Below are 57,671 nucleotides of genomic sequence, written 5' to 3'. Positions count from 1 at the left end.
ATGCGATTTGCAACCAAACCGGTTTCTTCTTTCAACTCTCCGGCGGCAACAAGAAGGTGATCTGCATCTTTGTTATCTTCCCATGAGCCTTGGGGTAATTCCCAGAATCTTTTTTCCACTGGATAACGGTATTGCTCCACGATATAAATATGCCCTTCGTGAATTGGCAAAATAACGACAAAATCAGGTTTATCGACAACGCCGAAAATTCCTTCTGCCCCGCTCGCTCTTCTAATTTTATCTTCCCGCACACTCATCCATTTGTTTTTGTATACCGACTTACTTTCCAGTGTTTCAATTTCTTTCATGGTTTTTTCCTTACTGATATTTGGATGAAATTATGCGGCGATAGCAGACGCGCATCCACCTTGCCTTACTTAACTGTCCGCATAATTCGAAAATTGGTTTAGCTCCGTACGCTATCGCACATACCGGCACAATTCGCGGGCGTTATATACCTCGGACTTTTCACCCAAAGGAGACTGATATGCGTACCGCCAACACATTAACGTTTAGTATGCTAAAAAATATCCAAGGTTTGGTTACGATTGTTATTTCTTTACTATTATCGACAACAGCTTACGCAACTGTGATTGATTTTGATGATCTTGATCCTGTGTATCAGGAGGAATTTCCTTGCTGGTGCGATAACCCAATCAGCGATGAATATATCGATAAAGGATTATTGATTCACGGCTCCTGGGTTGTTGGAGCAAAACCGCACAACAGTATGTTGACAAGTAATTGGGGAGGCTTGGAGTTTGTAGACGAGTTGCCGACCTTTTTAAGCATGAACGTCTCCTCAGCTTATGGTGACGCCGTCTATCTGGATTTTTATGGCGAGCAGGGATTTTTGCGCACCATAATTACGTCAGGCTGGCGAAATGTAGAAGATGAAGTCACCCCGCCGATACCTAACGAATTTATCTCATTCACCTCCGATGTAGGAATTAAATCCGTCGCCATATATAGCCATTGGGGCATGCGCGTAGGGGCGTACATCGATAACATCACATTTACCACCGCCACTGTTCCTGAATCTTCATCGATTGCGCTTATATCCCTTGGATTACTAGGGCTTTTACTACGCCGATTCCGCAATTAAGGCTGTCGCCCGTTACGGGCGGCACAAGCCAATAATAATTCTCATCTAAGTCTTTTGCGCGCCACTTTTTACTGCTAAAGTGCGCGCCCATCACAAATACGAATTACTATCAACTGGTTTTGATTCGCAAAACTGAGCCGATTCGCATCCCCTTGCCGGCATCACTTTACTTTTTTGCAATCACCCCTATTCCAACAAATGAATCCTCTACCCTATTGAGCTTGTTTGCCAGAAATTTTCAATCCAACTTCATAATCCTTTGCAGGGAAACTGCCATGAAAAAAACTGTTTTACGACCAACCTTGCTCGCTTGCGCCATCGCTACAGTTACGCTCGGTACGCTGGTTTCCACTCCATCATTTGCACAAGATGAAAGTGCCGATAAAGCGCGCGTTTTAAAAACCGTGAAAGTTGATGCGAATGCTGAAGCTGCATCTGAAGACACCGAATCCTATACCGTTGAATCCAGCAATGTTGCAACGGGTTTGAATTTATCGCTGCGCGATATTCCGCAATCGGTTTCCGTCATTACCAACGAATTTATGAAAGACCAGGCAATGGATAGCGTCACTGATGCATTGCGCAGCACAACCGGCGTTTCAGTTAAAGCAGTGGATCGCGGTCGCAATAGTTTGAGCGCGCGTGGTTTTGATATTGCGAATTATCAAATTGATGGTGTTGCAGTAGTGACTGGAAATATCGGTGTCGAAACCGCAAACACTGCGATCTATGACCGCGTTGAAATTTTGCGCGGTGCAACTGGCCTGCTCGGTGGCGAGGGAAATCCTTCAGCGACCGTTAATTTGGTGCGCAAGCGCGCTAATAGCAAAACATTTGTCGGCGAAGTGGATGTCACCCTCGGCTCTTGGGATCATCGCGGTGGCACAATTGATTTGACCACACCACTGAATGCAGATGGCTCTGTGCGTGTGCGCGCCGTTGCCGGCAAAAATGAGCAGGATGCGTTTATCGATTATGAAAATACTGAGAACACTGTGCTCTATGCAGTGCTCGATGCAGACATTAGCGAGAACACGCAATTCAGTATTGGCGGCAGCAATGAGCGCACCAAACGCAATGGCGTTTATTGGGGTGGATTGTCATTCTGGTTTGCTGATGGCTCGCGCACTGATTGGGATAGATCCAAAACAACTGCGCCGAAATGGAACCAATGGGATACAGAAGAAACAACATTTTTTACTCGTCTCGACCATACCTTTTCCAACAATTGGGTAGTAAGCGCAAACGCAAGCCTTTACAAACAAGATGAATATTCCAATTTACTTTGGGCTTGGGGCGAGCCGGATAAAACAACCGGTGAAGGCATGTCTGCCTACCCTTATTTATACGTAGCAAAACCTGAACAAACCCAGTTTGGTTTTCAAGCAACCGGGCCATTTAATTTATTCAACCGCGATCACGAATTAACGGTTGGATTTACGCACAACGAATATGAAGGTGGTTGGGATAATGGTGGCGAGCCGTTATCTGCCATACCGGAGATGGGAAATTTCTTTAATTGGGATGGTTCTTACGCTAGACCAGTGTGGGATAAACCCTATAAAGCTTCATTTGAAACTCGCACACAAGATTCGCTCTACACTGCGGCTCGTTTACAGGTAACAGATGCGTTTAAATTTATTGTAGGCACTCGCCTGAGCAATTGGGAACTTGATGCAGAAGCCGCAGCATGGACGCCTGAAGCTTATACAATCACTAACGATAATATTGTGACTCCTTACTTGGGTGCAATTTACGACCTGAACGAACAGCTATCGGCCTATGCCAGCTACGCTGATATTTTTAGAACACAAACCGCACGCGATAGAAATGGCGATTACCTCGATCCTTTGTCTGGCGAGACCTACGAGACTGGTTTAAAGGGAGCCTTTTTTGATGGTGCACTGAATGCATCGGGTGCTATTTTCTTCACCCAACAAGACAACCTTGCCACAACCGACGAAGGCTATTTTGTTCCAGGAACCACAACACTGGCTTCCTATGGTGCGAAAGGAACCAAATCAAAAGGATATGAATTTGAAGTTTCTGGTGAATTAGCAATCAACTGGGATTTAAGCTTGGGCTGGACACATTTTTCTGCGAAGGATGCAGAAGACAATGATGTTGCCGTAGAGCATCCACGCAAAATGCTGAAGTTATTTAGCAAATATACGCTGGATGGTAACTGGAGTGGTTTAAGTTTTGGTGGTGGCATCAACTGGCAAAGTGAAGAGCCACGCACAGGAACTAATCCTGCTACCGGAACTGAAGAAAAAGTGGGTCAGTCTTCTTACGCTATTGCTAACGTAATGACGCAATACGAGATCAATAAAAACCTGTCATTGCAATTGAACCTCAATAACATTTTCGATGAAAAATATTATGAGAGTTCATGGGGAACCTTCACTTACGGTGAGCCTAGAAGTGCGCGCCTGACAATGAAATATCGTTTTTAAGGCAACACGATAACCCACTCAAGAAAAAAGGACTCATAGTAGCTCTATGAGTCCTTTTTTATTTTCCAATGTAGCAAAACTGCGTTTTTAGGCTGCAGCTTTGATATGTGCCGACAACTCATTTGGACTGCAACGTGTGTAATCCTTATTGATCTCATTGATCACCACCTCTCCCAAACGCGGATCGAGCACTGACCTTAACACACCAAGGAATTCTGGCGATGCAATCAATGCAAGCCGTTGGAAATGCCCATCCTGGTATCCGTGCAATAAAAAACGAGAGACGTTACGCGCAAATAATTCTGCGGTGTGCTCAGCGGGAGTTTGATGCGGTTGATAACCACTCGGCTGCGTAGGAGCGCCTACGCTATGCGCGCTTTTTGAGGCAGCATGCTGGCCTAACCGGTCTGACTCTGTATCAGATGTATGCAAACTGGATTTGTCATTCCCGAGGTCGCCCACTTTTTCCAACGGGGCTGATGGGCTTTGCTGGGAGAAAAAATGGGCACAGCTTGCGTTCGCTGTAACAATCCATAAAGTACTCATAGTCACCTCTCTTATAAAACGATTGCTGTTTAAAAAATTGGATATAGATCTATCAAATACTTGCTGATGTTTTTGCTTCAACGGACGTCATTTACATCATTCCGTCATCTAAAACTGAATTATTGGGATTTTTAAGCGATGGGTCTGTGCGGTGACAAACTAAAAGGATATTCATGAAAATAAATCAGGAGGGATAACAACTATCAACTGCAGAATGGAAATATTGGGAGTAAGCGCCGATGAATTGCATCAGCGCCCTATAAGAAATTAATTTATATTAGCAAGATTTTTTTCAAACCCGTTCAATTCAATTTTCTTCTGCTCAATTTTTGTCTGATATTTGGCAACTTTTTTCGCATCGCCTTTGCTCTGCGCTTTTTTCAAATCCGCCTCATATTCTGTGATATCGGCATTGGCATCTTTGATTTTTCCAGACAGCTCTTTCTTCAAGCCATCATTTGTACAATTCTTTTTCGCGTTATCGAGCGATTTAGTTAAACCGGAAACCTGGCTTTTGTTGTTTTTATCTTTTGCGATCTGCAACTGTTGTTCTATTTCACAATATTTTTTGTCGCATCCTTTTAACTGACTACAGTCAGCCAGTGCGTGAAAAGAAAGCACACTAATCAATAAACCGGAAAACATTTTCACCAACATAACGACGATCCTTTTTGATTTAACGATACAACACCCCCACCACCTATAACGGCGGTGGGGCTACGCACATAGCATGAATATCGATATTATTCAGCAGCCCCACTACTGCTCCTTGTGAAATTTCTACCGCATCAAAACTGTTGGTGGTATTGACCAGCAGGAGGAATTTAGTTGCATCACCCGTGATATTCAGCAGTTGTAAGCTAACCGCACTACCGAGACCAAAGTTTTGTTGGATAACACCATTATTCAAAGTGGTAATCCTGACTTTACCTAACAACGATAAATCCAGCAAACCAACAGGGATCGACACAACCACGCCTACGCGCTTATTGCCCGTATAAGTAATTGCAACACCGTGTGTCACACGTGCATACACTTCTGCTGCAGTACCTAGAATAGTTACCATCCGCCCAGCATTAGTGAGATCTGTATCGATAATATTATTGGGCAATAGCACACCACAACCGACACAAAGCGTACCGCGGATTCCGGACGACACAGTGACATCGGTAGTCATTGGTTTAAATAATGCCGTCGGGCCGCAAGCAATATTTTCAAATGAATCGCAGGCATCACCAATGCCATCGCCATCAATATCCCCCTGACCAACGTTGGCTACGTTTGGACAATTATCAACGCCATTCAAAATGCCATCGCCATCAATATCCGGATCACATGCATCACCGAGCGCATCACCATCTTTGTTGAGCTGGTTAGCGTTAGGGACTAGTGGGCAATTATCAAGACCATCTGCCACACCATCACCGTCCTTATCGTTGTCGCAAACATCACCTTGACCATCACCGTCCAGGTCGGCTTGATTGGTATTCGCCACCAAGGGGCAATTGTCCACGCCGTTCAAAATACCGTCGCCATCGCGATCGTTATCGCAGACATCACCTATGTGGTCACCATCCAAATCAGCCTGATTGGCATTTGCCACTAATGGACAGTTGTCGAGACTATCGGCAATACCATCGCCATCACTGTCGGTGAGTGGATCACACAAATCACCGAGTCCGTCATGATCCGTATCCAATTGATTAGGATTAGCGACAACAGGACAATTATCAGCTCCGTTTAACACGCCATCACCGTCGATATCAGGATCACAAGCATCCCCAATACCATCATGATCCTGATCCGACTGAGTCGGGTTGGCTATTGCAGGGCAGTTATCCGAGCCATCATCGATGAGGTCGCCGTCGCTGTCGGTATTGGCGTCACACGTGTTGCCAATGCCATCGTGATCATTGTCTGCTTGCGATGGATTTGGCGTTGTTGGGCAATTATCGACAGCGTTCAGCACACCATCGCCATCGACATCGTTATCGCAAACATCCCCTATTCCATCACCATCCTGATCTGCTTGGGCAGCGTTGGCTAACAAGCGGCAGTTATCGACGCTATCGTTAATGCCGTCGCCATCAACGTCGTTATCGCAGGCATCCCCAAGACCATCATGGTCAAGATCATTCTGGTTCGTGTTCGCGACCAGCGGGCAATTATCTACCGCCGTTAATATGCCATCGCCATCAACGTCGTTATCGCAGGCATCGCCAACACCATCATGATCAAGATCAGCCTGACTAGGGTTGGCGACAAATGGACAGTTATCCGAGTTGTTATCGAAGCCATCGCCATCGGTGTCAGTATTGCTGTCACACACATCGCCTATGCCATCGAAATCGAGATCAGATTGGTTGAGGTTGGCATTGCGCGGGCAATTATCCGAACCATTTGGAACAGTATCGCCATCGACATCGGGATCACAATTATCACCAATACCGTCGCCATCCAAATCCGCTTGACTGACGTTGGACATTAGCGGGCAATTATCCAGTGGATTGTCGACACCATCACCATCGCGGTCGTTGTCGCAATCATCCCCAAGACCATCGCCATCCAGATCCGATTGCGAAGAGTTAGACACAGATGGGCAGTTATCCAGCGTGTTGCTAACACCGTCGCCATCCAGATCGCTATCGCACACATTGCCTATGCCATCACCATCCTGATCGGCCTGATTGGAATTGGAAGCAAGCGGGCAATTGTCGATTACATTTAGGACACCATCATTATCCATGTCGGGATCACACAGATTACCCAGACCATCGCCGTCCAGATCACCTTGATCGGGGTTGGCAACTGACGGACAGTTATCGGCGCCATCATCAAAGCCATCGCCATCACTGTCGGTATTTGCATCGCAGGCGTCGCCCGTGCCGTCACCATCGCCATCAATCTGACTCGGGTTAGCAACCAGCGGGCAATTATCCAAGGCATTGTCGATTCCATCGGCATCAAGGTCGGCATCGCACGCGTCGCCCACTCCATCGCCATCCAAATCTACCTGGTTGGAGTTCGCAGTCATTGGGCAATTGTCGAGTGCGTTATCAACACCATCGCCATCGATATCCGTATCGCAGGCATCACCCCCACCACTGCCATCCATATCTGCCTGACTTGGGTTCGCTACCAGCGGGCAGTTATCGAGCAAGTTGTTAACACCATCACCGTCTATGTCGGGATCACAGACATCACCTATGCCATTGCCATTTAAATCCGACTGATCAGCATTGGCGATTAACGGGCAGTTATCTGCATTATTCGCGCGACCATCACCGTCAATATCCGGATCACAAGGATCACCGATTCCATCGCCATCGCGATCAAGCTGGGTTGAGTTACTGATCAAAGGGCAATTGTCGGCAATATTGGTAACACCATCGCCGTCGATATCGCTATCGCAAAGATCGCCAAATGCATCGCCGTCTTGATTCGCCTGATTGGCGTTGGCTACTAACGGGCAGTTATCGAGATCATCACGAATGCCGTCGCCGTCACTGTCGGTATTCGCATCGCAGACATTACCAATACCATCACCGTCGGTATCAGCCTGATCCAGGTTTGCAGCAAACGGACAGTTATCGAGACCATTGGGCACCGTATCGCCGTCAGCGTCATTGTCACAGGCGTCGCCTACACCATCGCCATCCAAATCGAGCTGGTTAGCATTTGCCGTGATGGGGCAATTATCGACACCGTCTTGCACGCCATCACCGTCGGTATCGACATAGGTGTAGGAATCACACAAATCACCGATACCATCACCATCAAGATCTGACTGATTGGTGTTGGGAATAAGTGGACAGTTGTCGCTAGCATCCGGAACTGAATCGCCGTCGCGGTCGGTATCGCAGACATCACCTATGCCATCGTGATCCTGATCCAGCTGGTTCGTATTGGCGATAGTTGGGCAGTTATCCAGGTTATTGGCAACACCGTCGCCATCGCGGTCGGTATCACAGACATCACCGAAGCTGTCACCATCCTGATTTTCCTGACCGGGGTTTGCGATTAACGGACAGTTATCTGCGCCGTCAATTACACCATCGCCATCGCGATCATTATCACAAGCATCACCAACACCATCGCCATCCAAATCACCTTGACCCGGATTCGCAATTAATGGGCAGTTGTCGCCCGCATCGGCAACACCATCACCGTCGCGATCACTGTCACAGGCATCACCTATTCCATCGCCATCCAAATCTGTCTGCGCCACATTGGAAACTAATGGGCAGTTATCCAGATTGTTCGCAATGCCATCGCCATCACTGTCCGTCAGCAGATCACACAAATCACCTATACCATCGCCATCCGTATCCAATTGGTTCGGGTTGGCGACCACCGGACAATTGTCGATACCGTTAGCCACGCCATCGTTATCCACATCGGCATCGCAGGCATCACCTATACCATCGCCATCAAGATCGGTTTGGGTTGGATTCACATCCGCAGGACAGTTATCGCTACCGTCATCAATATTATCGCCATCGCTATCGGTATTCGCATCACAGGCGTCACCAATACCGTCATGATCTGTATCTACCTGGGTTGGGTTGGGCGTGATCGGGCAATTATCATGACCGTTTACAACCGCATCACCGTCGACATCGCTATCGCATACATCCCCTATTCCATCACCATCCTGATCAGTCTGGTTTACGTTGGGCATTAGCGGGCAGTTATCGAGAACATTGGTAATAGTGTCGCCATCAGTGTCGAGATCGCAGGCATCACCAATACCATCGTGATCGAGATCATTCTGGTTCGCATTGGCAACGGTCGGACAATTGTCGATAACACCGGCGACGCCATCGCCATCAACATCTGCATCACAGGCATCGCCTATTCCATCGCCGTCCTGATCAGCTTGCGATAAGTTGGCGACAAATGGGCAATTGTCGATGGCGTTATCCAAACCATCGCCATCAGTATCGGTATTGCTATCACAGACATCACCAACCCCGTCAAAGTCGAGATCGGATTGGTTCAGGTTGGCATTGTGTGGGCAGTTGTCAGTTGCGTTGGGAACAGTGTCCCCATCCATATCGGAATCGCAGACATCACCCAAGCCATCGCCATCAATATCGAGTTGATTGGTATTGGGTATTAGTGGGCAATTGTCGAGACCATTAGTGATGCTATCACCATCAATATCGCTATCGCAGTCATCACCAATGCTATCGCCGTCCGAATCGATTTGGGCAGGGTTAGCTACTAGTGGGCAGTTATCCAAAGCGTTACTTAAACTGTCGCCATCAATATCGCTATCACACAGATCGCCAATCAAATCACCATCCTGATCAGCTTGATTGGCGTTGGCGGTAATTGGGCAGTTATCCAGCAAGTTGGTAATACCGTCGTTGTCCATATCGGCATCACAGACGTTGCCGATACCATCACCATCCAAATCTGCTTGATCGGGATTACTGACGAGTGGGCAATTATCGCTGCCATCATCAATACCATCGCCATCGCTATCGGTGTTTGCATCGCAAGCATCACCGATACCATCGCCATCTGTATCAACCTGACTGGCATTGGATATTAACGGGCAATTATCCGATCCATTGGCAAAGCCATCCGCATCCAGATCAGAGTCGCAGATATCACCTATACCATCACCATCGAGATCATCCTGACTCGCATTGGCGGTAACGGGGCAGTTATCGGCCGCATTCAGGATACCATCGCCATCGACATCCGGATCACACACATCACCTACACCGTCGCCATCAGAATCGGCCTGACCGGGATTGGCATTGATCGGGCAGTTATCCAATAGATTGTTGACGCTGTCGCCGTCCATGTCGGTATCACAAAGATCACCTGCACCATCGCCATCCAGATCCGACTGATTGGTGTTGGCAACCAACGGACAGTTGTCTAGATTGTTGGCGACGGTATCGCCATCCATATCGTTATCACAGACGTCACCAAGCCCATCGGCATCATGATCCAGCTGATTCGGATTACTCACCAACGGGCAGTTATCGAGCAGATTTAGGATGCTGTCGCCATCCCGATCCGGATCGCACAAATCGCCAATGGTGTCGCCATCCTGGTCAGCCTGATTCGCGTTAGCGATGAGCGGGCAATTATCAACATCATCATTAAAGCCATCACCATCGGTATCGGTATTCGCATCGCAAACATTCCCTATTCCATCCGCATCGGAATCAGCTTGATTGGGATTAGGATCTAACGGGCAATTGTCGAGCACATCAAGAACGCCATCGCCATCACGGTCCGTGTCGCAGGCATCACCTATACCATCGCCGTCCTGATCCGCTTGGGTCGGGTTATAGGCGAGCGGGCAATTATCGAGCGCATTAGCAATGCCATCGCTATCGGTGTCTATAAACACGTTCGAGTCACAGGCATCACCGATACCATCGCCATCAAGGTCGATTTGATTGGTATTAGGGATTAGCGGACAGTTATCGACTCCATTCGCCACCGAGTCACCATCCACATCCACATCACAGGTATCACCAATGCCATCGTTATCCAAGTCTGCTTGAGTTGGGTTGGCGATCAGTGGGCAGTTATCCAGCGCATTATCGATACCATCGCCATCAGTGTCCGTAAGCGGATCACACAGGTTACCTATACCATCGCTGTCAGCATCGGCCTGATTCGCGTTGGGAACCATCGGACAGTTATCAACACCATTCAGGACACCGTCACCATCGATGTCGGCATCACAAAGATCGCCAACGCCGTTGTTATCAAGATCCGCTTGATTAGCGTTGGCAACTGCAGGGCAATTATCAAGGCCATCATCAATACCATCGCCATCGCTGTCAGTGCTGCTATCGCATAGATCACCTATGCCATCGCCATCACCGTCCGCCTGATTTGCATTGGCTGCCATTGGGCAGTTATCCGCAACATTGGTAACGCCGTCACCGTCGGCATCAGGATCACAAGAATCCCCTAGCCCATCGCCGTCCAGATCGTTTTGTGCGGGGTTAAATACCACGGGGCAATTGTCGAGCAGGTTATCAATGCCATCACCATCGGTATCGTTATTGATTACCACCGGAGTTGGATCACACAAATCCCCCAAACCATCACCGTCGGCATCAGCCTGATCGGGGTTGGGCACGGACGGACAGTTATCGCTCAGATTAGCAACGGTATCGCCATCGATATCGGTATCACAGCTATCACCAATACCGTCATTATCGACGTCTGTCTGGGTCGGATTGGCGATTGAGGGGCAATTATCGAGACCATCATCAATGCCATCACCATCGGTATCAATGCTGGCATCGCAGGCATCACCTATACCATCACCATCGGCATCGATTTGGGTCGGGTTCGCAACTACCGGACAATTATCAAAAGCATTGTTGACGCCATCGCCATCGCTGTCGGTATCACAAGCATCGCCTAAGCCATCACCATCCAAGTCAGCTTGATCAGGGTTGTAGACTAAAGGACAGTTATCCAAGCTGTTGGCAATCGTATCGCTGTCGGTATCGATAAAGGTATTGCTATCGCAGGCATCACCAATCGCATCACCATCAAGATCCAACTGGTTGGGATTAGGTATTGATGGACAATTATCGATGGTGTCATTTACACCATCGCCATCCCTATCGAGATCGCAGGCATCGCCCACACCATCGCCATCCAAATCATTTTGGCCGGGGTTTGCGATCAGCGGGCAATTATCCAAACCATCATCGATACCATCACCATCGGTATCAGTACTGGTATCACACGCATCGCCTATACCGTCCCCGTCGCCGTCAAGTTGGTTGAGGTTGCTGACCAATGGGCAGTTATCGAATGCATCAAGAATGTTATCGCCATCCGTATCGGTATCGCACACATCACCAATGCCATCGCCATCAAGATCATTCTGGTTCGGGTTATAGGTTATCGGGCAATTGTCCAACGCATTTGCGATTCCATCGCTGTCGTTGTCGATATTGAGATTAATGGGGGTGATATCACAAAGGTCGCCCGCACCATCGCCGTCCGCATCTAACTGATCCGGGTTAGGAATATTGGGGCAGTTATCTGAGCCATTCGGAATAGTGTCACCGTCGATGTCAGCATCACACACATCACCGACACCGTTGCTATCCAGATCGGCCTGATCGTTGTTAGCAACAGCAGGACAATTATCAACGCCGTCATCAACACCATCACCATCAGTATCGGTACTGGTATCGCAGGTATCGCCGATACCATCGCCGTCACTATCAAGCTGATTGAGGTTTGCGACTAAAACACAATTGTCGATGTTATTGAGAACACCGTCGCCATCGGTATCGGTATCGCAGGCATCGCCGAAACCATCACCATCCAGATCGGCCTGATCCGGGTTATAAGCTAAAGGGCAATTATCGAGATTATTGGCGATGCCATCGCTGTCGAGATCAAAATTGGTGTTGGTATCGCAAGCGTCGCCAACACCATCGTTATCGCTGTCCAACTGGTCTTGATTAGGAATTAGCGGACAGTTGTCCAGATTGTTCTGCACCGTATCCCAATCCATGTCGGAATCACAGGCATCACCAATAAGATCCCAATCCGTATCCAATTGATCGGTATTGGCAACTAGCGGGCAATTATCTAAACCATCGTCGATACCATCACCGTCGGTATCGAGGTTAGCATCACAAAGATCGCCAATGCCATCTGAGTCGGTATCTAGCTGATCAAGATTAGCAACCCAGGTACAGTTATCGAGCGTATTGATGACTCCATCAGCTTCGAGATCCGTATCGCATGCATCACCCTCACCATCACCATCCAAATCACTTTGGAGGGGGTTATAAACCATCGGACAGTTGTCATAAATATTGATGACGCCATCGCCATCGCTATCAACATTGGCAAAGAACAAGCGGAACTCACAGGCATCGCCTCTGCCGTTACCATTGCTATCGCGCTGATCGGGATTAGGGACCGTACGACAATTATCTAAAGCATTGGGAACACCATCGCCGTCGATATCCGGATCACATTCATCACCGACTCCATCCCAATCGCTATCCCACTGACTGGCATTCGCGATTAATGGGCAATTATCCAAACCGTCGTCGACACCATCACCATCGATATCTAAATGAGTTTCACACGCATCGCCGATACCATTGTTATTCGTATCAGCTTGGCCGGGATTGGCAACTAATGGGCAGTTATCAAGATTATTCTGCACACCATCGTTATCGCGGTCGCTATCACACGCGTCCCCAACACCATCCCCATCAGTATCTATTTGAGTGGGGTTATAAACCATTGGGCAGTTGTCGAATGTATTCGCCCTTCCATCGCTATCGAGATCATTGACCGTTACCTGATCGCAAGCATCGCCAATGCCATCACCATCGGTATCAAGCTGGGTTGTATTGCGAACGTAAGGACAATTATCTGCCGAGTTATTAACACTATCGCCGTCAAGATCGATATCGCAGGCATCGCCAATACCATCAGTATCCAAATCGTGTTGGTCGGGGTTGTAGGTTAACGGGCAATTATCAAGCGCATCAAAAATAGTATCGCCGTCGATATCGGTATTAAATCCAACGTCGCACGCATTACCAATTCCGTTTGCATCGCTATCGAGTTGATTGGTGTTAGCGACGAGCGGACAGTTATCACTGGTGTTGAATACACCATCACCATCAATGTCTGCATCACACGCATCACCGATGCCGTCGCTATCCGCATCAAGCTGATTATTGTTAGCTATTGCCGGGCAATTATCCGAACCATCATCAATACCATCGCCATCGCTATCGATATTTGAATCGCAAGCATCACCTATTCCATCGCCATCAACGTCGACCTGCGAAGGGTTGGCAACTAACGGACAATTATCAAGATTATTTGCAAAGCCATCGTTATCGCGGTCGCTATCGCAGACATCGCCAATTCCATCACCATCTTGATCACTTTGCGAAGGGTTTACAATTGATGGGCAGTTATCACTCGCATCTGGAACACCGTCGTGATCTGCATCCAATACTGTGTTGTTATCGCATGCATCACCAATTCCATCACCATCTAAATCTGACTGATTGGTATTCGGAATGTAGAGACAATTATCGATATTGTTGCTGACACTATCGCCATCAATATCCATATCGCATACATCACCCAAACCATCATTATCCTGATCTGCCTGATCAAGATTGTGAGCCCAAGGGCAATTGTCGACAGCGTTATCAATACCATCACTATCGCTATCTGTATTGGTATCGCAGGCATCACCAACTCCATCACCATCTGCATCAGCCTGATTAAGATTTGCAACTAATGGGCAGTTATCAAGAACATTTGAAACTGTATCGCCATCGGTATCGCCGTCACAGGCATCACCAATTCCATCACCATCCTGATCATGCTGCGTGGGGTTATAAATAATCGGGCAATTATCGAGATAGTTTGCAACTCCATCGCTGTCGGTATCAATAAACGTACTGGAGTCGCACGCATCACCGATTCCATCATGATCAGCATCAGCTTGATTTGCATTGGGAATTACAGGGCAATTATCAAGGGTATTATTAACACCATCGCCGTCAGCATCCGGATCGCAACTATCACCTATGCCGTCATTGTCTTGGTCAGCCTGATTCGGATTTGCAATTGAAGGACAATTATCCAAACCGTTATCAATACCATCGCCATCATTATCGGTATTGGTATCGCAGGCATCACCAATTCCATCGCCATCTGTATCGGCTTGGTTTGCGTTAGCGATTAGCGGACAGTTATCAACATGATTGCTCGCACCGTCACCATCAATATCGGGATCGCATGCATCACCAGCACCGTCAGCATCAACATCACTTTGTGTTGGATTAAATAGAGTTGGACAATTATCAACGCTGTTAGAGATACCATCACTGTCGGTGTCCAATAAGGTGTTGGTATCACACGCATCACCAATTCCGTCTGCATCTGTGTCGAGCTGATTGGTATTGGGAATTAGCGGGCAATTGTCGGAAGCGTTAACAACAGAGTCACCATCCACATCATTATCGCAAGCATCACCGACACCATCATTGTCGAGATCGGCTTGCGTGGGATTTGCTAACAACGGGCAATTATCAATTCCATCATCAAACCCGTCACCATCGCTGTCATTACTGGTATCGCAAATATCGCCAATACCATCGCCATCACTATCAAGCTGCCCCGGGTTAACTTGGAGCGGACAATTATCGAGTGAGTTATTAACACCGTCGCCATCAACATCCAGATCACAGGCATCCCCTATTCCATCAAGATCAAGGTCAGCCTGATTTGCATTTAATACATTTGGACAATTGTCGATTTGATTGGGAACACCATCGCCATCGGTATCAATAATGGTACTTGAATCACATGCATCGCCAATGCCATCGAGATCACTATCGGCTTGATCACGGTTAGGAATTAATGGGCAATTATCAACATCATTGTTAACACCATCATCATCGGAATCAACATCACAAACATCGCCCAAACCATCATTGTCTGTATCAAGCTGATCAGAGTTAGCAATTAACGGACAGTTATCACTACCATCATCAATACCGTCGCCATCGCGATCAATATTGTCATCGCAGGCATCACCAATATTATCGTTGTCGCTATCCAGCTGATCTGGATTAGGAACACGCGGACAGTTGTCTAGATTGTTCGGATGCGTATCTCCATCCATGTCGGTATCACACGCATCACCAACACCATCGCCATCAAGATCCGCTTGATCCGGGTTATAAACTGTGGGGCAATTATCGGTTCCGTTGCCGTTGTCATCGCCGTCGGAATCCATATCGACAGTCGGATCACAGGCATCACCAATGCCATCATCATCAATATCAAATTGTTCAGGGTTTGCGTTTAAAGGGCAGTTATCAGCGCTATTTAATACGCTGTCGCCATCAATGTCGGTATCGCATGCATCACCAACACCATCGCTATCCATATCAGCTTGATTGGTGTTAGCAATAGCGGGGCAATTATCGGAAGCATCAGGAATTGTGTCGTTGTCTGTATCAACGACAGGAGGGATTGGTGGTTCATACCATGGAGGTTTAGGTAATGGAAAACCACCCTGTCCGCCACAGCCGACCAGCATTACGCTAAATAAAAATGTTAGCCATAATAGAGCCTTCACATGAGCAGCCCGTCTAGAAAATTTCAATTACATGTCATTGCTTATCAAGCGCAGCGGAGAGAATATTTTCTACATAGTGATCAATCGTGCCCTCAGAAAGAGAGCCAACAGGTTTTACTGCAAGAGGTGTTGCGAGCGAAACACGAGGAGGAGATGCTGATAAATCGCTGGAATATTTTTTCGATTTTGAAAAATTCCACACAAAAGAAAAACTAAAAAAATGTGCATCGGTATAACCCATCCAGGAATTACCGAGCTCATCAAAATATTGATAATCAATTCTTGCATCCACCTGCGTGGACAATGGAAAATGAACCCCCAGGCCTGCAGTGGGGCGCTGGCCTGAATCTTCTGCCTCACGGTCCCACCCGATTATCTTTCCTTCCCAGTGAGCAACGCCCACCCTACCGAAAATTTTAATTTTTTCGGATAATTGATAGTTATACTTTAATGAAAGATCCGCAGTAAAAAGCTCACCGCGCAAGCTCACATCCGGATATACGACCGACGTGTCACCAAGCTGAGTCGCCGACACTTCTATCCCCAGTTGATTTTCAAAATCATAACCTGCAAAAATACCGTATCCGGAATCACTTCGATCGCACTCTATTGCAATATCAACACATGAGTGACGATTATATGAATAACCAAGACGCGCCCCGAGGTAACCACCGGCATAGGGATCATCTGCTGCGAATGAAGCACTCGCTAGAAAACTGACCGATGCAGCCAGTAGCAGGGGTAATTTAAACGACGAGATATTTTTTGATACAGTGAGAATAATTGTCTTTGCAGACAATAATACAATAGGAAGCAGGCTAAGCCACTTGATCATCCGAATCATAAAATCTCCACACTGAGCGAATGAATTAGTGAGACAGGTAGCAACACTAAAACTGATATCGCAAATATGAATATAGCCACAAAAGGATATTTATATTATTACCTTTCCAGACTAGCAAACATGAAGGGACTATCAATCGATCAAAAATACCTTTTTATAATTAGAGAGAGATTAATATAATTCTTTTTCTAATAAGTGCTTTTGAAGTGAAAAGCAAAAAACACAAACAAAAAAATAAAAGAGCAAAATAATATTCAAATAAATAAAAAATAAAAATTACACGAGATTACCATCCCATATCCACCTAGATGCATTAAGCGACAAAACAAATAAATCACTTACCCCCATTAATTAATAAACGCACGCAGCAAAAAACTGAACTTAATTGATTAATGTGCCGTCCCCAAACAAACACCGTAGATACCATGAATACAATATCCACCCTTCACCCCCTTCTCCTTCTTGGGCACATAAAACAACCATAATTGTTGAAAGCCCAAGGCAACACCAGTTAAAATGAAACATATTCTCATTTGATACCATATACCACTTAGTGCGGAAGCCGCTAAAGCCCGCCATAACCTCAGCTACCTATAGCCCGATCATGAAAAAAACGCTCCCAGACAACCGCTACCGCTGGCAGATAGCTTTTCGCACCCTGGCCGCCATCCTTGGTGGTTACGCGCTAGCGAACATTAGCGCCATATTGCTTTCCTACTTGCTTCCGATGCCCAAAAGCGACGCGGTCATGACAGGTATTTTGCTTAGTTTCGCCATTTATACCTGCGCGATTATGTGGGTATTTGCCGTGCAATCAGTCCACAAAGCCTGGTTAGGCTTGGCCATTCCATCACTGGTAATGGGCGCCGCTGCACTACTGGTTAAATTTACTGGAGTCGCGCCATGAAAAACGGGTTTCGCCAATCCATGGCATGGGTACATACCTGGGGCGGCCTCAGTGTTGGCTGGATTTTATTTTTTGTCTTTTTAACCGGCACGCTCGGCTATTTCGATACCGAGATTGACCGCTGGATGAAGCCCGAACTACCCAAAGACACATCCACCATGGAGCAAGCGCTTACGGTAGCGGAAGCACGGTTGGAGCAAAAAGCGGTTGGCGCCGAGCGCTGGTTTATCAGCCCACCAACCAACCGCGATAACCCGAACCTGCGTATTTTTTGGCAGATGCCAGGTGAGGAAGGAAAGCGCGGCATCACCGGCAACGAATTGTTGGACTCCACTACCGGTGATGCACTGAGTGGTCGTGCCACAGGTGGTGGCCAAACGCTTTATCGTATGCACTATGCACTTCATTATTTACCGACCGATGTTGCCTATTGGATCGTCGGGATCTGCAGTATGTTTATGCTTGTGGCGATCATCACCGGCATAGTCATCCACAAAAAAATATTCAAAGATTTTTTTACCTTCCGCCCGCAAAAAGGCCAGCGCTCCTGGTTGGATATTCACAACCTGCTCAGCGTTACCGCACTGCCCTTTCATTTTATGATTACGTATAGCGGTCTGATATTTTTTGCTTTTACTTATATGCCGTTAATTGTTAGCAGCAGTTACGGCACAGGTGAAGATGCGGAGCAGGCATTTTTTGATGAATTGTTTGAAGAAACGGACAAAGCGGAACGCGCCAATATCCACGCCGATTTGGCATCACTAAGCGCTATGGTTGCCATTGCCCAATCGCAATGGGGAAAAGATCAAGTTAGATACATCGACATTGCCAATCCTGGTGATGCCAATGCGCGCGTAAGTATTGGCCGGCAATTAGACTCACCACTGCGCTCAAGCCCGGAATTGGTTTTTGATGGCGTTAGCGGTGAATTACTCTCCAACAAAGCTGCAGCAACGTCTGCGCCCCGCACAGTACGCGATACTTTTTTAGGCTTACATGAAGGCCTGTTCGCAAACATTACCCTGCGCTGGTTATATTTTCTTTCCGGTTTGTTAGGCACAGCCATGATTGCAACTGGAATGATCTTGTGGACAGTTAAGCGTCGCCCTGCACAACTTAAACAGGCTAAAGGTCCTGATGTAGGCCATCGTCTGGTTGAAAGCTTAAACCTCGGCACCATCGTGGGCTTACCAATTGCAATCGCAGCCTATTTTTGGGCTAATCGATTATTAGCGGTAGATTTTGCTGCGCGTAGCGAGTGGGAAGTTCACTCCATGTTTTTGGTGTGGGCAGGCACACTCATTTATTCATTTGTTGCCTGGCCTGTAGTGCGCAACATCACTCGTCACTGGATTCATTTACTCTGGCTTGCCGCAGCCGCTTACAGCTTGCTACCTGTACTAAATGCCCTTACCACAGATCGCCACATCACACGGAGTTTGATAAATGGTGATTGGTTGTTTGCCGCAATCGACTTAACATTTTTGGTAACCGGAATTTTATTTGCATTTACTGCATTCAAGCTGCAGCACAGAGTTCCGCAGGCAGCACCAAAAAAACGTGCAGCACCTGCCGCAAACCAACATGCAATCGAGCCAGATGCCCCCACAACTCCGCAGGAGGCAGTTTGATATGTTGCTCGCGTTCGCTCTTGCTTACATTACATGCATAACGCTTTGCCTGGCGATGAATCGGCATTTTCAGCAACTGCTGCCAAATCAAAAAATTTCACCCAAGATAGCAATGCTACTGCGCAATAGCGGCTGGATACTTTTGCTACTCACAATTATTTACTGCACAAAACTGGTCGGAGTTGCTGTGGGACTAGTGTTAGTACTGGGGCTATTCAGCGCCGCGGCGTGTTTACTGGCATTATTGTTAAACTACGCACCGCGAGTTGCTCTGGGCTTGGTAGTCGCCGCCCCGCTCGCTAGCCTGCTGTAACCACAGCAAGAAAAATAGTAGGCACAGGATAATGGCCGTGCTCTAATACGCGCCTGCACTTCTAATTCTGCGCTTACTATGAACGTCATTTTATTATCCCCACACGATTTAACAGCCGAAAACCGCGCCTGTATCAAAAACCCACGCCAACTGGAACACATTAAACATGTGCACGGTGCGGTAGTGGGTGATCAATTAAAAGTGGGATTAATAAACGGCAATCTGGGCACAGGAATAATTACCCAGTTCGATGACGATGCCATTTATCTGGATATCGACCTGCAGCAAACACCACCGGCCACCCTACCCTTAACCTTGGTTCTTGGGTTACCACGACCAAAAATGATGCGCCGAATTTTGCAAACCATTGCCACACTCGGTGTTAAGCAGCTGCATTTAATTAATTCGTATCGCGTAGAAAAAAGTTACTGGCAGACGCCTTTTTTAGAAGCAGATTATATTCGCGACCAACTGATTTTAGGGCTGGAACAAGGCTGCGACACCCGCCTGCCAGAAGTGCATTTGCACAAGCGCTTTAAACCCTTTGTTGAAGATGAGTTGCCCGCAATTGCTGGCGATACTCGTGCATTGGTTGCCCACCCGTATACAGAAGTCGAATGTCCATTCCAAATTGATTATCCACTCACACTGGCAGTCGGACCAGAAGGTGGATTTATTCCCTACGAAATTGATCTGCTAGGAAAATGTGGATTTGAGGCAGTACATGTGGGCGAGCGCATTATGCGGGTAGAAACGGCAATACCTTATTTACTTGGCCGTTTATTTTAATCACACATTAATGAGCAAGTGAATTTTTATTCACTTGCCAATTCATTTTTTAAAATAACTTCAAACTCATCGATGGGCACTGCTTGGCTCGATAGATAACCTTGGTAGTAATCACAACCAAACGTTTTCAGAATTGCCAACTGCTCAGCTTCTTCTACACCTTCTGCAACCAGTTCCATATCCAGCAAACGCCCCATAGTGATAATGGTTTCCACCAATACACGGTCGTTGCGATCATCAATAATATCGCGCACAAAACCTTTATCGATTTTCAATGTGCTTACCGGCAAGCGTTTAAGATAACTGATAGAAGAATATCCCGTACCGAAATCATCGAGCGAGAAGCTGATGCCGCGTTCGCTTAGCGTAGTCATGGTTTCAATTGCATCATCAACACGCTGGATAACAATACCCTCAGTAATTTCCATATCGAGGGATGCCTCAGGAATCGGATACTTTTCCAGAGTTGCAATCACATCATCCACAAACGCAGCGCGACGGAACTGGCGCGGGCTGATGTTGATGCTCATCTTCATTCCCGGTTTCCACAAACCATCCTGATCCCACTTCACTAGTGTTTTACATGCAGCCTCCAACACCCATTGACCGACATCGATAATCATGCCCGAGGTTTCGAGTACCGGAATAAAATCTACCGGTGACACCATGCCTTTAGTTGGATGACTCCAGCGCAGCAGAGCTTCGGCGCCCTCTACACGGCCGGTTTGGATATTGATTTTAGGCTGATAAAACAGTGCAAATTGGGACTCTTCCAACGCGCGGTGCAGGTCGCCTTCCATTGTCAATTGACGGCTGACTTTATCAGCCATTTCTTCATTGAAGAACTCAATTGAATCGCGGCCCTTTTCTTTTACTTGATACATTGCGGTATCGGCGTAGCGCAACAATTCGTGTACGGAGTTATTTTTATCCGGATAAACAACAACACCCACACTGCAGGTCACACGTAATTCCATATTGTCGTAAATATATGGCTGTGAAATAATCGAGCGAATCTTCTCGCTAATTTCACCTGCACGCAGCGCTGCGGTTTCAATATTTTGATCGAGCACGGTCAGCACAACAACGAACTCATCCCCACTCAAGCGCGCAACCAAATCTTCCTCGCGCACCGACTGTTGTAAGCGCGCCGCGACCACTTCCAATACTTTGTCACCAACTGGATGACCAAGTGAATCGTTGATTGTTTTGAATTGATCCAAATCGATAAACAACACCGCACCAAAATAACCATGGCGCTCGGCACGGCGCAATTCATGCTCAAGCCGCTCCACTAATTGCAGGCGATTGGGCAATCCGGTAAGCGCATCGTGGTGCGCCATAAATTCCATTTTTGCTTGAGCATTTTTGCGTTCGGTAATATCGACCGATACGATTAAAGCAACTTTTTCATCGTAGAAGGCCAGTGGCATTATGTGGGTTTGTAAAAATAACTGTTTACCCGTGGCAGTGACAAAACGCTCTTCAATAACATCCAACTCTTCGTTGCCGCGAATGACGCGGTAGTCGTTTTGCAGCATGGTATCAATATCAAACACCGAGTTTTTTAACAGCTGGCGCACATGCAAATTGCGCATTTGCTCCGGGGTGTAGCCCAGTTCATTGGCAAGTGCTTTGTTGGCAAATAAATAATAACCAGCGATATTGCGCGCACCGATCATCACCGGCAGATGATCGATAATTTGTCGCAAATGCTCTTCGCTTTTACGCAGCGCCAATTCAACTGCGCGTCGTTTGGCGAGCGATAATTCCACCACATCCAACAATTGGTTTGAGCTGGCAATCAACTGCGCCAATTCGTCTTTACGCTGCGCAGGTAATTGAGTGAGACGATTTACACCTGGGTGATCGGGATTAATGTTATTAATTTCGCGCGAGAGGCGCACCAGTGGTTTGGTGAGTGTGTAATAGAACACGACAAACAACAGCAATACCAAAAACATATTGCGCAACAAGCCGGTCATCAAAGCGGTTTGGGAGCGGTTATAAAAACCTTCCAACGCCAAATCCATATCGACAGAAAAACGAATACTGCCCGATGTGCCGTCGCTGTAACCGGGCAGCAATAAGTTAGCGGTGTATTCGCGGGTATTTTCAGTGATCCGGCTGGTGAGCCAACGGGTTTTTACTTCTGGCCGGGTACTGCTGCCTTGTGCAAGCACGTTACCGGTATCGTCGTAAATCACCACTTCATAAATGAAACCGTAGCGCAGTAGCCCATTAACTACTTCGTAAGAAAGTTCATCATCAAGGGTGGATACCGAACGAACAGCGGGCGGTGTGGCAACCTGAATTACGCGATCAATGAGGGTTTTGAGTTCTTTTTCCTGATTTAAAAAATCGAGATACAGCTGTACCGAGCTCAATAAAAAGCTCAGGACAAACGCCAGGATGATACCGATTTTGGCGAGCTGGAAAGAGATGCCATTAAAAAAGGAAGGCGCTTTATCTCTCATTGACCTAGGGTTTCCGGGGACTGTATCTAGTTATTAAAAAGGTGGACAGATGTTGCCCCACAGCAGGCACTTACGTTTATCCTGGCCTGAGTATAGAACACTATTATATCTGTCGCCTGAATCTATAGCGTTATTTCGTATAGCAAAATTAATGATCGGGAAGCAAAAGTTTCGCATCGCGGCAGCCCATGGAAAATGAATCGGCCACGCCGGATTGGGTTAGTTGCCCACGATAAATATTTAGCCCTGCACGAAATCCTGCATCCTTATGCAGAGCGCTCAAACCCTCATCGGCCAGGCGAATAACGTAGACCAAGGTCGCATTGGTTAAGCCGAGTGTAGCAGTTCGGGCAACAGCACTCGGGATGTTGGCAACGCAGTAATGCACAACCCCCTCCTCAATATAGGTTGGCTGCTGATGACTGGTCGGCTGCGATGTCGCGAAGCAACCGCCTTGGTCAATCGCAACATCAACCAATACACTGCCCTTTTCCATCTGCCCGATCAGTTCGCGGCTTAACAAACGCGGGGCACTGGCACCGGCATTGAGCACGCTGCCAATAATAAGATCTGCGCGCAACGCCAAAGTATCGATCCGCTCTTGCGTAGCGTATTCACACACCACCCGCCCGCGCCACTGTTCATCCAAATGTCGCAGGCGCGCGATGGATTTATCTAAAATGCGCACTTGGGCACCAAGCCCGACTGCCATAGCCGCTGCATTGGCGCCAACTACCCCACCACCCAAGATCAGCACTTCGGCCGGTGCAACGCCTGGAATCCCGCCCAATAAAACGCCCTTGCCACCTTGCGCCATTTCAAGGTGATGCGCCCCCGCCTGCACCGCCATACGCCCGGCGATTTCCGACATTGGAGCCAGGAGCGGCAATCGGCCTTGGGAATCAAGCAAGGTTTCGTAGGCGATACAACTTGCGCCCGACGCCAACAAGGCGTCAGTCAATGGTCTGCTGGCAGCAAGATGCAGATAGGTAAAGAGAGTATGTCGCTCGGCGAGCAACGAGAATTCTTCGATTTGTGGCTCTTTGACCTTCACGATCAAATCAGCCTGTGAGTAGACATCAGCTAAGGAGTCAACCAGCAACGCCCCTGCCTGTTGATAGCGCTCATCGCTAAACCCTACTGCGTGTCCGGCGCCGCGCATCACATAAATGGTATGGCCGCGCTGATGCAACTCCACAACACCCGCCGGAGTCATTGCAACGCGGTTTTCACCAGCCTTTATTTCCTTGGGGATACCAATACGCATATTCATTTCCCTCACTTTTTCATCCTATGGAACAAGTATAGCTAAGGGATCAGCGACTTGTTTGTTCAGGTTCTATCAAGTTGGCGCGACTTATGCTGTATACATTATGTACAGTTTTTTGACGCAACCGGGAGAAAAAACAGTGCATAAGGCGCCTGATTACAGCCATTGCTGACAATTCGGGGCACTGCACTACTGCACAACCGGTCTGTATTGAAGTGGCTATTGAAGTAACTGTATTTAAGTACTTATTGAGGTCAGTATGGGTATCTATGTCAGTGATCTACGCGAGTTGATAATCAAACCTTATTTAAATGGACTCGGAGAATATTCAGAAGTTGCCGAAAACCTGTTACTCGGCACTGCAGCACAAGAATCATTAATGGGATTGCACTGTTACTGTGAGCAAACAAAAGGCTTGGGGTTGTATCGCATTACCGCCGAAAAGCATGTGGAGTTGTGGGATAACTATTTAGTGCAATTTCCCGAATTGGCCTCACAGCAGCGTGGCTTGGCAAGCCAGCAACAATTCCTGAAAAATCCGCACGCCGAACTTATCAGTAACATGACCTATGCAACGGGAATGGCGTGGATGATTTATCGCCGCGCCGACATAGATACCAGCAAATCACTGGATTGCGCCGCACTCGCACAATTGTGGGCTGCGCATTTTGATAACGGCACAGGCTCCCCAAGAGTCGCCGAAGATTTTATGCAAACCTATCGCAAACTGGTGATGGACGATTCTAAAAAGTTAGTCGCCTGAAATTCAGAGGCTTCAATGTAAAAAAGGCTGCAATTGCAGCCTTTTTCTTTGATGTTGTAATTGCGCGGTTAATGGATATCCAACACATCAACATATTGCACCGGAGAATCATTGCGATTAACCGGCGGGGTTATTCCGCACGCATCAGATTCGTCGCCCTCAGCTTGCGCACCTTTATTAATTTCCAGATTAACGAAGTCGAATAAATTCAAATCTGCCAATTGCGATGGCTGCACATTGCGGATTGCGGAGAAGATAGTTTCAGTACGACCGGGGAATTGACGCTCCCACTGCTGCAACATGTCCTTCACTACCTGACGTTGTAAATTTTCCTGCGAGCCGCAAAGATTACACGGAATAATCGGAAAACCTTTCAACTCGGCAAAGTGCGCTATGTCTTCTTCCGCACAATAGCTGAGCGGGCGAATTACGATATTGCGCTTGTCGTCGGCGAGAAGTTTGGGCGGCATCGCTTTCAATTTTCCACCGAAAAACATATTCAAAAACAGCGTTTCGATAATATCGTCGCGATGATGACCCAGCGCAATTTTGGTCGCGCCGATTTCATCAGCAAAACCGTACAGAGTACCGCGACGCAACCGCGAACAAAGTCCACAAGTCGTTTTCCCTTCCGGAATCACTTCTTTCACGATGCTGTAAGTATCGCGCTCGATGATGTGGTACGGCACACCCAACTGCGCCAGATATTGCGGCAGTACGTGCTCAGGGAATCCAGGCTGTTTCTGGTCCATATTGACCGCAACCAGCTCAAACGAGATGGGCGCGGTCTTTTGCAGGCTCATCAAAATATCCAGCATGGTGTAAGAGTCTTTACCGCCGGATAAGCACACCATTACTTTGTCGCCATCTTCGATCATGTTGTAATCGACAATGGCGGAACCCGTCAGGCGGCGCAAGCGCTTCTGCAGCTTGTTAAATTCAAGGCGATCTTTGCGTTCGTGTAACTCTTTCATGGACTCAACAACTCATGCGGAAAAATGGATCAACCGGCAACCGGGCCAGCGAGCGGCGCATTGTACGGATTTTGCGCGCAAGTTGAAATCGCCGGCCTGAACCCGGCAAAGCTTTGCCGGTCTATAATGACAGTATTGCAGGTTAGCAGGGAAAAATAGCCGCGAATCCTTCCTCAAACCTGATTACACCGGCGTCGTAAGCATCTGGCATAGGGCTTGCTCTTCCCCCTACTGAGCTCCCTGAAATAGGCTTTAGGGGGAGAATATTTGCCGCGAGGAGGTAGTAATGTCGTTTCTCGATAAACTGTTCAAAAAAGGTTTCCGCAAATCTGCGTCAACCATAAGCTCCGCCCCGAGTGTATCGGCGGCCGATAAAGACGGTTTGTCCCTCGCCAGCAGTATTCCCGATCAATACCTTCCGCTCTGGGAGCTGCAGAAACAACGGCAGCTGCTGGAGGTTAAAATTAGCGACGCCAGCCGCGTCTACCAAAGCATGATTCTGGCAATTGATATCGAGCGCGGCCTGCTTTGGCTCGACGATCTATTCCCACAACAACACGTGCTTGATGAAGGCGATGAAATTACCCTGCGCCACCATCGCAATGGCGAGCAATTGGTTATCCGCGCCCCGATTGTGGCAATGGGCTCAACCTACGGTGCCTCTGGTATTGCCATACTGCTGCCCGAATTTGTGTATTACGCCCCCAGACGTAATGCCCCGCGTTTTTCCATCGGCCATCAATCACCGCTATCAGTCAAAATCCGTACGCTCGGACAAGAGCCAAGCTTCGGCACCCTGCAGGACATTTCAACCGGAGGCTTACGCCTGCTAGTCGCTGGCAATATGCTTCCCTATCTTCGCCATGGCGCGCTCTTGCCATTGTGTGAAGTGGATGTCAGCGAAGATCTGCACATTCGCTGTCGCGCCCGTATTTGCGCATTCCGTATGGGCCGCAGCCCTTACCGTCACACCCAAATCAGCGTTGAATTTATCGACCTTGATGATGAGACCCGCTCCAACCTTGCTCAATTTTTGCGCGAATCACAACTCACCCATACCCATTCGCAATATAACAACTCACAAGCAAACAGGGCCTACGCAGCCGCTTAAAGCAAAAAATCGCTATAAGCCAGCTAGAGATTCGCCAATTTTGAACTAGGCTTCATAAACCAAGATAAATGATGCATCTGCCACCGTTTTTCACTTGCTGAAAACGTGAGCGGAGCATCAGGTTTTTGTCGCTATATCAGGAACTCCCTCATGCGCAATAATGGTCACACCACAGGAAAAGAAGTACATCTCTCATCTAACGACGAAATTGTGTCCTCCTCCAATCTGCGCGGCGATATTGAATTCTGCAACGAAACCTTCCGTCGCATTTCGGGTTACAGCCGCGAAGAATTAATGAATCAACCGCACAACATTTTGCGTCACCCGCACATGCCTGCAGCTGCGTTTGGTATGTTGTGGACTGCACTGCGGGCGGGCAAACCCTGGATGGGAATTGTTAAAAACCGCTGCAAAAATGGCGACCATTATTGGGTCGATGCCTACATCACCCCACTGCGCCAAAACGGACAAATTTACGGCTACGAATCCGTTCGCGTTAAAGCCGATCAAACAGTTATACGCCGCGCAGAAGTGGTTTATGAACGATTGAACCAAGGTAAATCACCTTACTCTGCGTTTGAAAAATTCTGGGGGCAAATGGGCAGCGGCCTACTCAATGCGGTTGCAACCTGGATTCTGCTGCTTATTACTACCGCTATCTTTTCCACATTTTCATTGGGCGCTGTTGCAATTACTGCTGGTGTCGCCGTGATTGTTGGCGTGATCACCCAGCTCCTGCAACAAAGTCGCTCTGCACAGGCATTACAACAAGCACACTCGGTCATCAATGATCCCCTTGCCGCTTATATTTACACCGGGCGCTGCGACGCGCTGGGTGAAATAGAATTTGCGCAATATGCGATAAAAGCGCGTTTGCGTACCGCACTTGGCCGATTCGGCGAATCAGCAAAAGAGCTGCAACAAAAAGCGGGCGCTGCCCACCATCACGCACGCAAAACCTACGAAGGCATGAACGCGCAGCAACATGAAACCGCTGGCGTTGCGACTGCAATGCAACAGATGGCGCTCGCGGTACAAGAAGTTGCTGGCGGTGCAAATAAAACTTCTATCGCGACCGGCGCCGCCATCGGCGAAGTCGATAAAGGCAATCAGGTTATTGAAGGCGCACGCACCGCGATTGACGATTTATCGCAAACCGTTGGAACACTCGGCGGCGTACTCAATAAGCTAAGTGAAGACAGCAGCAAAATCGCCAATGTGGTTGATGTTATTCGCGGTATCGCCGAACAAACCAACCTGCTCGCACTTAACGCTGCAATTGAAGCCGCACGCGCAGGTGAACAAGGCCGAGGTTTTGCGGTTGTGGCTGATGAAGTCCGCTCGCTTGCACAAAGAACCCAGGAATCCACTGGCGATATCCAACAAATTATTGGCAACCTCGGCAAAGCAACCCAAGATGCCAGCACCAATATGAAAAATTGCCTCGACATGGCGGATCGCAGCGTGCACGAAATGAGCAATGTTCGCTCCGCGCTAGATGCTATATCCCACTCGGTGAACACTATTGACCAAATGTCACACCAGATTGCCACTGCTGCCGAAGAGCAGTCATCAATGGCATTGGAGATCGAACGCAACACCCAATCAATTGCTCACATATCAGATCAAACCCAACAAGAAATCCGCGTAGCGGATAGCTTGAACAGCGAAATGGATGATCTCTCGCAAAAGCAATTCGATCTCATCGTTAGATTTAATTAATGCCCTGCCCACTTGGCGAAATTGATTCTGATTTTTACAGTAAATTTCGTTAAGCTTGGGCAAAGTATGTAATTAAATTTGTACGGACGATGTGGAAATCCCATGGCAGATACTCAAGACCTCAGTAATCACGAGCTGGTGCGTTTGGATCGCGCCCATGTATGGCACCCCTACACCTCATTCACACAGCCGGGCATGATTACACCCGTGAGTCATGCTCAAGGCGTAGAACTGCATTTAGCAGATGGACGCGTATTAATTGATGGCATGTCCTCCTGGTGGAGCACACTGCACGGTTACAATCATCCGGTTTTAAATCAGGCCGTTATTGATCAAGTCGGAAAAATGGCTCACGTGATGTTTGCGGGCATCACCCATGAGCCCGCAGTAAAACTTGCGACCACGCTCGCCAAAATTACCCCGGAAGGCTTAAACAAAGTATTTTTCTCCGACTCAGGTTCTGTCGCGGTAGAAGTCGCGCTCAAAATGGCGATTCAATATTGGCACTCACAAGGCCAAGCGCAGCGCACAATGTTTTTAACTTTAAAGCGCGGTTACCACGGTGATACCTTTGGCGCTATGTCGGTGTGTGACCCACATTCCGGAATGCATCACTTGTTTCATCACGCGCTATCGCATCATTTGTTTGCGGAAGCACCGCCCTGCGCGTTTGATGAACCCTTTCAAGAATCACACATCGCCAAATTTGCCCAACTCATCCAACAACACCGCCAAAAAATCGCAGCGGTTATTCTTGAGCCTATTGTTCAAGGTGCGGGCGGAATGCGTTTTTATTCACCGGATTATTTGCGTCGTGTGCGTGAACTCTGCGATAAAAATGGAATTCTATTAATTGTCGATGAGATAGCGACTGGCTTTGGTCGCACCGGTAAATTATTTGCCTGTGAGCACGCGGGCATAAGCCCGGATATTCTGTGCATCGGCAAAGCCTTGACCGCCGGCTATATCACCTTGGCAGCAACACTCTGCAACGATAAAGTCAGCAACGGCATTTGCGCTGGCGACAATGGCATTTTTATGCACGGGCCCACGTACATGGCCAACCCACTCGCCTGCGCGGTGGCCAATGCCAGCATTGAGTTGCTGCTTAATTCTGACTGGCAAAATGCCGTTGCAACCATAGGTACGCAAATGCGCGAAGAACTCGCCCCTTGCAGCGAATTCTCGTTCGTCACTGATGTTCGCGTACTGGGAGCGATCGGAGTTGTCGAACTGGAAAACACCATCGATGTCAGCAAATTAATGCCGCAATTTATTGAAAACGGCGTATGGATTCGCCCTTTTGGCAACATCATTTATTTGATGCCACCATTTATTATTACCAAAGAACAACTGAGCAAGTTAACCTCAGCCGTTCTAAAAGTAGTCGCCACTTTGGCAAAATAAAATTTTGTCACTCCCAAATAAAAAAGGTGGCTTTCGCCACCTTTTTTATTTTTAACGTCATCTAACGCTGCATATCGTACTTGCGCATTTTTTCTACCAAGGTAGTACGTCGCACACAAAGTTTATCTGCCGCGCGTGCAACAACGCCGCCACAATCGTTAAGCGCTTGTTGGATCAGGCTCATCTCCAAATTAGTAATGTATTCGCGCAAGTCGATCCCCTGCTCTGGCAACAAAGGCGTATCGTTCATACTCACATAACCTGTACTACCAGCACCGGCAACACCGTTCGCTTTAACCGGCGCATGAACAAACTCTTCGTCAATCACATCAACGTGTCGGTACTTCGATGGCAAATCCTGCACACCAATAACACCGAAGGGATGCATGATCGCCATACGCTCAACCAGATTGGCAAGCTCACGCACATTACCACTCCACTCATGCTGGCAGAGCGACATAATCGCCGCCGAATTGAAACGGATAGAACCACGCTGTTCACTTTCCATGCGCGATACCAATTCGTTCATCAACAAAGGAATATCTTCCGAGCGCTCTTTTAATGATGGCAACTCGATGGGAAATACATTCAAGCGATAAAACAAATCTTCGCGGAAAGTATTTTCAATAATCATTTGTTCGAGATTGCGGTGAGTCGCCGCAATAATCCGCACATCAACAGGTTGTGTTTTATTGCTGCCTACACGCTCGAAGCAACGCTCCTGCAATACACGCAAAATTTTGACCTGCATGTTGAGCGGCATATCGCCAATCTCATCCAAGAATAAAGTGCCACCTTCGGCAAGTTCAAAGCGCCCCGCACGCGAATTAATCGCTCCAGTAAATGCCCCCTTTTCATGGCCGAACAATTCACTTTCCAATAACTCGGCCGGAATCGCACCGCAATTCACTGGAACAAAAGGTTTGTCGCGCCGTGGTGAGTTGTAATGCAGATTACGCGCAACAACTTCCTTACCCGTACCCGACTCACCGGTAATAAGCACGGAAACATCTTTATCCGCGACTTGCCCCATCATCTCGCGAACATTTTGGATTTCACGACTGGTACCCACAAGGCTGCGGAACAAATGTACCGGCCTGCGCTGCGGCTGGCGCTTGCTGTTAGATTGCGCCTCGCGATACAACTGCGCACGGTGGAGGGTGTCAACCAGTTTGTTGTAGGTGGGAGGCAAAGAGAGTGTTGCGATGATCATAAAGCGATAAATGTCATCCAAACTTTCATCAACGCCTTGATTTTCGTCGCCAATCATCACGATCGCGAGTTCATCATTCCAAGAGCGAATTTCTTTTAGCAGATGAGCCAAGGGCTGACCGCTGTCGCGATAATCACCGATAAAAATGGCAACATAATCTTCGCCATTATTTTCTTCAGCAACAGTTGCCTGCCAAGTTTCGCTGGCAGATGTGAGAGTCGTTTCACTAAGAAAATCCAGCAGGATTTTTAAATCGTGTCTGCGTGACTGATTATCGTCAATAACAAGAACTTTGTTGTTGCGCCACATACCCCAAGACCTTTTTCATTCCATGCCAAAGCCTTGAAAGCGCACAATAAATATTCGTTCAAGGCGGTGAGATGACTTATTGGAGTAAGTAATAGACGAGACTGAGTTCTTAGTCAAATTTATGGCGAAATGTTTTTGGCGTTTTAACATTAATTATTAAACAAGAATAATTAATCGCCAAAAATATGCCTTTTCTTTACACTTCGGTTAAAAACGACCCACCTGCGAATCGTTTAAAAACCGGGCATCATTTTATGATTGTTCAGGAGAGGATTGAGGAGCGATTTCATCCCAACCGGATTTAACCGTCTTCAATAATTGAATGGCTTCGTTTACTTTTTCAATATCATTATTCCGGGACGCCTCAAGCAATATCAGATTTACATATTCATACAGCTGATCAAGCCTTTCCGATATTTCTCCGGCTTCCATGTCCAGCGAACTACGCAGGCCGCCAACGATACCGATGGCCTTACCCAGCAACTCACCTTTCGCGGCAATATCACCGCGCTCAATTGCTCCTTGGGCGGCAGCCAATCGACCCAACGCACCTTCAAACAATAATTGAATTAAACGATGCGGTGAGGCATGGCTGACTTGCGACTCAATACCTAATTGGCGGTATTGTTTCAGCGCTTCTTGTGGATTGTAGTTAGACACGGACTATCCCCTGCTAGCAGTTATGTTTACTAAGGCTAGCAGGGCTAAGTGGTTTTTGCGAGTTTTGCTATAAGAGAGTTGTTTTAAAAACCTTATGAACTAGTGCTCGTTAACACTTTTTTCACAATTGCCCTGCCGAAATTAGAAGGATAAGGATGACTTCAGGTTGCCTGTAGAAAAACCACTTCACGCTGGCATTGGGCAATCAACCCGGCATAAACGCCCTTCAACTCACTTAGCGCGCATACCAAGGTAGATTTATCCTCGCGATTTGCATTGATCACTTTATCAATCAAGACCACACAAATACGATCCAGATGACGCACGCGCTCCCAATCTTCTACCTGCAAGGCTTTCGCCAGTTCGCGTTGTAGGCTACGCATTGCCATCACACCAGCCTCCCCGCGATAGTCCGGTGCAGGCACTAACTGAATTGCCATGATAATTCCTCGCTACACCTGACTGCCAATAGCATCCCAAGCGGTTTTTATTTCGCCCAGCAAGCGTCCGCATTCATCAAGATAATCAGGATTATTTTCGTAGTTGGCCTGCGTCAGCCTACGAATAATGTAGTCATACAGGCCGTCAAGATTAGCTGCCAAAGCCCCGCCTTCCTTATCATTCAAACTACCCTGCAATCCGCCAACAATAGCAGCCGCTTTGCTAATCAATTCCCCCTTACGGGCAATTTGATTTTGCGCCATAGCGCCTTTAGCTTGGGCAATACGCTCCAATGCACCTTCAAACAACATCTGGATTAAACGATGGGGTGACGCAGTTTCAACGCCAGAGTGAACCTTTACGCTGGAATAATTTTGTACGGCAGAATAAGCATTCATAAATCACCACAGATTGTTTGAATTTGCATTGCTATTAATGGCTGAAACTGAATAATCAGTGACCGTATAAGCTAACGGCATAAACCCGAAAATCTTTAACCAGAATCTGACAATAATGCAAAAAACTATTCTTATAACCGGCGCATCAACAGGCATAGGTTATTACGCAGCGCATGGACTAAAAAACGCGGGCTACCGGGTTATTGCCTCTTGCAGAGCGCAGGCGGATGTTGTGCGATTACAGCATGAAGGATTGGAATGCGTGCAGATCGACCTTGCGAATTCAGCCTCAATCCACAGTGGTTTCGCCCAAGCGATGGAGCTAACCGGACATCAGCTTTACGCGCTATTTAATAATGGAGCCTATGGTCAGCCGGGAGCTGTGGAGGATTTGCCAATCGCGGCGTTGCGACAACAATTTGAGACCAATTTTTTTGGCTGGTGCGAACTCACAAATTTAGCGCTACCAATTATGCTGCAGCAAGGCTATGGGCGGATTATCCAAAACTCATCGGTATTGGGAATTGCAGCCATGCCATTGAGAGGCGCTTACAACGCGAGTAAATATGCAATCGAAGGGATTAGCGACACACTGAGGCTCGAACTAACAGGCACTGGAGTTTACGTAAGTTTGATCGAGCCCGGCCCAATACACAGCCAATTTCGTAAAAATGCGCTAACCGCATTACTTCACCATATCGATATTAATAAGAGCAGACACCGTAAAATTTACGAGGGTGCAGTAGCACGGCTTGGAAAAACCGAAACAACCACGCCGTTTACTCTCGGGCCAGAAGCAGTCTATAAACGCATTATTCATGCACTCGAATCCAAACAACCACAAGCACGCTACTACGTCACCTTTCCTACCTATTTAGTGGGATTTATGAAACGTATTTTACCGGCACACTGGTTGGATAAATTATTACGCAAGCTCGGTAGCTAGTTCATATCTCGTTCAGTTATTCAGACTAGATTAATAGGATCAACCATCAGGGAGCAGTCACCATGAAAAACAGTATTTGCCTCACTTTATTTACGTTAGTTTCAATAAGCATAGCGAACCCTGTCTTTGCTGACTCTTTACGCTGTAACACCAAACTCGCACTCGTCGGCGATACAAAAGCAGAAATCATTGATAAGTGTGGTGAGCCAGTAATGACTGACAGTTTCTGCCAGCCAATTGCGGCCAACGCCAACACACAAGCCCAAGGTGTGCAGGTGGGCAATAACAACGTCCAAAATAATATCGCCATGGCAGCTTGCGAGAACGTGGATATATGGACCTACCACCCGGGCTCCGGCAAATTCAAAGCCCATCTCTACTTCGCCAGAGGACAATTACAGAGCGTTCGCTACGGCGACAGGGTGAAATAACCAGCAGATTGAAAAACTATTGCACAACCCGAATTACTGTATATAATCACAACTACTGTACAAATAAACAGATTCAGGAGTGCATCATGTCTGACTTAACGCCGCGCCAGGAACAGGTACTACAACTTATTCGCCAGTACGCCGAGGAAACGGGTTACCCGCCGACTCGTGCTGAAATCGCACGTATTCTTGGTTTTAAGTCAGCCAACGCCGCTGAAGAACACATCAAAGCACTCGCCCGTAAAGGTGCAATCGAAATTATTCCCGGCGCCTCACGCGGAATAAAACTACCCGATGTGCAGTCAGGCATCCCTATCATCGGTCGTGTTGCCGCAGGTAATCCCATACTTGCGCAAGAACATATTGAAGACTACTGCAATATTCCCCAAAGCTTCTTTTCTCCCAGTGCAGATTACTTCTTACGTGTACATGGTATGAGCATGAAAGATGCTGGCATTCTCGATGGTGACTTGCTCGCAGTACATAAAACCGATCAAGTCAGAAACGGACAGATTGTTGTTGCACGCATTGGTGAAGAAGTAACGGTTAAACGCTTCAAGCGCGCAAGCAATAAACCCCAGGTTGAATTATGGCCGGAGAACCCTGAGTTCGACGTAATTCACGTCGACATGCGTGATCAGGAGTTCAGCATTGAAGGCTTAAGTGTAGGAGTGATTCGCCGTGACTAATCTTGCCCGTGTAATACCACCAACCAATACTACTCGCCAACAACCTGCGAGCGGCGTAACTGAGTTGGTATTAACCAGCGATTCGCCTGAGCAAGTCGCACTGTTGCTACCGATGATTGCCTTCCTGAGTAATGCGTGCAGTGACCGCTGGATTACCTGGATAGCACCGCACAATATCAGCAGGGAATTACTGGAATCCTATGGCGTTAATACGCAATACATTCGCGTAATTCATTGCCAAAACCCACAAACACTTTTGTGGATTACATGGGAGGCACTTTCGGCGGGCAATAGCCATACGGTGATATCAAGCCCAGGGAAATTGACCGATAAAGAACTGGCTCAACTTGAATTGGCCGCAAAGACCGGCTCTTGCCAGGGTTTATTGTTACGGGTTCGCTAACTGTTTTTAGCGTCAGGATTTACAGGGACAAAATTGCTTCAAGAATTGGAGTAATGCAGGGAGGCGAAGCGATTTTAGATATTTACAGGCTTGCTTGTAACTTAAAAAGTAAATTGCTTGTGTTGAAGTAATCCATTTTTTCGCATGATCGCAATATCAATATCAGTGCAGCATCAACTTCTCGGTATCACTCAATTCTTCTACCAAATCGTCCAACATTGCTTCTGCTTGTTGGTCTGCAATATCTCCCGCTGCTTCCATTCCCGCCTCAATCATTGCTTTAGCAACCAGAAATTTCTCTTCACCAAGGAAAGCCAAAGACTCTTGCGAAAAGCGGATTGTCACCAGAGGTTCATTGCTCTCATCATCAGCGCGTGCCAACGCAACGTCGCCATTCAGCAGCTCAATAATTTCGTAGAAAGATGACATAGGGACCTCGGCGAGAAACGGGCGCGCATTCTAACACCCAATTAATCTAAAACCTATTTACCACACACCGGTATTAACGCGCGGAAGCAACAAGAAAGATGCAGGAATCCGAACCAGAGACTAACCAACCCCGCTCTGATCGCGGGACTATTAGCGCCTGCCCCGGCCGGTATCCGCCCTTACTGCCAACACTGGGTAAATTCAAATGCCCCTGCACCACCATCACGACCAGGTAGTCATCACCCACCAATAGATACTCACCATCCAGCCGGATGCGCCGCACCTCAAAGTCGTCAAAGTTGACGACGCGCTCCACGGTCATATTCTCACTTGCATCCAGAAGCTCCGGTGATTGAAGTGTAGAAAAATCCATATCAACCACGCCAAGTGCCTCTTCCGTGTTCCAATGATCCTGGGTTAATACCTTCTGGGCAAAGCTTAGGATTTTCCGCTCATAAACGGGGGTCTGGAACTCAACTACACGCACACCATGTTGCAATGCATGGGGAACAAGTTTTGGAACAGTTACGACATCACCAACGATTAAAGGATGCTGCGCAATAAAGCTATTCATAGCCTCGCGCAATGCATTTTCTTTTAGCAGCAACTCTTTATTTTCAATAGGTTGGGAAAGCTCGTTAATCCAGGATATCAACAGAGTAACATCGACTGCCTGACAGGGCTCAAAGCCTGCTTGATGCTTTTTATCGTCCAGCTTTTTATCCAGCTCACGCCGTACCTGCTCATATTCTTTAACCGCAGATAGATAAGCTCGCTTGAATTCTTGGTCATCGCGAAAAAGCTGGCGCTTTTGCTCGGCAAAGCCCAACTGGATTGCGCCGGTCCCTTCAGGCCATGCCTGCTGATCAATATGGGTTACAACATAGACCTCCTGTTTTTCCTGATGCAATTCGAAATACAGATCGCCGTAAACTTCTTCGGCTAAAGGATCAAGAACTTTGAGTAAAATTAGCTGGCGATCTTCTTTCAAGCCAAGCATGCGAGGCATTAATTCCAACAACCAAGGTAGAGGCACATTACCGCCATCACCAACCACTTCAGCCTGACCGCGACTTTCAATGCCCGTATACCAAATCTCCTGTCCCCATGGTTTCGGAATATGAACCGGCGCAAGCAACCAGGGCTCAGACATAACCAGCCAGGGTAGCGAGTGCTGCTGCGAATATCGTTTAAGTACACCATTACTGTCCGTCAGCAATTGCACCTGCTCCAGCCGCTCAGGATTACAAATAGTGATGCAACCCTCGATCACTGGTTCAGAATTATGATCTAGAGCTATTTGGATCAGGGCCAGCAAATCCAGTCGAGGCTGTTCAGGGAGGTAATGTTGGGTGTGAGTGAAATGAAAGATAAGCTGTTCTTGATGCCCAGCATTTGTAGCAGCTCGTAAACGCTGTATTGATTGTTCAATCAGCAGCTCTGCGGTAATGGTTTTATCAGTGCAGTAATGAATCAATGCGTGTTTTCCGCTCTTTCGATATTGACGCGCAGTTTAACAGAGCTGCCCTTAGAAGCAGGTCGGGATTTTTTGCATGATTTTGTAACTCTAAAAACAAAGGGCCAACCTAGGTTGACCCTTTATTGATTGCACCAGCAAGCTGAATTAATTCAATCGTTCCAATACCGTGGTAATCCCCTGCCCCAAACCAATACACATAGTGGATACACCCAGACTCAGATCGCGATCTTGCATCACCGTCAACAACGAACCGGTAATGCGCGTACCGGAACAACCAAACGGATGCCCCAATGCAATAGCTCCACCATGAACATTCACTTTATCGTTCATTACCTCCAGTAGCTTGAGGTCTTTCAATACCGGCAACGCCTGCGCCGCAAAGGCCTCATTAAGCTCAACCGCATCTATATCATCAATCGTCAGATTCGCCGCTTTCAGCGCTTTTTCTGTAGAAGGAACAGGACCATAACCCATAATGGATGGATCAACCCCCGCCAGACCGAGCGAAACAACTTTCGCGATTGGCTTAAGTCCCAGTGATTTTGCACGCTCGGCGGACATCACCAGCATTACCGATGCACCATCACTTAGCTGGGATGAGGTACCTGCAGTCACCTGACCATTTTTGGGATCGAATACCGGTGCTAATTTAGCCAAGGCTTCAACGGTCGTCTCCGGACGGATGGTTTCATCCTGATCAACTGATACAAGGAAACCATCACTGTTATGACCATCAACCGCAATAATCTCACGAGCAAATTTACCTGACTCACGAGCCTTTGCCGCGAGTTGATGAGAGCGAGCACCAAACTCGTCCATCTGCTGGCGATTAATGCCATGCAATAGCGCGAGATATTCCGCTGTCATCCCCATATTGCCCGCTGCCTTGGCAACAGATAAACCCAGCAAAGGATTGATACTGACGGATTCATACATCGGCAAATGTCCCATGTGCTCAACGCCACCGATCAAATAAACATCGCCCTGTCCGGCACGAATATTTACCGTCGCTGTGTGCAGTGCCGACATTGATGAGCCGCAAAGGCGGTTGATTGTTTGCGCCGGAATGGTATGAGGCAAACCAGCCAACAACAAAATATTACGTGCTACGTTGAATGCCTGCTCTTCGCGTTGCATTACACAACCCCAGAGCAAATCATCAATGGTATCTGGGTCAACTTTCGGATTGCGTGCGAGCAAACCTTTGATAATTGCTGCAGAAATATCGTCGGCACGCACATGGCGGAAGCAACCATTTTTAGAGCGCCCCATGGCACTGCGGGCGTAATCAACAATAACGGCGTCGCGTGGTTGTAAGCTCATTCTTATGACTCCTTAGCCGTAAAATTTTTGGTTGTTAGCCGCTTTGGCTTTGAGGCTTTCCGGCACTTGGTAAAGCGCGCCGAGTGCGGTGAATTTCGCGGCCATATCGCAGAAAGTTTGCGCGCCGATAAAATCAATCCACCGGAATACACCACCACGGAAGGGTGGAAAACCTGTGCCATACACCAATGCCATATCAGCTTCCGCTGCGGTTTCTACAATGCCCTCATCCAGGCAGCGAGTAAGCTCAGTCGCCATAGGAATCATCATGCGGGCGACAATATCTTCATCGCTGATTTCAATTGCGCCTTGAATTGTGGGTTTGAGAATGTTCGCCACTTCAGCTGCAGCAACTTTTGCTTGCTTGCCTTTTTTATCCAATTCGTAATTGTAAAAACCTTTGTCATTTTTCTGACCGAGACGACCTGCAGCAAATAACGCATCAGTGCACGAAGTAAAATCGCGCTGCATACGATCAGGGAAACCATTCGCCATCACTTTTTCTGCATGGACTGCGGTATCAATACCCACCACATCCAACAAATAAGCAGGCCCCATTGGCCAACCCCAGGTTTCCATTAATTTATCGATACGCTGGAAATCAACACCATCACGCACCAGCAATGCAAAGCCAGCCAAATACGGGAACAGCACACGGTTTACTAAAAAGCCAGGGCAATCCTTTACAACAATTGGCTTTTTGCCCATCGCATTTGCGTAAGCTACGGTACGGGCGACAGCGTTGTCCGAGGTCTTCTCACCGCGAATCACTTCCACCAAAGGCATCATGTGCACCGGGTTAAAAAAGTGCATACCGCAGAAGTTTTCCGGACGCGCCAAACCTTCGGCAAGATAGGTAATAGAAATAGTGGAGGTATTTGATGCGAGAACCGTATCACTGCTGACTTTGGTTTCTGCTTCAGCCAATACCGCTTTTTTCACTTTAGGATTTTCAACTACAGCCTCGACAACAATATCTACTTTATCGAAACCATCGTAAGTCAATGCGGGCTCAATACGATTTAATACATTGCCCATTTCAGTTGCGGTTAATTTTTTACGTTCAACACGCTTACTTAATAATTTATTCGCTTCCGACAAACCAAGGTCAATCCCCTGCTGGGCAATGTCTTTCATTTTAATCGGCACGCCTTTTAACGCTGATTGGTAGGCGATACCACCGCCCATAATTCCTGCACCCAGCACTGCAGCGCGTGCAATTTTTTTATCAGCCTTTTTCTCCCAACCTTTGGCTTTTTTACTCAGAATTTGCTCATTGATAAAAATACCGACGAGCGATTGAGCAACAGGAGTCTGTGCCATTTTGGCAAAATTCTCTGCTTCAGCTTGCAATGCCTCATCACGCCCTTTATCAGCGGCTTTTTGCATTGCTTTAATAGCAGAAACAGGCGCTGGATAATTGCGCCCCGCCTGTCCACCCACAAAAGCTTTTGAAGTTTCGAAAGCCATCATGGATTCAATGAAATTTAATTTGAGTGGCGATTTTTTCTGTGTGCGGCGAGCTTGATAATCAAACTTGCCATTAATACATTGCTGCAAACAATTCAGCGCAGCATCAATTAGTTTTGCTGGCTCAACGACCGCATCAACTACACGCGCAGTTAGCGCAGTCTCTGCATCATTTTCTTTACCAGCGGCAATCCATTCAACGGCAGTATCAAGTCCGGCAACCCGCGGCAGGCGAACAGTGCCGCCCCACCCTGGAATAATGCCTAGCTTGGTTTCCGGCAGGCCAACTTTGGCTGCGGTGCTAGCGATGCGGTAATCGCAGGATAAACAGAACTCCAAACCACCGCCCAGCGCAAATCCGTTAATCGCTACGACTGTTGGAAAAGGTAAATCTTCCAAGCGGCAGAAGTTGCGATTATTGGTGGCAAGATGACCAGTAATTTGTTCGGGACCAGCAGCAAATACTGCACCGAATTCCATAATGTCAGCGCCGACGATAAAAACATCTTTCGCGCTTTTGACCAGCAATCCCCGAACGTCTTTTGATTTTTCGAGTAGATCGAGTACTTGCTGGAGTTCAGAAACGACGAGCAAACTGAATTTGTTCACCGATTCGCCTTGCAGATCAAAGGTCAGTTCCGCGATGCCATCAGGCAACAAAGAAACCTTTAGGGCTTGTCCTTGAAACATAATTAATCTCTCTTTCTAATAAGGAACGAGGAGGGAAAATCTGGATTTGAGTGTAGCAGGCCAGCAGGGACTTGCCTTATAGGAGTGCAGGTAGCTGGGTTATAACGCACAAAAATTTGCGCGAATTACACCTTATGCACAAAAAGCGAACAACGAAATAATCTGCATTCCGTAATAGAGACATTTGATAGCTGGTAAGGTTGCCTGGCTGGAATGTAAAAACCATCGCCCACCTGCAATAACTCGGTTCCACTAAGAAGCACCAGCTGCACCTCACCCTCAAGCACCAAACCACAAATATCGGTAGCAGGCAGATCGAACCCAAGCGATTGCCCGGTTGGCAAACTCTCAATCCGAGCATCAATTTGCGCCTTGGATGAACCAAATGCTTGAATCTTCAGGCCAGTTTCATCGGCAGTTAATTGAAGATTACCGGAGCGATAAATGTGGGCGGGATTGGAGGGATCAAAACTGAAAAAATCCGCAAGCCCAATTGGAAATGCAGAAAGAATGCGGGTGAGTGATTGTACGCTGGGACTAACCTGCCCTTGCTCAATCATTGAAATACTGCTGTTGGTAACACCTGCACGCTTGGCAAGCTCTCGCTGGGAAAAACCAAAGGCTTCGCGAATCAGTTTGAGCCTTTCAGCGGTATCCAGTGAGGATGTAGATGTATCGGAAACTACGAACTTGCCAGCAGTCGACAGCGAATTTATACCAGATGCATCATTCGACATGCTTGGTACCTACACGATAGGAAGCACCGGGCGCATGCCCAGTGCCAACAGCAGGGATTATTTTTTGGAAGCGAGTAATTGGTCGCGCTCGGCAGTCGGCAGATTATCCACGATCAACTGATAAGAGTGATCAATCATCCGCTGGATCTGTTCGGTGGGAACAGAGCTATCCAAAATAATGGTATTCCAATGCTTCTTGTTCATTTGGAAACCAGGACGCACAGCAGGATATTGTTCACGCAACTGTAACGCCAGATCCGGATCGCACTTCAGGCTGACACGTGGGACACCACCTTCAGCGGTCAAGGTTGCGAACATTTTATGGCACACTTTGTACACTGCCATATCAGGGCCAGAGGGAAACATCTCTTTGGCTTGGTGCTTGGTTAAAAGGTATTTCTGTGCAGAAAGAAAATCCATGTTTTAGTCCTTTATCGAACAACTCAGGTCGATTAAAAAGCTATAAATTGGGTTAAGGTCGAGCATATTTTGCATATTTTTGCTTCTGTACCGCAGGAGTGGTTCAACCACTATTCTCTGCGTCTCTCGTACAAACTGCCCCGATCCTGGCATCAAATACAACATCAGTATAGGACAAACTTTCATCCCCCAATGCCAAAACCATCTTGATTACAGGTAAAACTAAAGCAATCAATGCTTAAAATACCTCCAACCAATAGGGCTCGCTCCTTCACCTTTGCGTATTCTGCATCAGGTTCTAAAGAAACGATAGCAAGAATGGCGTCAAAGTCATCAATTTTTAATTGGGCGGCGATTTTATGGTCAATCTGACCAGTTGTCACGCCTATATTTCACGAACTTCGACCCTATTCGCGAACAATTCGCACCAACCAAGTCTATATAAATCACCGATTCAATATGCTGTATTACCCCCCTCCTCTTCGAAGCCTAGCATATACGGTCACTTAGGGTAAATTGCACAAAATAACAGCATCCAGCTAAAGGAACAGCATCGTCAAAACGATGTTCGGCGATACTCGCGATACTCTGGCTGCCAAAAATTTTTCTCAATTTTTTCGTCAATCAATTCCAGCGGTATAGGAAGCGCCACTCCATCCGCTATTGCTTGCAAAATGACCGTTTTAGCAATCACCTTGCTAACTTCGCGAATATCGCCCAATGCAGGCAAGAGCGATCCTTTACCAGTTTGCGCAAGAGGAGAAGCATCCGCGAGAGCCTGACTGGCCGCCATCATCATGTTATCGGTAATGCGCGTTGCTTTCGCGGTGATAACACCCAAACCAATACCAGGAAAGATATAACTATTATTACACTGGGCAATCTCGAATACCTGATCGCCCATATCAACCGGCTCGAATGGGCTGCCAGTAGCAACCATCGCCTTTCCTGCTGTCCACCGAAGGAGATCAACAGGTTGTGCTTCTGCTTGGGAGGTTGGGTTTGATAGTGGCAATATCAATGGTCGCTCGCAATGTGCTTGCATGGTTTCGACCACAGTTTTCGTAAATAATCCCGCTTGTCCGGAAACCCCAATCAATACCGTTGGTTTAGCATTGGTAACAACATCCAATAAATTGACTGGGCCATCGCCCACTTCATGGGTCAAAGCCCAACTATTGACTACTTCGTCCGGAGTGCAGAAAGGAAGGTGGAACTCAAATAATCCCGGCAAACCTTTTTGAAGCAAACCATCGCGACTGACTAAAAAGATACGTGCCCGCGCTTCAGCATCACTTGCACCTTCAGCTTTCATTTGCTTCACAATCTGATCGGCGATACCACAGCCAGCTGATCCAGCACCAGCAAATACGATTCGCTGATCTTTTAGTAGTTCGCCCTTGGCTTTGCAGGCAGCCATCAAGGTGCCCACGGCAACAGAGGCTGTGCCTTGGATATCATCGTTAAAACAACAAAGCTGATCACGGTAACGGTTCAATAAAGGTGTCGCGTGATCTTGCGCAAAATCTTCGAATTGAAGCAGTACATTTGGCCAACGAACTTTAACTGCCTGAATAAACTCATCAACAAATTGGTAATACTCATCACCGGTGATGCGTGGATGGCGCCAGCCCATATACATGGGGTCATCCAACAACGCCTGATTGTTAGTTCCCACATCCAAGGTGACGGGCAAGGTGTAAGCGGGACTGATACCGCCACAAGCGGTATAGAGTGCAAGCTTACCGATTGGAATCCCCATTCCCCCGATGCCCTGATCACCCAAGCCCAAAATACGCTCACCATCGGTGACCACGATCACTTTGACATTTTGCTTGGTGGCGTTTTGCAGCATATCCTCAATCCGGTCACGGTCGGGATAAGAAATAAACAAACCGCGTTTACGACGGTATATCTTGGAGAACTGCTGGCAGGCCAAGCCAACTGTCGGGGTATAAATCAACGGCATAATTTCCGCTAAATGATCAGTAACCAAACGGAAATAAGCCGTTTCATTGGTATCCTGAATATTGCGCAAATAAACATGCTTATCTATTGGAGTTTCGAACGAGCAAAGCTGTTGATAAACACGAGCCTCCTGCTCTTCAATTGTCTCAATGTTGTAAGGTAAAAGGCCTTCCAGATTGAACTGTTGGCGCTCACGTAATGTGAACGCGCTTCCTTTATTTAGCAGGGGAGCTTCAAGTAACGCGGGACCAGCAAAGGGAATATAAATAGGACGTTTTTTAGCCATGACAATCACTAACGAGGGCTGAGGGTATATCGCAACCATAGCGCAATTAAACAAGAACAACCAGTAAAGGAAGAACAATTATTCTTTTGCGTGTTGAGCGAGTAAAATACGCATTAATTTTTATGTGAGAGTAAGTAATTATGACCATTGAAGCATTTATCACAAAACTGAACAGCGCACCCGATTCGATCCAATTTGGCGATACGATTGCTGTTATCGATGCTAACTACGAATTTACCCCAAGCGCCTTCCAAAATGGTTCAATTAAAAATGAAGCAGGACAAAATTCCGGCTCCTGTAAATTGTTTTCATTTGCCAAATTACAGGGCTTAACTGAAGCGCAAACCCTTGTCTGTTTTGGCGATTATTATCGTGTAGATGTGTTGCAGCATCCTGATGCACAAGACCATCAAAATATCCGAAATTTCATCCAGTTTGGTTGGAGTGGTATCACATTTGAAAGCGATGCCTTACGCAAAAAATAATTTGTCGGAGCGAAACATGTCAGCACTACTCAGATTAATTGTACTCACAACAATCCTTACCGCTTGCACCGCTACGCCAACACCAATAGAGAGCAAGCCTCAGCCTGTGTTTACCAATTGTCCTGAGCAGCGGCCAAATGTTTGCACCATGGATTATCGCCCGGTTTGCGCCACAAGAGACACTGGTGTTCGCTGCGTGACAACGCCCTGCCCGTCGACCGAACAGAAAACTTACAGCAATGCTTGTGGTGCCTGTGCGGATGTAAAAGTGATTGGACATATTCCCGACGAATGCCCTACACCAACCGCCACCAAGCAGTAAAACTATGTGGACGCAAAAAGAATTTCGCCTGACCGCACGTGCACGTGGATTTCATCTGGTGACAGATGAAATCCTGCGGCAGATTCCAGAATTATCCAATTATAAAATTGGCTTGCTGAATATTTTGATTAAGCACACATCGGCGTCGCTAACCATTAACGAAAATGCAGATCCCACTGTGCGCAAAGATTTTGAAAGTTTTTTCAATCGCGCGGTCCCGGAGGATCAGCCCTATTATTTACATAATGATGAAGGCAGCGATGATTTACCGGCGCATTTAAAAGCGAGCCTTCTTGGTGCCAGCTTAAATATTCCGATTACCGATGGACGTTTAAATCTGGGAGTTTGGCAGGGAATTTATTTGTGCGAGCATCGCAACCACGGAGGTAGTCGCACCTTGGTTGTCACGCTTCAGGGTGATACCTTTTAAATACTGCTGCAAATAAAAAACCCGCATTTAGCGGGTTTTTTATTGAGGGGCTCAATCTTATTTACGGAAGCCTGGAGGCAAAACACCGCCTGGTGCTGCGCCGCCGCCCGGCATCATACCGCCAATACCGCGCATCATTTTTTGCATGCCGCCACCTTTCATTTTGCCCATCATTTTTGCCATTTGTTTATATTGCTTTAACAAACGGTTTAAGTCCTGAATTTGTGTACCAGAACCCATAGTAATGCGGCGCTTGCGCGATCCACTCAGATCATCAGGATTGCGACGTTCTTCGGGCGTCATGGAATTAATAATAGCTTCCATGGTTTTAAATTGTTTGCCCATATTGGCTGTCTGCGCCATTTGCGCAACATTGCCAAGGCCAGGCAATTTATCCAACATGGAAGTCAACCCACCCATGTTTTGCATCTGCTGTAATTGATCGCGCAAATCTTCAAGATCAAACTTCTGACCTTTGGTAACTTTCTTGATCAACTTCTCCGCTTTTTCTTTATCGATGGTGCGCTCAGCTTGCTCGATCAGCGAGAGCACATCACCCATACCTAAAATACGCGAAGCAATACGATCAGGGTGGAAAGGCTCTAATGCATCGACCTTCTCGCCCATCCCCAGGAATTTAATTGGCTTGCCAGTGATGTGACGCACCGACAAAGCTGCACCACCGCGCGCGTCACCATCTGCTTTGGTGAGGATCACACCGGTCAACGGCAACGCATCGTTAAACGCTTTGGCTGTGTTAACCGCATCCTGACCGATCATGGCATCGATCACGAACAGGGTTTCAATCGGATTAATTGCAGCGTGAAGATCTTTGATTTCGGTCATCAGGTCTTCATCAATATGAAGACGACCAGCAGTGTCCACAATCAACACATCAAAGAATTGCTTTCTGGCGTGATCAATAGCATTGCGGGCAATATCGAGCGGCTTTTGCTCACCAGTGGATGGATAACATTCCACACCCACTTCGGTCGCCAATGTTTGTAGCTGTTGAATTGCCGCTGGACGATATACGTCGGCACTCACCACCAATACTTTTTTCTTCTCACGCTCTTTCAGGAAGCGCGCCAACTTGGCAACAGAGGTCGTTTTACCAGCACCTTGCAAACCTGCCATCAATACAACTGCTGGTGGTTGTTGAGCCAGATTCAGTGACTCATTCGCCTGCCCCATAGTGGCAATCAACTCAGCCTCAACAATCTTGATAAATTGTTGACCGGGGTTCAGCGCCTTACTGATTTGCTGACCCAGCGCACGGCTGCGTACCTGATCGATAAATACTTTGACTACCGGCAGCGCAACGTCCGCTTCAAGCAATGCCTTACGCACATCGCGCAAGGCGTCTTTAATATTATCTTCACTGAGGCGTGCCTTGCCGGTGATGCTGCGCAGCGTATGGGATAAACGGTCGGTTAGATTCTCAAACATAGCCTGTCTCAAACAAACGGTTGATTCGCGGTGGGCTGATTCAGTTGGACTATCAGCCAGGAAAAGTGGCCGCGATTATACCCTCAAAGCGGGTTTAAAGGGTGTATTGATAAACAATCTGTAGCATCACCCAGTAAGCGCTGGATAAGGCTGTTTCTCATTTACCCTTCTCTTTGCCGGTACCTTGTGACACACTTGCGGCCTCAGCTTTGCCTATGAAATCTCCCGTTACGGATCAACCCTACCAGCATGATAACCCTTAGCGCCAACCTGATTGCCATTCTTGTTTACGTTGCAGCTGCTATTTATTTCGGCAGCCAGTTTGCGCGTCAAAAATCGTTTTCCTCCGCGCAGATTCTTGGCACTGCAGCAATTGGGCTAGTTGCACATGGTATTGGCGTTTACGGTATAAGCTTGGCTGGCGATAGTTTTAATTTCAGCCTGTTTTCTGCTTCATCGCTTATTTTTTGGCTAATTAATGCAATCGTCCTGATCAGCAGCCTGAAAAAAGAATTACATAATTTATTTTTGTTGTTATTTCCGCTATCAGCGCTTTCGGTATTGGTCTCAATTTGCTTCACCAATCCTGAATGGCAACATTCATTGAGCTACACCATCGCGGCACACGTCATACCCGCCCTGCTTGCATATAGCCTTCTTACCATTGCGAGTTTGCATGCATTGATTCTGGCCTATCAGAACAAAGCGCTGCGCGATAAAAACCGTATTGCCAACGCACGTCTGTTGCCACCGCTGCAAACCATGGAATCGCTGCTGTTTGAGTTACTTTGGGTGGGTGAGATTTTGTTGACGCTGGCGATATTGTCCGGGTTTTATTTTTTGGAAGACATGTTCGCCCAACATCTCGTACACAAAACTGTTTTTGCTTTAATCGCCTGGTTTATTTACGCACTGCTACTCTGGGGCCGCCATCAAATGGGCTGGAGAGGAAATAAAGCTATTCGCTGGGCGCTGGCAGGATTTATTTGTTTGATGCTCGCGTATTTTGGTAGCAAGCTAGTGCTGGAAATCATTCTGAATCGAGTGTAGCGCTGTAGTCACGGCCGATAATTAACTATTGGCGATCTTTCTTTTTTTCATCTGCTTTGCGACTTTGGCTCCATTTACGAACGCACCATGCAAGCACAGCAGCGATGAAAATCAATACCGCGAATAACACGATAATAATCAACAAATAATCAGCCAAAGTTTCCCAATGTAAACCCCATCCGTATACCGCAAGCAATAAAAAGCTCAGCCCTGCAAGCAAATTTACGCCCAAGCCTCGATTGCGAAACAGTCTGCGAAACATAAGTTGATAACGCCGAAGGGTTCTCACATCAGCAAGTCATGATGCAATAATCAGATTGCCATTTAAAAAAAACGTCTAGCGGGAAAAAAGATCCCCGCCAAACACCTTAACCAATAGATAAATTGCAGTAAAAACACCGATAGCAATAAGTTTGATTAATACTTTTTTTTGCGCATCGGCAATATTACTAAAACGTGGATGCCGCGAAACCAACAGATGTGAAACGGCATAAACCAAGACAAAACCGCCCAGCCAATAAAGCGCAAATGGGTCAAAAAAACTATTTCCCATAACTATCTATTCACGACGCCATTGGGTTGTGCCATCACGAGAGTCCTCAAGAACAACACCTGCCGCAAGCAGATCTTTCCGAATCTCATCAGCGCGAGCGTACTGTTTATCTTTTTTAGCCTGAATACGCTCAGCAATCAACCGCTCAACATCTTCAGCGGTAATTTGATCTGAACTGCCTGCCTGCAAAAACACTTCAGGGTTTTCTTGTAGCACGCCCAATATCAAACCCAATGCTTTCAATTGACCGGCGAGGCCATTAGCCAATTCGATATCACCCTTGGCATTATTCAGGTCACGAACTAAATCAAACATTCCTGCCAACGCTACGCGAGTGTTGAAGTCATCGTTCATGGCCTCAACAAATGCTTTGTAATATTGGCTATCTACCATTTCAGCCAGAGGTGTTGGTGCCACATCAGCATAATCACGCAAACCACCATAGAAACGCTCCAATCCGGCTCGCGCCTCGATCAGATTATCTTCCGCATAATTAATCGGACTGCGGTAGTGGCTGCTAACCAATAAAAAGCGCACAACCTCTGGATGATATTTTTCCAGCACATCGCGAATAGTGAAAAAGTTACCCAGTGATTTGGACATCTTTTCGCCGTCAACACGCACGGCTCCGGCATGCATCCAATAGTTAACATATTTGCAGCCATTAGCCGCTTCGCTTTGGGCAATCTCATTTTCATGATGAGGAAATGGCAAATCAGGTCCGCCGCCATGAATATCAAAGGTTTCACCACAGCAATCTTTACTCATTGCAGAGCATTCAATATGCCAGCCAGGACGACCATTTCCCCAAGGTGATTTCCATGCAGGTTCACCAGCTTTCGCTGCTTTCCATAATACGAAATCGCGCGGGTCTTCTTTTATTTCATCGACTTCGATACGCGCTCCGACAAGTAACTCGTCTACGTTTTTATTAGTTAGTTTCCCATAGTCAGCAAAACGTGTTACCCGGTAATAGACATCGCCATTACTTGCTGCGTAAGCATAGCCCTTATTAATTAAGGCTTTATTCATATCAACAATTTGATCAATGAACGCTGTCGCACGCGGCTCAATATCAGGGCGCGCAATTCCTAAACGAGTTTCATCTTCATGCATATAGTCGATGAAGCGTTTGGTCAGTACAGTAAACTCCTCACCATTCTCATTTGCGCGCTTGATAATTTTATCGTCGATATCAGTAATGTTACGCACATAAGTAACATCCCAACTCTGGCTCCGCAGAAACTTGGTGATCACATCAAACGCAACCAACACTCGTGCGTGACCAATATGGCAATAGTCATAAACAGTAATACCGCAAACATACATAGAAATTTTGCCAGGATTAATCGGCTTGAAAACTTCTTTTTGACGCGTAAGAGTGTTGTATATTTGCAGCATATTATTCCTGATCTTCCGTTTTGCCGAAGCTGTCTTTCAAACTGATGGTGCGATTAAATACCAATTTTTCGCCCGTGCTGTATTTGCTATCAAGGCAGAAGTAGCCCTGACGCTCAAATTGATAGCCACTACCAACGGTGGCAGTACCAAGACTAAGCTCTGCTTTACAGCCCTGCAAAATTTCAAGGTTATTTGGATTAATTGAATCCAAAAAGTTTTTCCCGCCAGCATCCGGCGCTTCATCGTTAAACAAACGATTGTATAAACGCACTTCGCAATCGAGATTTTGCGTCGCCGAAACCCAGTGGATAACACCTTTAGGTTTTACACCGTCTGCTGGGTCTTTACCCAAAGTACCTTCGATAATACGCGCGCGCACTTCGATCACATTCCCAGCAGAATCTTTAATCGCCTCATCAGCTTCAATTACGTAAGCACCACGCAAACGTACGCGCTTACCGGTCACCAAACGTTTGTATTTCTTATTGGCTTCTTCACGGAAATCTTCTTGTTCAATAAATACCGTTTGAGTAAATGGAATAGTGCGATCACCTAAATCATCACGATTAGGATGATTATGCACAGTCAATGTCTCTACTTGCTCTGCAGGATAATTGGTCAAGGTCAATTTGAGTGGTTTTAACACACACATTGCGCGCGGGGCGTTTTTGTCTAAATCATCGCGCACACAAAACTCCAACACACCTACATCAACGATGCTATCAGAACGAGTGACGCCGATACGATCACAAAAATCGCGCAATGACGCGGGTGTGTAACCACGACGACGCATGCCTGAAATGGTTGGCATGCGCGGGTCATTCCAACCATCAACATGATTTTCATCAACCAGTTGTTTCAACTTACGCTTGCTGGTCACGGCATAATTGATATTCAAGCGCGCAAATTCATATTGGCGCGGCTTCGCAGGCACAGGTAAGTTTTGGATAAACCAATCGTACAATGGCTTGTGATCTTCAAACTCCAGTGTACAAATTGAATGGGTAATACCTTCCAGCGCATCACTTTGGCCGTGCGCAAAATCGTAAGAAGGATAAATACACCATTTATCACCGGTTTGGTGATGATGAGCTTTTTTAATGCGATAGATAATCGGATCACGTAAATTAATATTGGGCGAAGCCATATCAATTTTCGCACGCAGAGAACAAGCGCCCTCTTCAAATCCGCCGGCACGCATTTTTTCAAACAGCGCAAGATTCTCTTCCACACTGCGATCACGGAACGGGCTGTTTTTACCTGCTTCAACCAAAGTGCCACGGTATTCACGCATTTGCTCTGCGCTCAGATCGCACACGAATGCCAATCCATTGTTAATCAAATGAATTGCCCAAGCATGTAGCTGATCAAAATAATCAGATGTATAGCGAACCGCCCCATCCCATTTAAAACCTAACCACTCGACGTCCTGCTTGATGGCATTAACGAATTCTTCATTCTCTTTTTCAGGATTCGTATCATCAAAACGCAAATTGCAGACACCACCAAACTCTTCCGCCACACCGAAATTGAGGCAGATAGATTTAGCGTGACCTATGTGCAAATAGCCATTTGGTTCAGGCGGAAAACGGGTGACAATTTTTTGATGTAATCCCTGCTCCAAATCTTTGCGAATAATTTGTTGGATAAAATGCAAAGGCTTGCTTTTTGTTTCGGTATTGCCAATGTCGGCAGTATCAATCGCTGAATTATTGTCGCTCATGGGATAAAAAATCCGTCAGGGTAAAGGCCATAGGGCAGGATCGTAAATCCGTCAGGATAGGATCACAAATCCGGGGGTTAGTCATTGATATTAATGGCTATTGTACTGAGTCGAGAGCGCTTTTCATACCGTGCAAAACGCTCTCTCCAAGCACAAAAAACACTCAATTCTTCTGTGCAGAGGGTGATGCAGAGGGCGGAGCAGCACGATAATCACTGCGACGATTCAACTGGTAGCGCCGAACCGCCTGATTGTGCGCATCCAGGCTATCGGAGAACTCGCTGGTACCGTCACCTTTAGCCACAAAATACAGCGCCTTGCCAGATGCAGGATTAAGTGCCGCCTTAATCGATGCAGCACTCGGCAGCGATATTGGTGTTGGTGGCAAACCTGGAATGACATAAGTGTTATAGCTGGTTGCCTCTTCAAGATTTTTGCGCGTAATACGACCAACGTAGCTATCACCCATTCCATAAATAACCGTGGGATCTGTTTGTAGTTTCATTCCCTGTTGCAACCGACGAACAAACACACCTGCGATCTGATCACGCTCACTATGATGCCCCGTCTCACGCTCGACAATAGACGCCATAATCAATGCCTCATAGCTGTTGCTATAGGGCAAGTTGGGCACACGCTTTTCCCACTCTGAATCCAATAGTGATTGCATTTTTCGGTGAGCGTTTTGCAATATTTCAACATCGGTGGTGTTGCGGCTAAAACTGTAGGTATCAGGAAAGAACCATCCTTCAAGATGCTGAATTGGCAATCCCAGCAAAGCTAACTGTTCCTGCTCCGTTTTACCGCTAAGCTGATGCCGGATGGTGGTCAGCTTTTCCAACGATGCCAGCACTTGCTTTACTGTCCAACCCTCAACAAAAGTAACTTGGTATAAAACTACATCGCCGCTTTTGAGCTTTAACAACACATCTTTTGGCGTTGCTCCAGCAGGGAAAAAATATTCGCCCGCGTGAATATTTGCTGTCTCATCAAAGCGCGCATACAAACGCAATAAGCGCGGATGATTTAGTATTTTTTCATTACCCAAATCGTTAGCTAAATGACTCAGGGAGTGCCCCTGCTTTAAATCGTAAGTGTAGCCTTGTTCAGGAATATTTAACGGCGTAACAAACCAATTCTGCACATAAAACCAAGCCCCTAGCAGGCCGATCAAACCTGCAAGACAAATACCGGCAAACAAGCCCAGCAACTTCATTGTCAACGATAATTTTTTACTCATAGAAACGTCGTTATGACTCACTCGAATTAACTAAAAAAATTGCAGAAGCTGATGCTGCAGTGCTTGCGTTATTTGGTGCTGGTGAAAAGCATACTGCTGTGGATTTTTTTCCCTATCATCAATCACATTGTTTACAGGCCAGATACCGTAGACACTATTGCAAAGAAAAATTTCATCCGCAGACAAGAGAAAATCCAACTCCATATCGACAACATTGACTGTTAGCTCTGCGGCAGGTGCAAATTGCTCAACAATCACCCTGCGCATAACTCCCGCGACGCCAGCACTTGATAAATCAGGTGTATAGAGTTGATTATCCTTTACTGCAAAAAGATTACTGACCGTTGCCTCCACCACCCTACCCTGCGTATCCAGCAATAAACCTTCTGCATATTCACTAGCCCATTCTGAACGAGCCAGAATATGTTCAAGTCGATTCAAATGCTTCATGCCGGCAAGCGCAGGATTTGCCGATATCCGTAAGTTGCAAATACGCACCGAAACCCCTGCATTAAATTGTTCGTTCTGCAGCGGATTCCCGGCAAAAATCCCCAAACAATAGGTTGGATTCACGGTTTCAGGCAAACGATAACCGCGACCACCGACACCGCGAGTAGCTGTTATTTTCAACACCGCATCTTCAACACCATACGCCTGCGCCTGAACAATTAACGCATCCTTGTATTGAGCCAATAAGGATTCATCAACCGGAATTTTTAAGCGCGCAGCACTCTGTAACAAGCGCTCGCGGTGATATGGCCAGAGGGGAATAGATCCATTTTGATAACGGCAGGTTTCAAACACGCCATCGCCATAGGCAAAACCTCGATCCAGCGGTGATATCGCTGCGTCGAGAATACCGTTAACACTAATGAGGGGTAGATTTATTGACATGATGGGAGTCTATACAAAAACGCCGGACTGTCTCCAGTCCGGCGTCATTTTTAACTCAAAATAAACCGAAATTACAGCTTGCGGAAAACCAGAGATCCGTTTGTACCACCAAAACCAAATGAGTTGGACAACACTGCTTCAATTTTGCGCTCTTGTGCGGTGTGCGGCACCAGATTGAGATCTGCACAAGATTCTTCTGGATTATCCAGATTGATCGTCGGTGGTGCCACTTGATCCCGAATGGCCAGCACGCTGAATATCGCCTCAACAGCACCAGCAGCCCCCAACAAGTGGCCAATCATGGATTTGGTCGAACTCACTGCAACTTGCCCTGCAGCAGCCCCCATAACTGATTTAACAGCTTGGCACTCTGCTTTGTCGCCGGCCGGCGTTGAAGTGCCGTGTGCATTGATGTAATGAATCAATTCTGGCGATATACCCGCATCCAAAATAGCATTACGCATTGACGCCGCTGCACCCGAACCATCTTCCGGTGGTGAAGTCATGTGATAAGCATCACCACTCATACCGAAGCCAATCAACTCGGCATAAATTTTCGCACCGCGCGCTTTCGCATGATCATATTCCTCAAGCACCAGTACACCAGCACCATCGCCCAGCACAAAACCATCACGGTCTTTATCCCAGGGGCGACTTGCCGCTTGCGGATTGTCATTGCGGGTAGACAGAGCACGTGCCGCAGCAAAACCGCCTAACCCAAGAGGCGTGGTCGCCATCTCTGCACCGCCCGCCACCATCACATCAGCATCACCGTATTGAATCATACGCGCAGCAAAACCAATGCTGTGCGTACCGGTGGTACAAGCAGTAGTAATAGCGATATTGGGGCCACGCAAACCGTACATGATCGAGAGGTTGCCGGAGATCATGTTGATAATGGCACTGGGCACAAAAAACGGGGATATACGACGTGGGCCTTTATGCTCAAGGGTTGAAGAACCCTCTTCGATAGTCCCGATACCACCAATCCCGGAACCAATGGATACGCCAATTCGCCCTGCATTCGCTTCAGTGATTTCCAATCCGGAATCGCGAATTGCCTGAATACCAGCAACCATACCGTACTGGATAAACGGGTCCATTTTGCGAGCTTCTTTGCTGGGGAAATAATCATCCACCACCAAGCCTTTCACCGATGCACTAAATTGCGTGGTAAAAGCCGATGCATCGAAGTGGGTAATAGTTTGCACTCCACTTTTCCCGTTGACGATGCCATTCCAGGTATCCTCAACGGTATTACCCAGTGAACTGATCATACCCAAACCAGTAACTACAACTCTTTTACGAGACACGTTTAAAGTTCTCCTGCGAAAGATGATTGAGCGCAACTGCAGCACCCCAATTATCTTGATGATTCGTAAGACATCGGAAACTACGATTGAACATGCCTGAAGGCAAAAAAAAAGCCGTACTATTTTGCAATAATACGGCTTTTTGAAAAACAGATATCAGCTGCCAGTTAAATCAAACCAAGCAGGCAAATTATGCCAAGTTGGCATTGATGTAATCGATAGCCAATTGAACAGTAGTGATTTTCTCGGCTTCTTCATCCGGAATCTCAGTTTCAAATTCTTCTTCGAGAGCCATTACCAACTCTACGGTATCCAAAGAATCAGCGCCCAGATCTTCGACGAAAGAAGCTTCGTTTTTAACTTCTTCTTCTTTCACACCCAGTTGCTCAGCAACGATCTTTTTTACGCGTTCTTCAATGCTACTCATGATGTTATGTAACTCCTAGTGGTTATATGTTCGAAACGCCTGACACTTCAAGCCAAAAAAACAGCCGGGTCGAGTGTTCCGGTCAAAATCGTCGCGCATTTTACATCGATTTTAGGGTTGTTGTAATGCCAAGAGGCAAATTTCTTTGATTTATAGAAAATAACCTATTAAAAACAATAAGTTATAATCGAAAAATCACGACATGTACATGCCGCCATTGACGTGAATTGTCTCTCCGCTGATATAAGCACCGGCATCACTGGCCAAGAAAACAACTACGGAAGCAATCTCCTCAGGTGAACCCAAGCGCCCCAGAGGAATGCGGGATAACAACTGCTGCTTTTGCTCTTCGGGCAACACTTTAGTCATATCGGTATCAATGAAGCCCGGTGCAACTGTGTTTACCGTAATATTACGTGAACCAACCTCAGCCGCTAAAGAGCGAGCAAAGCCAGCAACGCCAGCCTTGGTTGCCGCATAATTAGACTGGCCAGGATTTCCCATCGCACCCACAACCGAACTGATGTTGATAATACGGCCCCAGCGAGCTTTCATCATGCCGCGCAACACACCTTTGCTCAAACGGTAGATTGCACTCAGATTGGTATTGATGACATCAAACCATTCTTCATCACTCATGCGCATTAACAAATTATCTTTTGTAATACCTGCGTTGTTGACCAAAATCGCAGGCGCGCCAAATTCATCGCCCACTTCTTTTAACAAGGTTGCAACCGAATCTGCATCTGTTACGTTCAATACTTTACCGACACCACGAATACCCAATTCAGCAAAACGTGCAGAAATTTTTTCAGCACCGGAAGCACTGGTTGCCGTGCCAATAACCACTGCACCGGCCTTACCTAACTGCTCAGCGATTGCTGCACCAATGCCACGACTAGCACCGGTAACCAAGGCAACTTTATCGTTAAGATTTAACATTTATTGTTCCCGTGTAAAATAAAAATAGAAAACTAAAAAATCGAAATCCAGAAATAAACAATTACACAAAGCTCGTTAATGCCGACTGCAATTCTTCTGGCTTCTCAACTGATGTTGTCGCCAACTCAGCATGAATACGCTTATTCAAACCTGAAAGTACTTTACCTGGGCCGCACTCCAGCGTAGAGGTGATACCTGCAGCAACCATAGTATTTACACACTCCACCCAACGAACAGGGCTGTAAATTTGCTCAATCATCAACGCTTTAATTTTTTCAGGATCTGCCTCTACCGCAGCTGTTACATTGTGCACAACTGGAATCTGCGGAGCAGAAAAAGTTGTTGCCGCAATTTGATCAGCCAAGCGCTCAGCTGCAGGACGCATTAATTCAGTATGAAATGGAGCGCTCACAGGCAGAGGTAACGCACGCTTTGCGCCAGCCTCTTTACAAAGCGCACTCGCGCGCTCCACCGCCGCTGCCGACCCCGCAATAACAACCTGTCCCGGTGAATTAAAATTAACTGCAGCGACAACTTCGCCCTGCTCCGCTTTTTTACACGCTTCGAGAATTAACGCATCATCAAGACCGATAATCGCCGCCATACCACCCTGTCCGGCAGGCACAGCCTCTTGCATAAATTTCCCGCGTTGCTGTACCAATTTTACCGCATCGGCAAATGCAACAACA

At 47.1% G+C, this 57,671-nt stretch carries 48 protein-coding genes and 2 pseudogenes (1 of these 50 running past the window's edge); 18 read left to right on the top strand and 32 right to left on the bottom strand.

The features are described 5' to 3' along the window. Positions 1–308 carry the 5' portion of an NUDIX domain-containing protein gene (locus AAGC78_RS11490; RefSeq protein ID WP_435784220.1) on the bottom strand. 253 nt of this gene lie to the left of the window's left edge, so only the first 308 of its 561 coding nucleotides appear in the window; the start codon lies at positions 306–308; the stop codon falls past the left edge of the window. 179 nt (positions 309–487) lie between these two features. Between AAGC78_RS11490 and AAGC78_RS11485 the strand changes: the two genes are divergently transcribed. Both AAGC78_RS11485 and AAGC78_RS11480 read left to right on the top strand, forming a co-directional pair. Continuing rightward, a complete protein-coding gene (locus AAGC78_RS11485; RefSeq protein ID WP_435784219.1) occupies positions 488–1,105 on the top strand; it encodes a PEP-CTERM sorting domain-containing protein in 618 nt (205 codons plus the stop codon). A gap of 275 nt (positions 1,106–1,380) precedes the next feature. Then, positions 1,381–3,561 carry a TonB-dependent siderophore receptor gene (locus AAGC78_RS11480; RefSeq protein WP_435784218.1) on the top strand — a complete coding sequence of 727 codons (2,181 nt, stop codon included), beginning with the start codon at positions 1,381–1,383 and terminating at the stop codon, positions 3,559–3,561. Between the two features lie 87 nt (positions 3,562–3,648). Here the strand turns inward: AAGC78_RS11480 and AAGC78_RS11475 are convergent, their stop codons facing one another. The 6 genes and pseudogenes from AAGC78_RS11475 to AAGC78_RS11450 all read right to left on the bottom strand — a co-directional run bounded on the left by AAGC78_RS11475 (position 3,649) and on the right by AAGC78_RS11450 (position 17,093). After that, complete coding sequence (locus tag AAGC78_RS11475; RefSeq protein ID WP_435784217.1) at positions 3,649–4,107, bottom strand: host attachment protein; 459 nt, start codon at positions 4,105–4,107, stop codon at positions 3,649–3,651. A gap of 267 nt (positions 4,108–4,374) precedes the next feature. Then, positions 4,375–4,764 (bottom strand): DUF1090 domain-containing protein, encoded by a 390-nt coding sequence (locus AAGC78_RS11470; protein WP_435784216.1) that lies wholly within the window; start codon positions 4,762–4,764, stop codon positions 4,375–4,377. Between the two features lie 43 nt (positions 4,765–4,807). Continuing rightward, positions 4,808–15,727 (bottom strand): thrombospondin type 3 repeat-containing protein, encoded by a 10,920-nt coding sequence (locus tag AAGC78_RS11465; RefSeq protein ID WP_435784284.1) that lies wholly within the window; start codon positions 15,725–15,727, stop codon positions 4,808–4,810. A gap of 12 nt (positions 15,728–15,739) precedes the next feature. After that, positions 15,740–15,940: pseudogene (locus AAGC78_RS11460) on the bottom strand (thrombospondin type 3 repeat-containing protein); the annotation flags it as partial. Positions 15,941–15,967: 27 nt separating this feature from the next. Next, positions 15,968–16,210: pseudogene (locus tag AAGC78_RS11455) on the bottom strand (thrombospondin type 3 repeat-containing protein); the annotation flags it as partial. 73 nt (positions 16,211–16,283) lie between these two features. Continuing rightward, positions 16,284–17,093: a porin family protein gene (locus AAGC78_RS11450; RefSeq protein WP_435784215.1), complete on the bottom strand. Its 810-nt coding sequence runs from the start codon at positions 17,091–17,093 to the stop codon at positions 16,284–16,286. 604 nt (positions 17,094–17,697) lie between these two features. On the opposite strand from AAGC78_RS11450, the gene AAGC78_RS11445 reads away from it, so the two are divergent. From AAGC78_RS11445 to AAGC78_RS11430, 4 genes are all read left to right on the top strand, one after another. Then, the gene (locus AAGC78_RS11445; protein ID WP_435784214.1) at positions 17,698–18,000 is read left to right on the top strand and encodes a DUF3649 domain-containing protein; all 303 of its coding nucleotides are present in this window, start codon (positions 17,698–17,700) and stop codon (positions 17,998–18,000) included. Next, complete coding sequence (locus AAGC78_RS11440; protein WP_435784213.1) at positions 17,997–19,634, top strand: PepSY-associated TM helix domain-containing protein; 1,638 nt, start codon at positions 17,997–17,999, stop codon at positions 19,632–19,634. Before AAGC78_RS11445 ends, AAGC78_RS11440 begins: the two co-directional genes overlap by 4 nt. Next, on the top strand, positions 19,588–19,947 hold the full coding sequence (locus AAGC78_RS11435) for a DUF3325 domain-containing protein (protein WP_435784212.1): 360 nt from the start codon (positions 19,588–19,590) through the stop codon (positions 19,945–19,947). Before AAGC78_RS11440 ends, AAGC78_RS11435 begins: the two co-directional genes overlap by 47 nt. 78 nt (positions 19,948–20,025) lie before the next feature. Further along, complete coding sequence (locus AAGC78_RS11430; RefSeq protein ID WP_435784211.1) at positions 20,026–20,736, top strand: 16S rRNA (uracil(1498)-N(3))-methyltransferase; 711 nt, start codon at positions 20,026–20,028, stop codon at positions 20,734–20,736. 26 nt (positions 20,737–20,762) lie between these two features. On the opposite strand, the gene AAGC78_RS11425 is transcribed toward AAGC78_RS11430, so the two are convergent. After that, the gene (locus AAGC78_RS11425; RefSeq protein WP_435784210.1) at positions 20,763–23,213 is read right to left on the bottom strand and encodes a putative bifunctional diguanylate cyclase/phosphodiesterase; all 2,451 of its coding nucleotides are present in this window, start codon (positions 23,211–23,213) and stop codon (positions 20,763–20,765) included. A gap of 148 nt (positions 23,214–23,361) precedes the next feature. Continuing rightward, positions 23,362–24,486: an alanine dehydrogenase gene (gene ald / locus AAGC78_RS11420; protein ID WP_435784209.1), complete on the bottom strand. Its 1,125-nt coding sequence runs from the start codon at positions 24,484–24,486 to the stop codon at positions 23,362–23,364. Between the two features lie 256 nt (positions 24,487–24,742). Between ald and AAGC78_RS11415 the strand changes: the two genes are divergently transcribed. Beyond that, positions 24,743–25,246, top strand: a complete 504-nt coding sequence (locus AAGC78_RS11415) for a hypothetical protein (RefSeq protein WP_435784208.1) — start codon at positions 24,743–24,745, stop codon at positions 25,244–25,246. A gap of 68 nt (positions 25,247–25,314) precedes the next feature. Here AAGC78_RS11415 and ttcA read toward each other — a convergent pair whose 3' ends face one another. Further along, on the bottom strand, positions 25,315–26,220 hold the full coding sequence (ttcA, locus tag AAGC78_RS11410; RefSeq protein ID WP_435784207.1) for a tRNA 2-thiocytidine(32) synthetase TtcA: 906 nt from the start codon (positions 26,218–26,220) through the stop codon (positions 25,315–25,317). Positions 26,221–26,506: 286 nt separating this feature from the next. Here ttcA and AAGC78_RS11405 point away from each other — a divergent pair, with 286 nt between their 5' ends. The 3 genes from AAGC78_RS11405 (at position 26,507) to bioA (ending at position 30,460) form a co-directional block, all read left to right on the top strand. Beyond that, entirely contained in the window at positions 26,507–27,331 is an 825-nt protein-coding gene (locus AAGC78_RS11405) for a flagellar brake protein (RefSeq protein ID WP_435784206.1), read from the top strand. A gap of 150 nt (positions 27,332–27,481) precedes the next feature. Further along, positions 27,482–29,053: a methyl-accepting chemotaxis protein gene (locus AAGC78_RS11400; RefSeq protein WP_435784205.1), complete on the top strand. Its 1,572-nt coding sequence runs from the start codon at positions 27,482–27,484 to the stop codon at positions 29,051–29,053. Between the two features lie 102 nt (positions 29,054–29,155). Further along, complete coding sequence (gene bioA, locus AAGC78_RS11395; protein ID WP_435784204.1) at positions 29,156–30,460, top strand: adenosylmethionine--8-amino-7-oxononanoate transaminase; 1,305 nt, start codon at positions 29,156–29,158, stop codon at positions 30,458–30,460. A gap of 61 nt (positions 30,461–30,521) precedes the next feature. Here bioA and AAGC78_RS11390 read toward each other — a convergent pair whose 3' ends face one another. From AAGC78_RS11390 to fliS (AAGC78_RS11375), 4 genes are all read right to left on the bottom strand, one after another. After that, positions 30,522–31,982, bottom strand: a complete 1,461-nt coding sequence (locus AAGC78_RS11390) for a sigma-54-dependent transcriptional regulator (protein WP_435784203.1) — start codon at positions 31,980–31,982, stop codon at positions 30,522–30,524. A 252-nt stretch (positions 31,983–32,234) separates the two neighbouring features. Further along, positions 32,235–32,642, bottom strand: a complete 408-nt coding sequence (gene fliS / locus AAGC78_RS11385) for a flagellar export chaperone FliS (RefSeq protein ID WP_435784202.1) — start codon at positions 32,640–32,642, stop codon at positions 32,235–32,237. Between the two features lie 161 nt (positions 32,643–32,803). After that, positions 32,804–33,082 carry a hypothetical protein gene (locus AAGC78_RS11380; protein ID WP_435784201.1) on the bottom strand — a complete coding sequence of 93 codons (279 nt, stop codon included), beginning with the start codon at positions 33,080–33,082 and terminating at the stop codon, positions 32,804–32,806. Between the two features lie 12 nt (positions 33,083–33,094). Next, positions 33,095–33,481 (bottom strand): flagellar export chaperone FliS, encoded by a 387-nt coding sequence (gene fliS, locus AAGC78_RS11375; RefSeq protein WP_435784200.1) that lies wholly within the window; start codon positions 33,479–33,481, stop codon positions 33,095–33,097. A 115-nt stretch (positions 33,482–33,596) separates the two neighbouring features. Between fliS (AAGC78_RS11375) and AAGC78_RS11370 the strand changes: the two genes are divergently transcribed. The 4 genes from AAGC78_RS11370 (at position 33,597) to AAGC78_RS11355 (ending at position 35,950) form a co-directional block, all read left to right on the top strand. Beyond that, positions 33,597–34,427: an SDR family oxidoreductase gene (locus tag AAGC78_RS11370; RefSeq protein WP_435784199.1), complete on the top strand. Its 831-nt coding sequence runs from the start codon at positions 33,597–33,599 to the stop codon at positions 34,425–34,427. A gap of 62 nt (positions 34,428–34,489) precedes the next feature. Further along, on the top strand, positions 34,490–34,858 hold the full coding sequence (locus tag AAGC78_RS11365) for a DUF2845 domain-containing protein (RefSeq protein WP_435784198.1): 369 nt from the start codon (positions 34,490–34,492) through the stop codon (positions 34,856–34,858). Between the two features lie 86 nt (positions 34,859–34,944). Further along, positions 34,945–35,547: a transcriptional repressor LexA gene (lexA, locus tag AAGC78_RS11360; protein WP_435784197.1), complete on the top strand. Its 603-nt coding sequence runs from the start codon at positions 34,945–34,947 to the stop codon at positions 35,545–35,547. Continuing rightward, entirely contained in the window at positions 35,540–35,950 is a 411-nt protein-coding gene (locus AAGC78_RS11355) for a cell division inhibitor SulA (protein ID WP_435784196.1), read from the top strand. Before lexA ends, AAGC78_RS11355 begins: the two co-directional genes overlap by 8 nt. 162 nt (positions 35,951–36,112) lie before the next feature. On the opposite strand, the gene AAGC78_RS11350 is transcribed toward AAGC78_RS11355, so the two are convergent. The 8 genes from AAGC78_RS11350 to AAGC78_RS11315 form a co-directional block, all read right to left on the bottom strand. Then, positions 36,113–36,379: a hypothetical protein gene (locus AAGC78_RS11350; protein WP_435784195.1), complete on the bottom strand. Its 267-nt coding sequence runs from the start codon at positions 36,377–36,379 to the stop codon at positions 36,113–36,115. A 73-nt stretch (positions 36,380–36,452) separates the two neighbouring features. Beyond that, positions 36,453–37,856 (bottom strand): hypothetical protein, encoded by a 1,404-nt coding sequence (locus tag AAGC78_RS11345; protein WP_435784194.1) that lies wholly within the window; start codon positions 37,854–37,856, stop codon positions 36,453–36,455. 147 nt (positions 37,857–38,003) lie between these two features. Then, complete coding sequence (gene fadA, locus AAGC78_RS11340) at positions 38,004–39,182, bottom strand: acetyl-CoA C-acyltransferase FadA (RefSeq protein ID WP_435784193.1); 1,179 nt, start codon at positions 39,180–39,182, stop codon at positions 38,004–38,006. A 12-nt stretch (positions 39,183–39,194) separates the two neighbouring features. After that, complete coding sequence (gene fadB, locus AAGC78_RS11335; RefSeq protein ID WP_435784283.1) at positions 39,195–41,345, bottom strand: fatty acid oxidation complex subunit alpha FadB; 2,151 nt, start codon at positions 41,343–41,345, stop codon at positions 39,195–39,197. A gap of 122 nt (positions 41,346–41,467) precedes the next feature. Further along, positions 41,468–42,079 carry a helix-turn-helix domain-containing protein gene (locus AAGC78_RS11330; RefSeq protein WP_435784192.1) on the bottom strand — a complete coding sequence of 204 codons (612 nt, stop codon included), beginning with the start codon at positions 42,077–42,079 and terminating at the stop codon, positions 41,468–41,470. A gap of 57 nt (positions 42,080–42,136) precedes the next feature. Next, the gene (locus tag AAGC78_RS11325) at positions 42,137–42,499 is read right to left on the bottom strand and encodes an MmcQ/YjbR family DNA-binding protein (protein ID WP_435784191.1); all 363 of its coding nucleotides are present in this window, start codon (positions 42,497–42,499) and stop codon (positions 42,137–42,139) included. 182 nt (positions 42,500–42,681) lie between these two features. Further along, on the bottom strand, positions 42,682–42,882 hold the full coding sequence (locus AAGC78_RS11320; RefSeq protein ID WP_435784190.1) for a hypothetical protein: 201 nt from the start codon (positions 42,880–42,882) through the stop codon (positions 42,682–42,684). A gap of 173 nt (positions 42,883–43,055) precedes the next feature. After that, on the bottom strand, positions 43,056–44,753 hold the full coding sequence (locus AAGC78_RS11315; protein ID WP_435784189.1) for an NAD-dependent malic enzyme: 1,698 nt from the start codon (positions 44,751–44,753) through the stop codon (positions 43,056–43,058). 140 nt (positions 44,754–44,893) lie between these two features. Here AAGC78_RS11315 and AAGC78_RS11310 point away from each other — a divergent pair, with 140 nt between their 5' ends. Genes AAGC78_RS11310 through AAGC78_RS11300 form a run of 3 tightly spaced genes read left to right on the top strand, consistent with a single transcriptional unit; the run spans position 44,894 to position 45,990 of the window. Beyond that, positions 44,894–45,238: a HopJ type III effector protein gene (locus AAGC78_RS11310; protein WP_435784188.1), complete on the top strand. Its 345-nt coding sequence runs from the start codon at positions 44,894–44,896 to the stop codon at positions 45,236–45,238. 16 nt (positions 45,239–45,254) lie between these two features. Continuing rightward, entirely contained in the window at positions 45,255–45,560 is a 306-nt protein-coding gene (locus AAGC78_RS11305) for a hypothetical protein (protein ID WP_435784187.1), read from the top strand. 4 nt (positions 45,561–45,564) lie between these two features. Next, positions 45,565–45,990, top strand: a complete 426-nt coding sequence (locus AAGC78_RS11300; RefSeq protein WP_435784186.1) for a secondary thiamine-phosphate synthase enzyme YjbQ — start codon at positions 45,565–45,567, stop codon at positions 45,988–45,990. A 57-nt stretch (positions 45,991–46,047) separates the two neighbouring features. Here AAGC78_RS11300 and ffh read toward each other — a convergent pair whose 3' ends face one another. Next, on the bottom strand, positions 46,048–47,439 hold the full coding sequence (ffh, locus tag AAGC78_RS11295; RefSeq protein WP_435784185.1) for a signal recognition particle protein: 1,392 nt from the start codon (positions 47,437–47,439) through the stop codon (positions 46,048–46,050). Positions 47,440–47,688: 249 nt separating this feature from the next. Between ffh and AAGC78_RS11290 the strand changes: the two genes are divergently transcribed. Further along, complete coding sequence (locus AAGC78_RS11290; protein WP_435784184.1) at positions 47,689–48,489, top strand: cytochrome C assembly family protein; 801 nt, start codon at positions 47,689–47,691, stop codon at positions 48,487–48,489. A 25-nt stretch (positions 48,490–48,514) separates the two neighbouring features. Here AAGC78_RS11290 and AAGC78_RS11285 read toward each other — a convergent pair whose 3' ends face one another. The 9 genes from AAGC78_RS11285 to AAGC78_RS11245 form a co-directional block, all read right to left on the bottom strand. Beyond that, complete coding sequence (locus tag AAGC78_RS11285; RefSeq protein WP_435784183.1) at positions 48,515–48,751, bottom strand: hypothetical protein; 237 nt, start codon at positions 48,749–48,751, stop codon at positions 48,515–48,517. 297 nt (positions 48,752–49,048) lie between these two features. Then, positions 49,049–50,443, bottom strand: a complete 1,395-nt coding sequence (cysS, locus tag AAGC78_RS11280; protein WP_435784182.1) for a cysteine--tRNA ligase — start codon at positions 50,441–50,443, stop codon at positions 49,049–49,051. Position 50,444: 1 nt separating this feature from the next. Continuing rightward, positions 50,445–52,166 carry a glutamine--tRNA ligase/YqeY domain fusion protein gene (locus tag AAGC78_RS11275; protein ID WP_435784181.1) on the bottom strand — a complete coding sequence of 574 codons (1,722 nt, stop codon included), beginning with the start codon at positions 52,164–52,166 and terminating at the stop codon, positions 50,445–50,447. Positions 52,167–52,329: 163 nt separating this feature from the next. After that, positions 52,330–53,406 (bottom strand): endolytic transglycosylase MltG, encoded by a 1,077-nt coding sequence (mltG, locus tag AAGC78_RS11270; protein ID WP_435784180.1) that lies wholly within the window; start codon positions 53,404–53,406, stop codon positions 52,330–52,332. A gap of 30 nt (positions 53,407–53,436) precedes the next feature. Further along, a complete protein-coding gene (pabC, locus tag AAGC78_RS11265) occupies positions 53,437–54,300 on the bottom strand; it encodes an aminodeoxychorismate lyase (RefSeq protein WP_435784179.1) in 864 nt (287 codons plus the stop codon). Between the two features lie 71 nt (positions 54,301–54,371). Next, positions 54,372–55,613: a beta-ketoacyl-ACP synthase II gene (fabF, locus tag AAGC78_RS11260; protein ID WP_435784178.1), complete on the bottom strand. Its 1,242-nt coding sequence runs from the start codon at positions 55,611–55,613 to the stop codon at positions 54,372–54,374. A gap of 190 nt (positions 55,614–55,803) precedes the next feature. Next, entirely contained in the window at positions 55,804–56,040 is a 237-nt protein-coding gene (gene acpP, locus AAGC78_RS11255) for an acyl carrier protein (RefSeq protein WP_012487300.1), read from the bottom strand. Between the two features lie 195 nt (positions 56,041–56,235). Continuing rightward, on the bottom strand, positions 56,236–56,982 hold the full coding sequence (fabG, locus tag AAGC78_RS11250) for a 3-oxoacyl-ACP reductase FabG (RefSeq protein WP_435784177.1): 747 nt from the start codon (positions 56,980–56,982) through the stop codon (positions 56,236–56,238). Between the two features lie 61 nt (positions 56,983–57,043). Then, a partial coding sequence (locus tag AAGC78_RS11245; protein ID WP_435784176.1) for an ACP S-malonyltransferase occupies positions 57,044–57,671 on the bottom strand: 628 nt, incomplete at its 5' end.

The organism is Cellvibrio sp., assembly GCF_039207905.1.
Taxonomy (GTDB): Bacteria; Pseudomonadota; Gammaproteobacteria; order Pseudomonadales; family Cellvibrionaceae; genus Cellvibrio.
Note: the sequence above shows the minus strand (reverse complement) of the source record. Positions and strands in the feature narration are given on the sequence as shown.

What these genes read in the sequence shown, in the direction of transcription:
- AAGC78_RS11485 (WP_435784219.1), top strand. Translation starts at nt 488, where the DNA reads ATGCGTACCGCCAACACATTAACGTTTAGTATGCTAAAAAATATCCAA.
- AAGC78_RS11480 (WP_435784218.1), top strand. Translation starts at nt 1,381, where the DNA reads ATGAAAAAAACTGTTTTACGACCAACCTTGCTCGCTTGCGCCATCGCT.
- AAGC78_RS11475 (WP_435784217.1), bottom strand. Translation starts at nt 4,107, where the DNA reads ATGAGTACTTTATGGATTGTTACAGCGAACGCAAGCTGTGCCCATTTT.
- AAGC78_RS11470 (WP_435784216.1), bottom strand. Translation starts at nt 4,764, where the DNA reads ATGTTGGTGAAAATGTTTTCCGGTTTATTGATTAGTGTGCTTTCTTTT.
- AAGC78_RS11450 (WP_435784215.1), bottom strand. Translation starts at nt 17,093, where the DNA reads ATGATTCGGATGATCAAGTGGCTTAGCCTGCTTCCTATTGTATTATTG.
- AAGC78_RS11445 (WP_435784214.1), top strand. Translation starts at nt 17,698, where the DNA reads ATGAAAAAAACGCTCCCAGACAACCGCTACCGCTGGCAGATAGCTTTT.
- AAGC78_RS11440 (WP_435784213.1), top strand. Translation starts at nt 17,997, where the DNA reads ATGAAAAACGGGTTTCGCCAATCCATGGCATGGGTACATACCTGGGGC.
- AAGC78_RS11435 (WP_435784212.1), top strand. Translation starts at nt 19,588, where the DNA reads ATGCAATCGAGCCAGATGCCCCCACAACTCCGCAGGAGGCAGTTTGAT.
- AAGC78_RS11430 (WP_435784211.1), top strand. Translation starts at nt 20,026, where the DNA reads ATGAACGTCATTTTATTATCCCCACACGATTTAACAGCCGAAAACCGC.
- AAGC78_RS11425 (WP_435784210.1), bottom strand. Translation starts at nt 23,213, where the DNA reads ATGAGAGATAAAGCGCCTTCCTTTTTTAATGGCATCTCTTTCCAGCTC.
- ald (WP_435784209.1), bottom strand. Translation starts at nt 24,486, where the DNA reads ATGAATATGCGTATTGGTATCCCCAAGGAAATAAAGGCTGGTGAAAAC.
- AAGC78_RS11415 (WP_435784208.1), top strand. Translation starts at nt 24,743, where the DNA reads ATGGGTATCTATGTCAGTGATCTACGCGAGTTGATAATCAAACCTTAT.
- ttcA (WP_435784207.1), bottom strand. Translation starts at nt 26,220, where the DNA reads ATGAAAGAGTTACACGAACGCAAAGATCGCCTTGAATTTAACAAGCTG.
- AAGC78_RS11405 (WP_435784206.1), top strand. Translation starts at nt 26,507, where the DNA reads ATGTCGTTTCTCGATAAACTGTTCAAAAAAGGTTTCCGCAAATCTGCG.
- AAGC78_RS11400 (WP_435784205.1), top strand. Translation starts at nt 27,482, where the DNA reads ATGCGCAATAATGGTCACACCACAGGAAAAGAAGTACATCTCTCATCT.
- bioA (WP_435784204.1), top strand. Translation starts at nt 29,156, where the DNA reads ATGGCAGATACTCAAGACCTCAGTAATCACGAGCTGGTGCGTTTGGAT.
- AAGC78_RS11390 (WP_435784203.1), bottom strand. Translation starts at nt 31,982, where the DNA reads ATGTGGCGCAACAACAAAGTTCTTGTTATTGACGATAATCAGTCACGC.
- AAGC78_RS11380 (WP_435784201.1), bottom strand. Translation starts at nt 33,082, where the DNA reads ATGGCAATTCAGTTAGTGCCTGCACCGGACTATCGCGGGGAGGCTGGT.
- fliS (WP_435784200.1), bottom strand. Translation starts at nt 33,481, where the DNA reads ATGAATGCTTATTCTGCCGTACAAAATTATTCCAGCGTAAAGGTTCAC.
- AAGC78_RS11370 (WP_435784199.1), top strand. Translation starts at nt 33,597, where the DNA reads ATGCAAAAAACTATTCTTATAACCGGCGCATCAACAGGCATAGGTTAT.
- AAGC78_RS11365 (WP_435784198.1), top strand. Translation starts at nt 34,490, where the DNA reads ATGAAAAACAGTATTTGCCTCACTTTATTTACGTTAGTTTCAATAAGC.
- lexA (WP_435784197.1), top strand. Translation starts at nt 34,945, where the DNA reads ATGTCTGACTTAACGCCGCGCCAGGAACAGGTACTACAACTTATTCGC.
- AAGC78_RS11350 (WP_435784195.1), bottom strand. Translation starts at nt 36,379, where the DNA reads ATGTCATCTTTCTACGAAATTATTGAGCTGCTGAATGGCGACGTTGCG.
- fadA (WP_435784193.1), bottom strand. Translation starts at nt 39,182, where the DNA reads ATGAGCTTACAACCACGCGACGCCGTTATTGTTGATTACGCCCGCAGT.
- AAGC78_RS11330 (WP_435784192.1), bottom strand. Translation starts at nt 42,079, where the DNA reads ATGTCGAATGATGCATCTGGTATAAATTCGCTGTCGACTGCTGGCAAG.
- AAGC78_RS11325 (WP_435784191.1), bottom strand. Translation starts at nt 42,499, where the DNA reads ATGGATTTTCTTTCTGCACAGAAATACCTTTTAACCAAGCACCAAGCC.
- AAGC78_RS11315 (WP_435784189.1), bottom strand. Translation starts at nt 44,753, where the DNA reads ATGGCTAAAAAACGTCCTATTTATATTCCCTTTGCTGGTCCCGCGTTA.
- AAGC78_RS11310 (WP_435784188.1), top strand. Translation starts at nt 44,894, where the DNA reads ATGACCATTGAAGCATTTATCACAAAACTGAACAGCGCACCCGATTCG.
- AAGC78_RS11305 (WP_435784187.1), top strand. Translation starts at nt 45,255, where the DNA reads ATGTCAGCACTACTCAGATTAATTGTACTCACAACAATCCTTACCGCT.
- AAGC78_RS11300 (WP_435784186.1), top strand. Translation starts at nt 45,565, where the DNA reads ATGTGGACGCAAAAAGAATTTCGCCTGACCGCACGTGCACGTGGATTT.
- ffh (WP_435784185.1), bottom strand. Translation starts at nt 47,439, where the DNA reads ATGTTTGAGAATCTAACCGACCGTTTATCCCATACGCTGCGCAGCATC.
- AAGC78_RS11290 (WP_435784184.1), top strand. Translation starts at nt 47,689, where the DNA reads ATGATAACCCTTAGCGCCAACCTGATTGCCATTCTTGTTTACGTTGCA.
- AAGC78_RS11285 (WP_435784183.1), bottom strand. Translation starts at nt 48,751, where the DNA reads ATGTTTCGCAGACTGTTTCGCAATCGAGGCTTGGGCGTAAATTTGCTT.
- cysS (WP_435784182.1), bottom strand. Translation starts at nt 50,443, where the DNA reads ATGCTGCAAATATACAACACTCTTACGCGTCAAAAAGAAGTTTTCAAG.
- AAGC78_RS11275 (WP_435784181.1), bottom strand. Translation starts at nt 52,166, where the DNA reads ATGAGCGACAATAATTCAGCGATTGATACTGCCGACATTGGCAATACC.
- mltG (WP_435784180.1), bottom strand. Translation starts at nt 53,406, where the DNA reads ATGAGTAAAAAATTATCGTTGACAATGAAGTTGCTGGGCTTGTTTGCC.
- pabC (WP_435784179.1), bottom strand. Translation starts at nt 54,300, where the DNA reads ATGTCAATAAATCTACCCCTCATTAGTGTTAACGGTATTCTCGACGCA.
- acpP (WP_012487300.1), bottom strand. Translation starts at nt 56,040, where the DNA reads ATGAGTAGCATTGAAGAACGCGTAAAAAAGATCGTTGCTGAGCAACTG.
- fabG (WP_435784177.1), bottom strand. Translation starts at nt 56,982, where the DNA reads ATGTTAAATCTTAACGATAAAGTTGCCTTGGTTACCGGTGCTAGTCGT.